At 60.9% G+C, this 57,217-nt stretch carries 53 protein-coding genes (1 of these 53 only partly in view); 30 read left to right on the top strand and 23 right to left on the bottom strand.

The features are described from left to right. From purL to LVD08_RS07700, 5 genes are all read left to right on the top strand, one after another. Positions 1–3,333, top strand: partial view of a phosphoribosylformylglycinamidine synthase gene (purL, locus tag LVD08_RS07720; protein ID WP_247267843.1) — the 3' portion only. Its footprint begins 564 nt before the window's first position; 3,333 of the gene's 3,897 nt are visible here — the last part of the coding sequence; its start codon lies off the left edge, out of view; it ends in the stop codon at positions 3,331–3,333. A 5-nt stretch (positions 3,334–3,338) separates the two neighbouring features. Next, the gene (locus LVD08_RS07715; protein ID WP_115988147.1) at positions 3,339–3,650 is read left to right on the top strand and encodes a YqfO family protein; all 312 of its coding nucleotides are present in this window, start codon (positions 3,339–3,341) and stop codon (positions 3,648–3,650) included. Positions 3,651–4,740: 1,090 nt separating this feature from the next. Continuing rightward, the gene (locus tag LVD08_RS07710) at positions 4,741–5,103 is read left to right on the top strand and encodes a DUF6124 family protein (RefSeq protein WP_247267842.1); all 363 of its coding nucleotides are present in this window, start codon (positions 4,741–4,743) and stop codon (positions 5,101–5,103) included. A 272-nt stretch (positions 5,104–5,375) separates the two neighbouring features. Further along, entirely contained in the window at positions 5,376–6,014 is a 639-nt protein-coding gene (locus LVD08_RS07705) for a DUF6036 family nucleotidyltransferase (protein WP_247267841.1), read from the top strand. Next, positions 5,998–6,444 carry a hypothetical protein gene (locus LVD08_RS07700; RefSeq protein ID WP_007967820.1) on the top strand — a complete coding sequence of 149 codons (447 nt, stop codon included), beginning with the start codon at positions 5,998–6,000 and terminating at the stop codon, positions 6,442–6,444. Before LVD08_RS07705 ends, LVD08_RS07700 begins: the two co-directional genes overlap by 17 nt. A 54-nt stretch (positions 6,445–6,498) precedes the next feature. On the opposite strand, the gene nagE is transcribed toward LVD08_RS07700, so the two are convergent. From nagE to LVD08_RS07665, 7 genes are all read right to left on the bottom strand, one after another. After that, positions 6,499–8,214: an N-acetylglucosamine-specific PTS transporter subunit IIBC gene (nagE, locus tag LVD08_RS07695; protein ID WP_247267840.1), complete on the bottom strand. Its 1,716-nt coding sequence runs from the start codon at positions 8,212–8,214 to the stop codon at positions 6,499–6,501. A gap of 35 nt (positions 8,215–8,249) precedes the next feature. Then, a complete protein-coding gene (ptsP, locus tag LVD08_RS07690) occupies positions 8,250–10,763 on the bottom strand; it encodes a phosphoenolpyruvate--protein phosphotransferase (protein WP_247267839.1) in 2,514 nt (837 codons plus the stop codon). A gap of 34 nt (positions 10,764–10,797) precedes the next feature. Beyond that, positions 10,798–11,820, bottom strand: a complete 1,023-nt coding sequence (locus tag LVD08_RS07685; protein ID WP_247267838.1) for an SIS domain-containing protein — start codon at positions 11,818–11,820, stop codon at positions 10,798–10,800. Further along, on the bottom strand, positions 11,801–12,907 hold the full coding sequence (gene nagA, locus LVD08_RS07680; protein ID WP_247267837.1) for an N-acetylglucosamine-6-phosphate deacetylase: 1,107 nt from the start codon (positions 12,905–12,907) through the stop codon (positions 11,801–11,803). Before nagA ends, LVD08_RS07685 begins: the two co-directional genes overlap by 20 nt. Positions 12,908–12,937: 30 nt before the next feature. After that, positions 12,938–13,669, bottom strand: a complete 732-nt coding sequence (locus LVD08_RS07675; RefSeq protein ID WP_027610964.1) for a GntR family transcriptional regulator — start codon at positions 13,667–13,669, stop codon at positions 12,938–12,940. Between the two features lie 282 nt (positions 13,670–13,951). Further along, positions 13,952–14,467, bottom strand: a complete 516-nt coding sequence (locus LVD08_RS07670; protein WP_027610965.1) for a L,D-transpeptidase family protein — start codon at positions 14,465–14,467, stop codon at positions 13,952–13,954. Positions 14,468–14,516: 49 nt separating this feature from the next. Then, complete coding sequence (locus tag LVD08_RS07665; protein WP_027610966.1) at positions 14,517–15,068, bottom strand: NUDIX hydrolase; 552 nt, start codon at positions 15,066–15,068, stop codon at positions 14,517–14,519. A 146-nt stretch (positions 15,069–15,214) separates the two neighbouring features. Here LVD08_RS07665 and LVD08_RS07660 point away from each other — a divergent pair, with 146 nt between their 5' ends. The 5 genes from LVD08_RS07660 to purT all read left to right on the top strand — a co-directional run bounded on the left by LVD08_RS07660 (position 15,215) and on the right by purT (position 18,502). Further along, complete coding sequence (locus LVD08_RS07660) at positions 15,215–15,814, top strand: CoA pyrophosphatase (protein ID WP_007967803.1); 600 nt, start codon at positions 15,215–15,217, stop codon at positions 15,812–15,814. Positions 15,815–15,861: 47 nt separating this feature from the next. Beyond that, on the top strand, positions 15,862–16,386 hold the full coding sequence (locus LVD08_RS07655; RefSeq protein ID WP_025112181.1) for a gamma carbonic anhydrase family protein: 525 nt from the start codon (positions 15,862–15,864) through the stop codon (positions 16,384–16,386). Continuing rightward, positions 16,383–16,598, top strand: coding sequence for a DUF1289 domain-containing protein (locus LVD08_RS07650; protein ID WP_223008423.1), 216 nt, complete (start codon positions 16,383–16,385; stop codon positions 16,596–16,598). Before LVD08_RS07655 ends, LVD08_RS07650 begins: the two co-directional genes overlap by 4 nt. A 155-nt stretch (positions 16,599–16,753) precedes the next feature. After that, on the top strand, positions 16,754–17,221 hold the full coding sequence (locus LVD08_RS07645) for a VUT family protein (protein WP_007967799.1): 468 nt from the start codon (positions 16,754–16,756) through the stop codon (positions 17,219–17,221). 99 nt (positions 17,222–17,320) lie between these two features. Further along, positions 17,321–18,502 (top strand): formate-dependent phosphoribosylglycinamide formyltransferase, encoded by a 1,182-nt coding sequence (gene purT, locus LVD08_RS07640; RefSeq protein ID WP_003221968.1) that lies wholly within the window; start codon positions 17,321–17,323, stop codon positions 18,500–18,502. 93 nt (positions 18,503–18,595) lie between these two features. Here purT and LVD08_RS07635 read toward each other — a convergent pair whose 3' ends face one another. From LVD08_RS07635 to LVD08_RS07625, 3 genes are all read right to left on the bottom strand, one after another. Further along, the gene (locus LVD08_RS07635; RefSeq protein WP_098967376.1) at positions 18,596–19,912 is read right to left on the bottom strand and encodes an MFS transporter; all 1,317 of its coding nucleotides are present in this window, start codon (positions 19,910–19,912) and stop codon (positions 18,596–18,598) included. 346 nt (positions 19,913–20,258) lie between these two features. Further along, on the bottom strand, positions 20,259–21,491 hold the full coding sequence (locus LVD08_RS07630; RefSeq protein WP_027610968.1) for an HlyC/CorC family transporter: 1,233 nt from the start codon (positions 21,489–21,491) through the stop codon (positions 20,259–20,261). Positions 21,492–21,503: 12 nt separating this feature from the next. Beyond that, complete coding sequence (locus LVD08_RS07625) at positions 21,504–22,316, bottom strand: cytochrome C assembly family protein (protein WP_027610969.1); 813 nt, start codon at positions 22,314–22,316, stop codon at positions 21,504–21,506. A 195-nt stretch (positions 22,317–22,511) separates the two neighbouring features. Here LVD08_RS07625 and ffh point away from each other — a divergent pair, with 195 nt between their 5' ends. The 6 genes from ffh to LVD08_RS07595 all read left to right on the top strand — a co-directional run bounded on the left by ffh (position 22,512) and on the right by LVD08_RS07595 (position 26,656). After that, positions 22,512–23,888: a signal recognition particle protein gene (gene ffh, locus LVD08_RS07620; RefSeq protein ID WP_007967791.1), complete on the top strand. Its 1,377-nt coding sequence runs from the start codon at positions 22,512–22,514 to the stop codon at positions 23,886–23,888. Between the two features lie 261 nt (positions 23,889–24,149). Next, positions 24,150–24,401 carry a 30S ribosomal protein S16 gene (gene rpsP, locus LVD08_RS07615; protein WP_003185073.1) on the top strand — a complete coding sequence of 84 codons (252 nt, stop codon included), beginning with the start codon at positions 24,150–24,152 and terminating at the stop codon, positions 24,399–24,401. A gap of 5 nt (positions 24,402–24,406) precedes the next feature. Beyond that, complete coding sequence (rimM, locus tag LVD08_RS07610) at positions 24,407–24,943, top strand: ribosome maturation factor RimM (RefSeq protein WP_247267836.1); 537 nt, start codon at positions 24,407–24,409, stop codon at positions 24,941–24,943. A 3-nt stretch (positions 24,944–24,946) separates the two neighbouring features. Further along, entirely contained in the window at positions 24,947–25,699 is a 753-nt protein-coding gene (trmD, locus tag LVD08_RS07605; RefSeq protein WP_003221981.1) for a tRNA (guanosine(37)-N1)-methyltransferase TrmD, read from the top strand. Positions 25,700–25,744: 45 nt separating this feature from the next. Beyond that, positions 25,745–26,095, top strand: coding sequence for a 50S ribosomal protein L19 (rplS, locus tag LVD08_RS07600; protein WP_003175895.1), 351 nt, complete (start codon positions 25,745–25,747; stop codon positions 26,093–26,095). Positions 26,096–26,242: 147 nt separating this feature from the next. Continuing rightward, positions 26,243–26,656, top strand: coding sequence for an acyl-CoA thioesterase (locus LVD08_RS07595; protein ID WP_108181783.1), 414 nt, complete (start codon positions 26,243–26,245; stop codon positions 26,654–26,656). A gap of 117 nt (positions 26,657–26,773) precedes the next feature. On the opposite strand, the gene LVD08_RS07590 is transcribed toward LVD08_RS07595, so the two are convergent. Further along, a complete protein-coding gene (locus LVD08_RS07590; RefSeq protein WP_247267835.1) occupies positions 26,774–28,582 on the bottom strand; it encodes a cation:proton antiporter in 1,809 nt (602 codons plus the stop codon). Between the two features lie 108 nt (positions 28,583–28,690). Here LVD08_RS07590 and xerD point away from each other — a divergent pair, with 108 nt between their 5' ends. The 7 genes from xerD to LVD08_RS07555 all read left to right on the top strand — a co-directional run bounded on the left by xerD (position 28,691) and on the right by LVD08_RS07555 (position 35,935). After that, entirely contained in the window at positions 28,691–29,587 is an 897-nt protein-coding gene (gene xerD / locus LVD08_RS07585; RefSeq protein ID WP_007967784.1) for a site-specific tyrosine recombinase XerD, read from the top strand. Between the two features lie 253 nt (positions 29,588–29,840). Continuing rightward, positions 29,841–30,572 carry a bifunctional protein-disulfide isomerase/oxidoreductase DsbC gene (dsbC, locus tag LVD08_RS07580; protein WP_007967782.1) on the top strand — a complete coding sequence of 244 codons (732 nt, stop codon included), beginning with the start codon at positions 29,841–29,843 and terminating at the stop codon, positions 30,570–30,572. 131 nt (positions 30,573–30,703) lie between these two features. Further along, the gene (locus LVD08_RS07575; protein WP_007908972.1) at positions 30,704–32,008 is read left to right on the top strand and encodes a homoserine dehydrogenase; all 1,305 of its coding nucleotides are present in this window, start codon (positions 30,704–30,706) and stop codon (positions 32,006–32,008) included. A gap of 66 nt (positions 32,009–32,074) precedes the next feature. Continuing rightward, the gene (gene thrC / locus LVD08_RS07570) at positions 32,075–33,484 is read left to right on the top strand and encodes a threonine synthase (RefSeq protein WP_247267834.1); all 1,410 of its coding nucleotides are present in this window, start codon (positions 32,075–32,077) and stop codon (positions 33,482–33,484) included. A 119-nt stretch (positions 33,485–33,603) separates the two neighbouring features. Continuing rightward, complete coding sequence (locus tag LVD08_RS07565) at positions 33,604–34,956, top strand: transporter substrate-binding domain-containing protein (RefSeq protein WP_247267833.1); 1,353 nt, start codon at positions 33,604–33,606, stop codon at positions 34,954–34,956. Between the two features lie 127 nt (positions 34,957–35,083). Then, positions 35,084–35,491, top strand: a complete 408-nt coding sequence (locus LVD08_RS07560) for a response regulator (RefSeq protein ID WP_247267832.1) — start codon at positions 35,084–35,086, stop codon at positions 35,489–35,491. A gap of 162 nt (positions 35,492–35,653) precedes the next feature. Then, positions 35,654–35,935, top strand: a complete 282-nt coding sequence (locus tag LVD08_RS07555) for a DUF3509 domain-containing protein (protein ID WP_027610974.1) — start codon at positions 35,654–35,656, stop codon at positions 35,933–35,935. A 175-nt stretch (positions 35,936–36,110) separates the two neighbouring features. Here LVD08_RS07555 and LVD08_RS07550 read toward each other — a convergent pair whose 3' ends face one another. Next, a complete protein-coding gene (locus LVD08_RS07550; protein WP_247267831.1) occupies positions 36,111–37,070 on the bottom strand; it encodes a TIGR02285 family protein in 960 nt (319 codons plus the stop codon). After that, positions 37,018–38,217, bottom strand: coding sequence for a CaiB/BaiF CoA transferase family protein (locus LVD08_RS07545; RefSeq protein WP_247267830.1), 1,200 nt, complete (start codon positions 38,215–38,217; stop codon positions 37,018–37,020). Before LVD08_RS07545 ends, LVD08_RS07550 begins: the two co-directional genes overlap by 53 nt. 146 nt (positions 38,218–38,363) lie before the next feature. Here LVD08_RS07545 and LVD08_RS07540 point away from each other — a divergent pair, with 146 nt between their 5' ends. The 4 genes from LVD08_RS07540 to LVD08_RS07525 all read left to right on the top strand — a co-directional run bounded on the left by LVD08_RS07540 (position 38,364) and on the right by LVD08_RS07525 (position 42,665). Then, positions 38,364–38,906, top strand: a complete 543-nt coding sequence (locus LVD08_RS07540; RefSeq protein WP_003222001.1) for a YaeQ family protein — start codon at positions 38,364–38,366, stop codon at positions 38,904–38,906. Positions 38,907–38,961: 55 nt separating this feature from the next. Then, the gene (gene recJ / locus LVD08_RS07535; protein ID WP_247267829.1) at positions 38,962–40,671 is read left to right on the top strand and encodes a single-stranded-DNA-specific exonuclease RecJ; all 1,710 of its coding nucleotides are present in this window, start codon (positions 38,962–38,964) and stop codon (positions 40,669–40,671) included. Between the two features lie 270 nt (positions 40,672–40,941). Next, positions 40,942–42,048: an NADH:flavin oxidoreductase/NADH oxidase gene (locus tag LVD08_RS07530; protein ID WP_095138300.1), complete on the top strand. Its 1,107-nt coding sequence runs from the start codon at positions 40,942–40,944 to the stop codon at positions 42,046–42,048. 83 nt (positions 42,049–42,131) lie between these two features. After that, positions 42,132–42,665 (top strand): GNAT family N-acetyltransferase, encoded by a 534-nt coding sequence (locus tag LVD08_RS07525; RefSeq protein WP_247267828.1) that lies wholly within the window; start codon positions 42,132–42,134, stop codon positions 42,663–42,665. A gap of 159 nt (positions 42,666–42,824) precedes the next feature. Here the strand turns inward: LVD08_RS07525 and LVD08_RS07520 are convergent, their stop codons facing one another. Next, positions 42,825–44,453, bottom strand: coding sequence for a glucan biosynthesis protein D (locus LVD08_RS07520; RefSeq protein WP_247267827.1), 1,629 nt, complete (start codon positions 44,451–44,453; stop codon positions 42,825–42,827). A gap of 392 nt (positions 44,454–44,845) precedes the next feature. On the opposite strand from LVD08_RS07520, the gene LVD08_RS07515 reads away from it, so the two are divergent. Further along, entirely contained in the window at positions 44,846–45,031 is a 186-nt protein-coding gene (locus LVD08_RS07515) for a hypothetical protein (RefSeq protein ID WP_003222012.1), read from the top strand. Positions 45,032–45,080: 49 nt separating this feature from the next. On the opposite strand, the gene LVD08_RS07510 is transcribed toward LVD08_RS07515, so the two are convergent. Next, the gene (locus tag LVD08_RS07510; RefSeq protein ID WP_247267976.1) at positions 45,081–45,587 is read right to left on the bottom strand and encodes a BRO-N domain-containing protein; all 507 of its coding nucleotides are present in this window, start codon (positions 45,585–45,587) and stop codon (positions 45,081–45,083) included. Between the two features lie 438 nt (positions 45,588–46,025). On the opposite strand from LVD08_RS07510, the gene LVD08_RS07505 reads away from it, so the two are divergent. Further along, positions 46,026–46,190, top strand: a complete 165-nt coding sequence (locus LVD08_RS07505) for a hypothetical protein (RefSeq protein ID WP_160056119.1) — start codon at positions 46,026–46,028, stop codon at positions 46,188–46,190. On the opposite strand, the gene LVD08_RS07500 is transcribed toward LVD08_RS07505, so the two are convergent. The 8 genes from LVD08_RS07500 to LVD08_RS07465 form a co-directional block, all read right to left on the bottom strand. Then, entirely contained in the window at positions 46,187–47,671 is a 1,485-nt protein-coding gene (locus LVD08_RS07500; protein ID WP_247267826.1) for an APC family permease, read from the bottom strand. The genes LVD08_RS07505 and LVD08_RS07500 overlap by 4 nt on opposite strands. A gap of 218 nt (positions 47,672–47,889) precedes the next feature. Next, entirely contained in the window at positions 47,890–49,314 is a 1,425-nt protein-coding gene (locus LVD08_RS07495) for a gamma-aminobutyraldehyde dehydrogenase (protein ID WP_247267825.1), read from the bottom strand. A 172-nt stretch (positions 49,315–49,486) separates the two neighbouring features. After that, positions 49,487–50,296 carry an ABC transporter permease gene (locus LVD08_RS07490; RefSeq protein WP_007967757.1) on the bottom strand — a complete coding sequence of 270 codons (810 nt, stop codon included), beginning with the start codon at positions 50,294–50,296 and terminating at the stop codon, positions 49,487–49,489. Then, positions 50,286–51,221 carry an ABC transporter permease gene (locus LVD08_RS07485; RefSeq protein WP_247267824.1) on the bottom strand — a complete coding sequence of 312 codons (936 nt, stop codon included), beginning with the start codon at positions 51,219–51,221 and terminating at the stop codon, positions 50,286–50,288. The genes LVD08_RS07490 and LVD08_RS07485 overlap by 11 nt, the downstream gene beginning before the upstream one ends. Position 51,222: 1 nt before the next feature. Further along, positions 51,223–52,260, bottom strand: a complete 1,038-nt coding sequence (locus LVD08_RS07480) for an ABC transporter ATP-binding protein (RefSeq protein WP_134785514.1) — start codon at positions 52,258–52,260, stop codon at positions 51,223–51,225. Positions 52,261–52,461: 201 nt separating this feature from the next. After that, positions 52,462–53,613, bottom strand: coding sequence for a putative ABC transporter substrate-binding protein YdcS (gene ydcS / locus LVD08_RS07475; RefSeq protein WP_096795797.1), 1,152 nt, complete (start codon positions 53,611–53,613; stop codon positions 52,462–52,464). An 83-nt stretch (positions 53,614–53,696) separates the two neighbouring features. Further along, positions 53,697–55,154, bottom strand: a complete 1,458-nt coding sequence (locus LVD08_RS07470; RefSeq protein ID WP_247267975.1) for a gamma-aminobutyraldehyde dehydrogenase — start codon at positions 55,152–55,154, stop codon at positions 53,697–53,699. 130 nt (positions 55,155–55,284) lie between these two features. Further along, positions 55,285–56,199 (bottom strand): LysR family transcriptional regulator, encoded by a 915-nt coding sequence (locus LVD08_RS07465; protein WP_007967749.1) that lies wholly within the window; start codon positions 56,197–56,199, stop codon positions 55,285–55,287. 178 nt (positions 56,200–56,377) lie between these two features. Here LVD08_RS07465 and LVD08_RS07460 point away from each other — a divergent pair, with 178 nt between their 5' ends. Further along, the gene (locus LVD08_RS07460; RefSeq protein ID WP_247267823.1) at positions 56,378–57,100 is read left to right on the top strand and encodes a tellurite resistance TerB family protein; all 723 of its coding nucleotides are present in this window, start codon (positions 56,378–56,380) and stop codon (positions 57,098–57,100) included. Positions 57,101–57,217 lie beyond the last annotated feature (117 nt).

Raw genomic sequence — 57,217 nt, 5'->3', positions numbered from 1 at the left:
GTCAACGCCTTCAACGGTCTCAAGCGCAACCCGCACGACATCGAACTGATGATGTTCGCCCAGGCCAACTCCGAGCACTGCCGCCACAAGATCTTCAACGCCAGTTGGGATATTGACGGCGAAAGCCAGGAAAAAAGCCTGTTCGGCATGATCAAGAACACCTATCAGATGCACAACGAAGGCGTGCTGTCCGCTTATAAGGACAACGCTTCGGTGATCGTCGGTAACGTCGCCGGCCGCTTCTTCCCGGATCCGGAAACCCGCCAGTACGGCGCGGTGCAGGAGCCGGTGCACATTCTGATGAAGGTCGAAACCCACAACCACCCGACCGCGATCGCCCCGTTCCCGGGCGCGTCCACCGGTTCCGGTGGCGAGATTCGCGACGAAGGTGCAACCGGTCGTGGCGCCAAGCCAAAGGCCGGCCTGACCGGTTTCACCGTATCCAACCTGCAGATCCCGGGCTTCGAACAGCCGTGGGAAGTGCCGTACGGCAAGCCTGAGCGCATCGTTACCGCGCTGGACATCATGATCGAAGGCCCGCTGGGCGGCGCCGCGTTCAACAACGAATTCGGTCGTCCGGCCCTGACTGGCTACTTCCGTACCTTCGAACAGTCGATCTCTACTCCGCACGGTGATGAGGTTCGTGGTTACCACAAGCCGATCATGCTCGCGGGCGGCATGGGCAACATCCGCGAAGAACACGTCAAGAAAGGCGAGATTCTGGTCGGCTCCAAGCTGATCGTGCTCGGCGGCCCGGCCATGCTGATCGGTCTGGGCGGCGGCGCCGCTTCCTCGATGGCCACCGGCACCAGCTCGGCGGATCTCGACTTCGCTTCCGTTCAGCGTGAAAACCCTGAGATGGAGCGTCGCTGCCAGGAAGTCATCGACCGTTGCTGGCAGCTGGGCGACAAGAACCCGATCAGCTTCATCCACGACGTGGGTGCGGGCGGTCTGTCCAACGCCTTCCCGGAACTGGTCAACGACGGCGACCGTGGTGGCCGTTTCGAACTGCGCAACATTCCAAATGACGAGCCGGGCATGGCCCCGCACGAAATCTGGTCCAACGAATCTCAGGAACGTTACGTTCTGGCGGTCGGCCCGGCCGACTTCGAGCGCTTCAAGGCGATCTGCGAACGAGAGCGCTGCCCGTTCGCCGTGGTCGGCGAAGCCACTGCCGAGCCGCAACTGACCGTGACGGACAGCCACTTCGGCAACAACCCGGTGGACATGCCACTGGAAGTGTTGCTGGGCAAGGCCCCGCGCATGCACCGTTCGGTGGTTCGCGAAGCCGAGCTGGGCGACGATTTCGATCCGTCGAACCTCGACATCAGCGAATCCATCGAACGCGTCCTGCATCACCCGGCCGTGGCGAGCAAAAGCTTCCTGATCACCATTGGCGACCGTACCATCACCGGCCTCGTGGCCCGTGACCAGATGGTCGGCCCATGGCAGGTTCCGGTGGCCGACGTCGCAGTTACCGCCACCAGCTTCGACGTCTACACCGGTGAAGCGATGGCCATGGGCGAGCGCACTCCGCTGGCGCTGCTGGACGCTCCAGCGTCGGGCCGCATGGCCATCGGCGAAACCCTGACCAACATTGCCGCTTCGCGCATCAACAAGATCTCCGACATCAAACTGTCGGCGAACTGGATGTCCGCCGCCGGCCACCCGGGCGAAGACGCGCGTCTGTACGACACCGTGAAAGCGGTCGGCATGGAACTGTGCCCTGAGCTGGGCATCACCATTCCGGTGGGCAAGGACTCGATGTCCATGGCCACCCGCTGGAACGACAACGGTGAAGAAAAAACCGTGACCTCGCCGATGTCACTGATCGTGACCGGTTTCGCCCCAGTGGCTGACATCCGTCAGACCCTGACCCCGGAACTGCGCATGGACAAGGGCACCACTGACCTGATCCTGATCGACCTCGGTCGCGGTCAGAACCGTATGGGTGCTTCGATCCTTGCCCAGGTGCACGGCAAGCTCGGCAAGCACGCGCCGGACGTCGATGACGCCGAGGACCTGAAGGCCTTCTTCGCAGTGATCCAGGGCCTCAACGCCGACGGTCACCTGCTGGCTTACCACGACCGTTCCGACGGTGGTCTGCTGACCTCCGTGGTGGAAATGGCTTTTGCCGGCCACTGCGGTCTGAGCCTGAACCTGGACAGCGTTGCCGAAAACTCGGCAGAAATCGCTGCGATCCTGTTCAACGAAGAACTGGGTGCGGTGATTCAGGTTCGTCAGGACGCCACGCCGGACATCCTCGCGCAGTTCAGCGCGGCCGGTCTGGGCGACTGCGTGTCGGTGATCGGTCAGCCGATCAACAATGGCCAGATCAACATCACCTTCAACGGTGACACGGTGTTCGAAGGTCAGCGTCGTCTGCTGCAACGTCAGTGGGCCGAGACCAGCTACCAGATCCAGCGTCTGCGTGACAACGCCGACTGCGCCGAGCAAGAATTCGACGCGCTGCTGGAAGAAGACAACCCGGGCCTGAGCGTCAAGCTGAGCTTCGACGTCAACCAAGACATCGCAGCGCCTTACATCAAGAAAGGCATCCGCCCACAGGTTGCCGTGCTGCGTGAGCAGGGCGTCAACGGTCAGGTGGAAATGGCGGCAGCGTTCGACCGCGCCGGTTTCAACGCGATCGACGTGCACATGAGCGACATTCTCGCTGGCCGCGTCGACCTGAACGAGTTCAAAGGTCTGGTGGCCTGCGGTGGCTTCTCCTACGGCGACGTACTCGGCGCCGGTGAAGGCTGGGCCAAGTCGGCGCTGTTCAACAGCCGTGCCCGCGATGCGTTCCAGGGCTTCTTCGAGCGTAACGACAGCTTCACCCTCGGTGTGTGCAACGGTTGCCAGATGATGTCCAACCTGCACGAGCTGATCCCGGGCAGCGAGTTCTGGCCGCACTTTGTGCGCAACCGCTCCGAGCAGTTCGAAGCGCGCGTGGCGATGGTGCAGATCCAGGAATCGAACTCGATCTTCCTGCAGGGCATGGCCGGTTCGCGTATGCCGATCGCCATCGCTCACGGTGAAGGCCATGCCGAGTTCTCCAGCGAAGAAGCCTTGCTGGAAGCCGATCTGTCGGGTTGCGTGGCGATGCGTTTTGTCGACAACCACGGCAAGGTCACCGAAGCCTACCCGGCCAACCCGAACGGTTCGCCGCGCGGGATCACCGGTCTCACCAGCCGCGACGGTCGCGTGACGATCATGATGCCGCACCCGGAGCGGGTGTTCCGCGCGGTGCAGAACTCGTGGCGTTCGGAAGACTGGACCGAGGATGCTCCTTGGATGCGCATGTTCCGTAATGCTCGCGTCTGGGTGAACTAAGCGTCGTGTACAAGCTCGGGTTTTTTGTTCCTGACAGTCATGTCGAGGTGGTCAAGGACGCTGTATTCGCTGCCGGTGGTGGGCGGATCGGGGACTATGACCACTGTGCCTGGCAGGTGCTTGGGTCTGGTCAGTTTCGGCCTTTGGACGGCAGTCAGCCGTTCATTGGTGAGGCGGGGCAGGTTGAGCGGGTCGAGGAATGGAAGGTTGAGCTTGTGGTTTGTGACGCGTTGATTGGTGATGTGGTGGCTGCTCTCAAGTTGAGCCACCCTTACGAGACGCCGGCTTATGAGGTGTGGCGGCTGGAGGATTTCTGATCTTTCTGCCGCTGGAATGAGAAACCCGCAGATGAGTGATTGTCTGCGGGTTTTTTGTTGCCTGCGATTTGCTTTTCTGTAGGAGTGAGCCTGCTCGCGATGGCGCCCTGACAGGCGACCATGCTCTGGCTGACTGTGTGAATATCCGTTGCTTCGGGTGCAGCGGCTGGCGGTTTCGCCCTTACGGCGAGTCACTTTTTACAAACGCCTAAAAAGTAACCCAAAACGCTTGCTCCTGCGTTCGGCCCGCTCGCTGGGGCTCGGGATCCCTTCGCTGCGGGATTGATCCGGGCGCAGCGCCTCCGGTTTGCTTCGCTGCACCTCCTCTCGCTGTGTTTGGCTGCGCCAAACGGTCGCTGCGCTCCCACCCCCGGATCAATCCCTCCACTCAGCCTTCCGACGTCGCCCGTGGATCAAGATCAAGAGCGACAGCCGAGCTTGCGCTCATCCTGGAGTGGGGCGGCTTCGCCGCATGGGGTGTGCGCTTGCTAAATTGTAGGAGCCAGCCTGCTGGCGATGGCGGCCTGACAGCCGACCGATCTCTACCTGAATACACCGGGTTCAAACTGTGGGAGCGGGCTTGCTCGCGAAGGCATCCTGATAGCTCACTGATCCATTGCAGATGCCCACAACCCCTGTGGGAGCCTGGCTTGCCAGCGATGGCGGCCTGACAGCCGACCAGTCTCTATCTGAATAAACCGGGTTGAAACTGTGGGAGCCAGCCTGCTGGCGATGGGGCCAGTCTGGTCACCAAGGGCATTGGGCTTGTTTAAATCTGTGTCAAATAACCAGAAGCTTCCCACAAGGTTTTCAGGTTGTCCCTCGGACGTCCGGTCTCTAGGCTTCGTCTGTCGCTGCCAATTCAGCGACCGGGCGTGAGATCCCCGGAATGCTTGCAACTAGCGCCAACACCACGATAATTGGCGCCAGCTCAATCTGCTGCCTGCTTTATGGCGGCTGTGTGCGGGCAGACTTCGGTCTGGCCGGTTGCCTGCTCCGGTGGATCTCACCCTGCACATAGCTGCCACCTCTTTGCCGCGTGAGATCCGGCGAAGATGGCATCTTCACACGCCGTAGCAGGAGTTGAATTTTGGACAAACTGATCCCCGACCCACCCCACAAAGTCACACTTCCACCCGCCGACGCCATCCGGGTTGAAGACTTGACGAAAGACCGCGAAGCCATCAAGCGCGCTGTCGATTTCTACTTCACCCCGCAATCCGCTGAGGCGCATCAGCCCAGCACGATGTTCCTGGTCAACCCCAGCATCGACACCGAAACCCTGCTGGCCCACGCCTACGAATCGTTGGCCTGCGCCAGTGCCATGGCCAGCAACTTCGCCAGCGAACTCAGCGGCCTGCAACGCAGCACCGCACTGGCGATCCAGCAAATCGTCATGCTCGCCGAACTCGCGGTAAACCGGGCGCTGGATCGGGTCGATCCACAAACCTGACGAGCGCCCATCGTTCATCGCCAGCAGGCTGGCTCCCACATTTGAAATGCTTCACTGTGGAAGTGAGCTTGCTCGCGAAAGCATTTTTCTAGCTGTCGGAATACTTCCTGTACCTCATCAATTAGTAGATTTTTCCTACCAGATGTTCAGGTTGTCCCTCGGAAGCAGCCTCTCTACCTTGGGTTGTCTCTGGCAAACAGCGAACTTGGCAATAGACCGAAAACGGGATGTTGCTCTTTCACTGAGCCGTCGCTATGACTCTGAGGTTTAAAATGGAATTGCTTCCCGTCGTTACGCCCCGTATCAACACGAACACCGCGTTGGGGCGGGCGCTGGTATCGATGTTCAAGTCAGTCGAGACGGAACTGATTCAAGAGAACGCTGCGCCGGGGGCGGTCAAGATCATCGTGTTTGGAGGATGCGCGGTTCACCTCTACACCAATCACCGCATATCGTTGGACGTCGACGCGGAAATCTATGAGGCTTGTATTCCGGCAGGATTCGACCTGCGTACGCTGCTTGCCGAGGTGCCGGAGCCGTTTGTCGATGAGCGTTCTGCGCGAAAGATGGAGTTGAACTACGACTTGCAATACAACACTAGCTTTGGCCCGATCCACGAAGATTATTGGTCTCGAAGTATTCCCCTGCCAGAGTTTTCGCGGGTGTCCCCTCTCCGTGTACATATTGCTGCACCCGTCGACATAGCCATTACAAAACTGGGCAGGGCTACCGATCACGATATCGCCGACATCAATGCCCTTCTCAGGTTTGGATTCATACTGACCAGCGAGCTTCGGCGTCTGGCATTGCAGGCCATTGATGTATATGTTGGCAACAAAGAGGCGCCGACTTCGGTGCTGACTAACATATTGCAAGACTATCTGGAGAAGGGAGATGACGAAGGTGAATGACGCGCACGTCCTCTCATCCGCGTTGGATACTCTCGTCAGGAGCCCTCTCAATCAGGCCGATGACGTCGCGCTGGTGAACGCTGCGAAAGAAGTGTGGTACTCGAATTCTAGTGTTGAAAGCGAGGTTAAGGCATTTCTGAAAAATCACAGTGACGATATAGAACGCCGTCGCGCGGCTTACCTGTTGGAGCGGTTTACGCGCTTCTCTTGTGTGTCTGATAGTCGCGTGCTGGAAACGCTGCATGCGTTGCAGCTTTTCGCGCACTCGACGCCGAAGCAGGATGTTGCACCTCCAAAGATGGTTTCGTTACGAAATCGCAAGGATCAATTAGCCGTCTCTTGGGGGTTAGCAGAAAGCCTTGGATTGAAGGTTCAAACGCTGATGCCATTCCAGACTCGCCATTACCAGGCAGAACAGCATTTACCCTGAGCTGAACGTGCCAGCGATAAAAAAAACCGGCCTGAGCCGGTTTTTTTGTGTTGATTAAACCTTGGCGCTGACCTCACTCCGATTAACCAACGCCTCAATCGCCCCACTCAAACTCGCCGCTTTCTCGCCAATCAACAAATGCCAGACCCCACCCTCCAGCGGGCTGACACCCTGGCAACCCAGCTCTTTCAACTGAGCCTCGGACAACGCTTTACCATCGACCAGTTGCAGGCGAATGCGGGTCAGGGCGATGCAGTCCAGCTGCAGCACATTCTCGCTACCGCCCAACGCCGTCAGCCATTGTTGGGCTTCCGGTGCAGCGACCATTGCAGCTTTCGATTCCTCGACCACCACCGCAGGCGCAGCCACCAACGCACGCCCCAGAGTCGGCATGGCGAGGCGGATTTCGTCGGCGATGCTGTCGGCCAATGGCCCGACCACCACCTGCAAGCTGCCGCCCTTGCCCGGGCGTACCACGGCCATCGCACCCAGAGCCTTCAAGTCAGCGTCGGAAGCCTTGTTGCGATCGACCATTTCCAGGCGCAGACGAGTCGTGCAGGCGCCCACGGTAAGCAGATTCTCGGCACCGCCCAAGGCCTTGATGTACGCAGCAGCACGTTCGTTTTCCGTAAGCACCGACTTCTCGGTGGCGGCCACGTCCTCACGCCCCGGCGTCTTCAGATTGAAGCGGCGGATACAGAAATCAAACACCGCGTAATACACCACGGCGTACGCCAGCCCGACCGGAATCACCAGCCAGCCATTGGTCGAACGCCCCCAACCCAGCACCATGTCGATGAAGCCGCCGGAGAAGGTGAAACCCAAATGGATGTTCAGCGCATTGGTGATCGCCATAGACAACCCGGTCAGCAGCGCATGCAGCAGATACAGCAGCGGGGCGAGGAACATGAAGGCGAATTCGATGGGCTCGGTCACGCCGGTAAGGAACGAAGTCAGGGCCATCGACAGGAAGATCCCGCCCATGACCTTGCGCCGCTCCGGCAACGCGTTGCGGTACATTGCCAGGCACGCGGCGGGCAGGCCGAAGATCATCATCGGGAACATGCCGGTCATGAACTGGCCGCCCTTTGGATCGCCGGCGAAGTAGCGTGACAGGTCGCCGGTGACCAGTGCGCCGGTGGTCGGGTCGGTGAAGTTGCCGAACACGAACCACGCCATGTTGTTGAGGATGTGGTGCAGACCGGTGACGATGAGCAAGCGGTTGAACACGCCAAACACGAACGCACCGATGCTGCCGCTTTCCATCATCAAGGCACCGAAGCTGTTGATGCCGTGCTGGATCGGCGGCCAGATGTAGCCGAACACCACGCCCAGCGCGACGGCGGCGAAACCGGTGACGATCGGCACGAAGCGCCGGCCGCCGAAGAATGCCAGGTACTCCGGCAGCTTGATGTCCTTGAAGCGGTTGTACAGCGCGCCGGCCATCAGGCCGCTGACAATCCCGGCGAGCATGCCCATGTTGATGCTCGGGTCGAGCACCTTGAGGGTGGAGATCATCACCAGGTAACCGATCACCCCGGCCAGGCCTGCGGTGCCGTTGTTGTCCTTGGCGAAACCGACAGCGATGCCGATGGCGAAGATCATCGCCAGGTTGGCGAAGATCACTTGCCCGGCATCGTGGATGATCGCGATGTTCAGCAGGTCGGTGTCACCCAGACGCAGCAGCAGGCCGGCAATCGGCAGGATCGCGATTGGCAGCATCAGCGCACGGCCGAGGCGTTGCAGGCCTTCGATGAAGAGTTGGTACATGGTGGTTCTCCCTGCTCTTTATAGAGAGCTTGTTGTTAGTGCAGAGGCCAATGCTGGTGGCAGGCGTGACGTACCGCAGCGGCGCTGTTGAGTTTCAACAGGTCGAGGCTGAGGCGTTGGCATTCGGCCTCGTGCAACTGGCGCACGCGATCCTTGATTTCACCGATCTGCACCGGGCTCACCGACAGCTCGGTCACGCCGAGGCCGATCAGCACTGGTGTCGCCAGTGGATCGGAGGCGAGGGCACCGCACACGCCAACCCAGCGTTTGTGCACCGCCGCGCCTGCGCAGGTCATGGCGATCAGCCGCAGCAGCGCCGGGTGCAGGGCATCGACGCGGGCGGCCAAACCTGCGTGGTCGCGGTCCATGGCCAAGGTGTATTGCGACAGGTCGTTGGTGCCGATCGACAGGAAGTCGGCGTGTTCAGCCAGTTGTTCGGCTTGCAGCGCGGCGGCGGGGACTTCGATCATCACGCCGATTTCCGGGCGCTGATTAATGCCCAACTCCAGGCACAGCGCATCGACCCGTTGGCGGATGTGCAGCAGTTCGTCGACTTCGGTGACCATCGGCAACAGGATCCGGCAACGGCGCAGCGGGCTGACTTGCAGCAGTGCGCGCAGTTGCTGATCGAGGATTTCCGGACGGGCCTGTGCCAGACGAATGCCGCGCAGGCCGAGTACCGGGTTGGCTTCGGCGGGCAGCGGCAGGTAGTCGAGTTGCTTGTCGCCGCCGACGTCGATGGTGCGGATGATCACCGAGTGCTCGCCCATGGCATCGAGCACGGCTTGATAGGCAGAGCGCTGTTCTTCGACGTCCGGCGCGGTCTGCCGGTCGACGAACAGGAACTCGGTGCGCAGCAGGCCAACGCCATCGGCACCGTTGGCAAATGCGTCTGCCGCTTCATGGCTGGAGGCGACATTGGCGACCACTTCGATCGCCACGCCATTGCGGGTTTCGGCGGGCAGATGCGCCTTGGCCTGTTGCGCATCGCGGCGTTGCTGACGCTCGATTTGCGCCTGTTGTACTTCGGCCAGGCGTTCGGTGCTCGGCGCCAGTTCGAGGCGGCCGCCATCGGCATCCAGCACCACCGACTGACCCTGTGCTTGATCGAGTAATGCGGCGCCCAGTGCAACCAGGCACGGCAGACCTTTGCCGCGCGCCAGAATCGCCACGTGCGAAGTCGCGCCGCCCTCGGCCATGCACAACCCGGCGACACCTTGCGCGCTGAGTTGCAGCAGATCCGACGGCGTCAGTTCATGCGCAGCGACAATGGAGCCGGCCGGCACGTCGTAATGCCAGGCTTCGCCGAGCAGGGCGCGCAGGACACGTTGCTTGAGGTCGCGCAGATCGTTGGCGCGTTCGGCCAGCAGCGCGCTGCCGGTGTGTTGCAGTACTTCGCACTGCACGTCGATCGACTGGCTCCAGGCGTGGGTCGCCGCCGTGCCTTGGTCGATGGAATGCTGCGCGGTGTCGAGCAGGGCCGGGTCTTCGAGCAGGGCCAGGTGCGCGGCGAAGATCGCTTCTTCATCGATGTTCTTGTGCTTTTTTGCTTGGGTGAGCGTGGCGTTGATTTCGCCGCGAACCTGATTCAGCGCGGCTTCAAGTTTCTGCAGTTGCTCAAGCGGAGCATGATTGCCCGCATCTGCCGGCAGGCTGATCGCGTTCAGGCGAAACAGCGGCCCGCCGACCAGTCCCGGCGCGGCGCACACACCCTGCAGTACGCCAGCTTCGGCCGGGCGCTTGCGCGGTGCGGCGCTGACCGGTGCAGCGGCGTGATGATCGTCGAGCAGGGCAGTCGCCAACGCATTGAGCAAGGCTTGCAGCGCGGCTTCGGCGTCCGGCCCCTGACAACTGACGTGCACTTCATCCTGCTCGCCAATGGCCAGTCCCATCAGGCCGATCAGGCTGTTGCACGGCGCCGATTTACCGGCGAAGTGCAGCTGCGACTGGCTCTTGAAACCTTGTGCGGTCTGGCGAATCAGCGCGGCGGGGCGCGCATGCAAGCCGCCGCGATGCGCCACCAGCACCTGACCCTGAACCTCTGGCCCGCCAACCGCTTCGGCAGTCGCCGCAGAGCTGTTGCGTGCAATGATGTGCAGCAGCGGCTCGCCGACCTTCACCGCTTTGAGCGTGATCGGGCGCACCTGGAAATCCTGGCTGTTGGTCAGGATCAACAGGCTGACCAGGCTTTTGCACTGCTGGCCGACCTTGTCCAGGTCATAGCGCAACAACGGCTGGCCGTTGCTGACCCGCGTGCCTTGCTTGACCAGCATCGAGAAGCCTTCGCCGTTCAGTTCAACGGTGTCCAGGCCCAGATGTAGGAGGATTTCCGCGCCGTTATCGGCACGCACGGTCAGCGCGTGGCCGGTGCGGGCGACGTGGATGATCTCCCCGGCGCAGGGCGAATACAGGGTGTCATTCAGCGGGTCGATGGCTATGCCGTCACCCATCGCGCCGCTGGCGAACACCGCGTCCGGGACTTTGGCGAGCGTGAGCACCGGGCCGCTGAGCGGGGCGCTGAGGGTCAGCTCTTTATTGTTGTTGTGCATGGCTCGGTCTCATCAGGTGTGCAGTCATTCGGACTTAGTGCGTACGGGTCACTTTGCTCAGGTGGCGCGGCTGATCCGGGTCCATGCCGCGGGCCACGGCGAGACCTGCGGCCATCACGTAGAAACTCTGGATCGCCAGAATCGGATCGAGGGCCGGGTGTTCGGCGCGGCTCAGGGTCAGGTCGCGTTCGAGGATGTCGTCCGGCGCGGCCAGCAGCACGCGAGCGCCGCGTTGACGCATCTCTGCCGCAAGGCTGATCAGACCGGCCTGTTCGGCACCGCGTGGAGCGAACACCAGCAGCGGGTAGTGTTCGTCGATCAGCGCCATCGGGCCGTGACGGACTTCGGCACTGCTGAACGCTTCGGCCTGAATGGCCGAGGTTTCCTTGAATTTCAGCGCGGCCTCTTGGGCGATGGCAAAACCGGCACCACGGCCAATGACCATCAGCCGTTCACAGTCGCGCAAGGCGTCGATCGCGGTGCTCCAGTCCTGTTGCGCCGCGTCGCGCAGTCCTTCGGGCAGGGCGTTGTGCGCTTCCAGCAGTTCGTTGTCTTCTTTCCAGTGCGCGATCAGGCGGGCACTGGCGCTGAGGGTGGCGATGAAGCTCTTGGTCGCGGCGACGCTGCTTTCGATGCCGGCGAGCAACGGCAGGCTGAATTCGCAGGCCGCTTCCAGTGGCGAATCGGCGGCGTTGACCATCGATACGCTCAGTGCGCCGCGCTTGCGCAGCAGACGCAGACTGTTGACCAGATCCGGGCTCTGACCTGATTGGGAGAACGCGAACGCCACCTGACCGCTGACCTTCAGCGGCGCCTGCTGCATGGTCACCACCGACATCGGCAACGACGCCACGGGTACGCCCAGTTGCTGCATGGTCAGGTAGGCGAAGTAGCTCGCCGCGTGGTCGGAGCTGCCGCGCGCAACGGTCATCGCCACTTGTGGCGGCTGACGGCGCAGGCGCCCGGCGATCTCGATCATCTGCGGGTCGAGCTGTTGCAGTTGGGCTTGCACGGCCTCGAACGAGGACAGCGCCTCTTCAAGCATTTTTGAAGTCAATGTCTTCTCCTTCGACCATGACGGCGGTCAGTGTGAGTGAGCGATCCAGCCGCACGCAGTCGGCCCAGGCACCCGGTTCGAGGCGCCCGCGTTCGTTGATGCCGAGGTAGTCGGCGGGGAATTGCGAAAGACGTTGCGAGGCCTCGGCGATCGGCAGTCCGATCTTCACCAGATTGCGCAGGGCCTGATCCATGGTCAGGGTGCTGCCGGCCAGCGTGCCGTCGGGCAGGCGCACGCCGCCCAGGCATTTGGTCACGGTGTGGCTGCCGAGCTTGTATTCACCGTCGGGCATGCCGGCGGCGGCGGTCGAATCGGTGACGCAGTACAGGCACGGGATCGAACGCAGGGCCACGCGGATCGCACCGGGATGCACGTGCAGCAAGTCCGGGATCAGTTCGGCGAATTTGGCGTGGGCCAGCGCGGCGCCGACGATCCCCGGTTCGCGGTGATGCAGCGGGCTCATGGCGTTGTACAAATGGGTGAAACTGGTGGCGCCGGCATCGAGGGCGGCAACGCCTTCCTCGTAGCTGCCGAGGGTGTGGCCAATCTGCATGCGGATGCCCCGGCTGCTCAGTTCACGAATCAATCCGTCGTGACCGGCGATTTCCGGGGCGATGGTGATCACCCGGATCGGCGCCAGCGCGAGGTATTCCTCGACCTCGGCCATCAACGCGGTGTGGGCGAAATTCGGTTGCGCGCCGAGTTTGCCGGGGTTGATGTACGGGCCTTCGAGATGCACACCGAGTACCCGGGCGGCACCTTGCGGACGCTGTTCGCAGAATTCGCCGACCTCTTTCAGCACGCTGGAGATCTCGGCACTCGGCGCGGTCATGGTGGTGGCCAGCAGCGAAGTGGTGCCGAAGCGCACGTGGGTTTTGGTGATGGTCTCAAAGGCACTGGCGCCTTCCATAATGTCTTTGCCGCCACCGCCGTGGACGTGCAGGTCGATGAAACCCGGCAGGAGGTAGGGCAGATCATTGTCGGCGGGATCGCAGGGCACGCCTTCGATCGACACGACTTTGCCGTGTTCGTGGATCAGCCGGCCGCGAACCCAGCCGCTGGCGGTGAGGATGTTGTCTTCGGACATTTTGCTTCTCTCGTTTGGCCTGGCTGCTGATCAGCGGCGAAGCTCTGCAACAAAGTCGTAGTAGTCGTTGCGGCAATAGGTGTCGGTGACTTCGATCGGCGTGTTGTCTTCGAGGTAGCCGACCCGGGTCATCAGCAGCATGGCGGTGCCGGGGGCGATGCCGACCAGCGCGGCGAACTCGTCCGAGGCGTTGATCGCCTGGATGTGCTGCAGGGCGCGGACGATCGGTTTGCCGATGCCGTCGAGGTATTCGTAGAGCGAATCGCCGACCAGGTGCGGCTTGGGCATGATCGAGGCGGGCAGGGTGCTCATCTCGATGGCCATCACCGTGTCGTCGGCCTTGCGCAGGCGTTTCATGCGCGCGACCTTGTCGTTCGGCGACAGGCTCAGGCGGATCAGTTCTTCGTGAGTCGGCAGGGTGATTTCGCGTTCCAGCCACTGCGAGCTGGGGACGAAACCCTTGAGGCGGAGCATTTCGCTGAAGCCCGAGAGGCGTGACAGCGGTTGTTCCAGGCGTGGGGTGATGAAGGTGCCGGAACCTTGCAGGCGGCGGATCAGACCTTGATCGAGCAGCACTTCCAGTGCCTTGCGCGCGGTGACCCGGGAGATCCCGAGTTGCTCGCTGAGATTGCGCTCGGAGGGCATGGCCTGCTCGGCCTTCCATTGCCCGGAATGGATCGCCGATTCCAGATTGCGCGCCAGCTGCAGGTACAGCGGCGTCGGCTGGGAGTCATCTGGGCGTAGGGCCTGGAGGTCGTTCATGTAGGTCATTTCCGACGCGAGTATAGGATTGTTGTTGCTCGCTTGTGGGGCGGAAATTAATACCACTTGAATACCATGTCAACGCGGGGAAATGGCGTTTAGCCCAATGAAATGGCGGGTTTCGGGGGTTGTGGCTTGAAGTGGTATTAGGGGTGGGCTATAAAAAGCAAAAGATCGCAGCCTGCGGCAGCTCCTACAGTGGGAAGTGGTATCAACCCTGTAGGCGCTGCCGAAGGCTGCGATCTTTTGATTTATTTTTTTCAGGTGACCAGTGGTCGCTGGTTAAGGACGGATCTCGATCATCGTGCCGTCCGGCACCAGACCCCAGACTTCACGCATGTCCATGTTGCGCATGGCGATGCAGCCGTCGGTCCAGTCCAGGGTGTGGAACAGGTCTTCCGGGGTTTCTTCCGAATCCGGGGTGCCGTGGATCATGATCATGCCGCCAGGCTCGACGCCTTCGCGGCGGGCACGGGCCGAATCGCTGATGTTCGGATAGGAGATGTGCATCGCCAGATTGAATTTTTCACTGACCTTGCGCCAGTCGATCCAATAGAAACCTTCGGGTGTGCGTTTGTCGCCTTCAATCAGTTTCGGACCTTTTTTCGCGCCCTTGCCCAAGGAGATTCGATAGGTCTTGATCGGCTTGCCGTCGGCGATCAATTGCAGTTGATGAGCCGATTTGAGCACCAGGATTTTTTCGATCATCGGGGTATTCGACGGCGTCACGGTGGTCACGAATGACGCTTGGGACACGGTGACGAACGACAGGCAAAACAGGGCAAGCAACCAGCGCATTGAAACGATTCCCCAGGGAGTGACGCAGATATTTTATTTATAGAAGCTTTTAGGTGATGGCAGGCTGCGTCAACGGCGGAATCGATTCGGAGCGAACCGGGTAGCTTTCGGCGCGGCGATCAGCGAAGAAGCATTCTAAGGTACGCCCCACGGTGCGGAAAGCCAGCTCGTCCCACGGGATGTCAGCTTCGTCGAATAGTTGTACTTCGAGGCTTTCGGGCCCGGCAGCAAAGTCCAGATCGGCCAGTTCGGCACGGAAGAACACGTGTACCTGGCTGATGTGCGGCACGTCGATCAGCGTGTAGATGCTCAGATTACGCACTCGGGCGCAGGCTTCCTCGGCGGTTTCGCGGATCGCGGCCTGCTCGATGGTTTCACCGTTTTCCATGAAACCGGCAGGCAGCGTCCAATAACCGAGGCGTGGCTCGATGGCGCGGCGGCAGAGCAGCACTTTACTGCCCCAGGTCGCGACGCAACCGGCGACGATATTGGGGTTTTGATAGTGAATGGTCTGACAGCTGTCACAGACAAATCGCAGCCGCGAATCGCCTTCGGGAATGCGCTGGGTCACCGGGTTGCCGCACTGGCTGCAAAATTTCATGCTGGGGTTCCTGAATGCTGCGCCTATCTTGGCGTGCAGCGGTGCCGGTCGGCAAGTTGTCGTTTCGCGACATGGCCCGGCGAGGGGCTTGGGCGGCTGCAATGATTGGTGCATGATGCAGGGTAAGGCACAGATCGAGAACACTCATGCTGGACGAGCTACTGCATAGGGTAAGCAACCACACACCGCGCACGCTGGAGACCGATAAACGTTTCCCCGAGGCCGCTGTTCTGGTGCCGATCACCCGCAGTGACGAACCCGAGCTGGTGCTGACCCTGCGCGCCAGCGGCCTCTCGACCCATGGCGGCGAGGTGGCCTTCCCCGGCGGACGCCGTGACCCGGAAGACCCCGACCTGATCTTCACCGCTCTGCGCGAAGCCGAGGAAGAAATCGGCCTGCCACCGGGGCTGGTCGAGGTGATCGGCCCGCTCAGCCCGCTGATCTCCCTGCACGGCATCAAGGTCACGCCGTATGTCGGGGTGATCCCGGACTTCGTCGAATACCAGGCCAACGATGCCGAGATCGCAGCGGTATTCAATGTGCCGCTGGAGTTCTTCCGCAAAGACCCGCGCGAACACACGCACCGTATCGATTACCAGGGCCGTAGTTGGTATGTGCCGAGTTATCGTTATGGCGAATTCAAGATCTGGGGTTTGACCGCTATCATGATCGTCGAGCTGATCAATCTGCTCTATGACGAACAGATCAGCCTGCATCATCCGCCCAAAAGCTATATCAACACCTGAAGCCATCGCTCGAATGGCCCGTCATCGTGAGCCCTGAGGAAAACAAGATGAAATACCGCCTGGGCGACGCCCGCGTCGACACCCATCCACAGAGCTGGGTCGCGCCCAATGCCGTGCTGGTGGGCAAGGTCAGACTGGAAGAGGGCGCCAACGTCTGGTTCAACGCCGTATTGCGCGGCGACAACGAACTGATCCTGATCGGCAAGAACAGCAACGTCCAGGACGGCACGGTGATGCACACCGATATGGGCTATCCGCTGACCATCGGCACCGGCGTGACCATCGGTCACAACGCCATGCTGCATGGCTGCACCGTCGGCGACTACAGCCTGATCGGCATCAACGCGGTGATCCTCAACGGCGCGAAAATCGGCAAGAACTGCATCATCGGCGCCAATTCGCTGATCGGCGAAGGCAAGGAGATCCCCGATGGCTCGCTGGTGATGGGCTCGCCGGGCAAGGTCGTGCGTGAGCTGACCGAGCCGCAGAAGAAAATGCTCGAAGCCAGCGCCGCACACTATGTGCATAACTCGCAGCGCTATGCGCGTGATCTGGTCGAGCAGGAAGAATGAGTACTCCCGAAAGACCCGTTGCCTCGCCGTGTGTGAATATCTGCGCACTGGATGAAGACGATATTTGCACCGGTTGCCAGCGCACGGTCGCGGAGATCACGCGCTGGGGACGCATGACCAATGACGAGCGGCGGGTGGTGCTGGGGTTGTGTCATGAGCGGGCGAAGGCGAGCGGGTTGGTGTGGATGGTTCCCGGAAAATCAGGCGCCTGACAGGCCGCCTTCGCGAGCAAGCCCGCTCCCACATTTGAAATGCATTGCCCTGTGGGAGCGGGCTTGCTCGCGAAGAGGCCGGAACAGCCGCTACTTCTTATTGGCCCGACTCCAAGCCTGAAGTAACCTGTGCGCCAATTTCCCAGGTCGCCGCCATGATTTTCCTCATCGCCTACATCAGCAGCGTCGTGCTGATCAACTTCGCTTTCTCCACCGCGCCACACCTGGACATCATCTGGTCGGCCTGGGGCGGGTTGGTGTTCGTGTTGCGCGACATGGTGCAAACCCGTTTCGGCCACGGTGCGCTCGTAGCGATGCTGGCGGCGCTGGTGCTGTCTTACGTCACTTCTGATCCATCCATCGCCTTGGCCAGCGCCACGGCGTTCGCGGTGTCGGAAATCATCGACTGGCTGGTGTTCAGCGTCACCAAACGGCCGCTGCGCGACCGCCTGTGGATCAGCTCGGCGCTGAGCATTCCGCTCGATACCTTCATCTTTTTCGGCATGATCGACCTGATGACGCCACCGGTGATCATCACCGCACTGGTCTCGAAGTTTGCCGGCGTCACTGCCGTTTGGCTGATCATGGCCTGGCGCGAGCGCAAACAGGCTGTCGCCAGCTGAGCCAAACCCTGCGGTTCATGTAAAATGCCGCGCTTTCTCCCCATGGAAAGCGCGTCTGGCGTTGCTTTCCTCGATGATCCGCTTCTTTGAGGACCTGAGATGACCCGTATCGGAACTCCATTGTCGCCGACCGCGACCCGCGTATTGCTGTGTGGCTGTGGTGAGTTGGGCAAGGAAGTGGTGATCGAGCTGCAACGCCTGGGCGTTGAAGTGATTGCCGTTGACCGTTACGCCAACGCGCCGGCGATGCAGGTGGCGCACCGCAGCCACGTGATCAACATGCTCGACGGCGCCGCGCTGCGTGCAGTCATCGAAGCCGAGAAACCGCACTTCATCGTGCCGGAAATCGAAGCCATCGCCACCGCCACGCTGGTCGAGCTGGAAGCCGAAGGCTTCACCGTGATCCCGACCGCCCGCGCCGCGCAACTGACCATGAACCGCGAAGGTATCCGCCGCCTGGCCGCTGAAGAGCTGGACTTGCCAACCTCGCCGTACCACTTTGCCGACACCTTCGAGGACTACAGCAAAGCCGTTCAGGACCTGGGCTTCCCGTGCGTGGTCAAGCCAGTCATGAGCTCGTCGGGCAAAGGCCAGAGCCTGCTGCGCAGCGCTGATGACGTGCAGAAGGCCTGGGATTACGCGCAAGAGGGCGGTCGCGCCGGCAAAGGTCGGGTGATCATCGAAGGCTTCATCGATTTCGACTACGAAATCACCCTGCTGACCGTGCGCCACATCGGCGGCACCACGTTCTGCGCACCGGTCGGTCACCGTCAGGAGAAGGGCGACTATCAGGAATCCTGGCAGCCGCAAGCCATGAGCCCGATTGCTCTGGCTGAGTCCGAGCGCGTGGCCAAAGCCGTGACCGAGGCCTTGGGCGGTCGCGGGCTGTTCGGCGTCGAGCTGTTCATCAAGGGTGATCAGGTGTGGTTCAGCGAAGTCTCGCCGCGCCCGCATGACACCGGTCTGGTGACCCTGATTTCTCAGGATCTGTCGCAGTTCGCCCTGCACGCGCGCGCCATTCTCGGTCTGCCGGTGCCGCTGATCCGTCAGTTCGGCCCATCCGCTTCGGCGGTGATTCTGGTGGAAGGGCAGTCGACCCAGACCGCGTTCGCCAACCTTGGCGCAGCGCTGAGCGAGCCGGATACGGCGTTGCGTCTGTTCGGCAAGCCTGAAGTCAATGGTCAGCGCCGGATGGGCGTGGCGTTGGCGCGGGATGAGTCGATTGAGGCAGCGCGTGCCAAGGCGACCCGGGCTGCTCAGGCTGTTGTTGTAGAGCTGTAAACCCAGGCGCGGCATTCGCGAGCAAGCTCGCTCCCACAGGGAAATGCATTCCAATGTGGGAGCGGGCTTGCTCGCGAAGCTTTTGATCTCCTGTCAGGCAACCTGATTCAGATCGTTATTGCGCGTTTCCTTCAGGCACAGCACAGCAATCAGGCTGAGCACCGCTGCCGCCGACACATACCCGCCGACATAACTCAAACCACCCATTGCCACCAGTTTCTGCGCGAAGAACGGAGCCGCCGAGGCGCCGACGATCCCGCCGAGGTTGTAAGCGGCCGATGCGCCGGTATAGCGCACGTGGGTCGGAAACAGTTCCGGCAGCAGCGCGCCCATCGGGGCAAACGTCACGCCCATCAGGAACAGCTCGATGCACAGGAACAGCGCCACGCCCCAGGTCGAGCCCTGTGTCAGCAACGGCTCCATCAGAAACCCGGACAGAATCGCCAGCACGCCGCCAACGATCAGCACCGGTTTGCGCCCGTAACGGTCACTCGCCCAGGCGGACAACGGTGTTGCCGCGGCCATGAACAGCACGGCAAAACACAGCAGCCCAAGAAACGTTTCACGGCTATAGCCGAGGGTGGACACGCCGTAGCTCAGGGAAAATACCGTCGAGATATAAAACAGCGCATAGCACACCACCATCGCCGCCGCGCCGAGCAGGGTTGGCGCCCAGTACTGGCTGAACAGCTCGACCAGCGGCACTTTCACTCGCTCCTGACGGGCAATGGCGTTGGCGAATACCGGCGTTTCGTGGAGTTTCAAGCGCACATACAGGCCGACCATCACCAGTGCCGCGCTGAGCAGAAACGGAATCCGCCAGCCCCAACTGCGGAACTGCTCGTCATCGAGGGTCATGGCCAGGGTCAGGAACAGGCCATTGGCTGCAAGAAAGCCGATTGACGGGCCAAGCTGCGGGAACATGCCGAACCACGCCCGTTTGCCCTTGGGCGCATTCTCCGTGGCCAGCAACGCCGCGCCACCCCATTCGCCACCCAAGCCCAAACCCTGACCGAAACGCAGCACACACAACAGAATCGGTGCCCAGGCGCCAATGCTGGCGTAACCCGGCAGCACGCCGATCAGCGTGGTGCACACGCCCATCAGCAAGAGCGAGGCGACCAGTGTCGACTTGCGCCCGATGCGGTCACCGAAATGGCCGAACAGTGCCGAACCCAGCGGGCGGGCGAGGAAGGCGATGCCGAAGGTGAGAAACGCCGAAAGCATCTGCGCGGTGCCGGACGTCTGCGGAAAGAACACCGGACCGATAACCAGCGCGGCGGCCGTGGCATAAACGTAGAAGTCGTAGAACTCGATGGCGGTGCCGATGAAACTCGCCGTCGCCACGCGGGTGGCGGAGTTGGTCGGCTGGGCAGGCGCGGTGGCGCTGTAAGCGGTACTGGTCGTCATGCGGTGATCCCTGACAGTCATGAGCTCCGTTGGAGCGAATTATTATGGTTGAACACCCAGGGATGTGGGATGAGACGCGAGCGCTGTTTCGAGTAGGAACAGTCGTCGGGGTGGTGCGGAAAATTACCGAAACCGTTGGCGTGCGGGGTAAGCACAGGGCTCGGCGGCGCTTGGGTAAGCGGCTCGATTATAGGAAGGGGGCTAACGAATGAACAAGAGCAAAGATCGCAGCTGTCGGGCTTTCTGTGGCGAGGGAGCTTGCTCCCGCTCGGGCGCGCAGCGGCCGCCAAGAGGGTGGGGTCGCTCCGCAACCCAGCGGGAGCAAGCTCCCTCGCCACAACAGCGCTTAGATCTTGGCGGGCACCAAGCTTGTATGCCAGATCAGCACCTTGCTCACCCGGTTGTCCTCGGTCTCGAGAATCTCCAGCCGATAGCGCCCGATCTTCAGACACACCGCGCTGTCCGGAATGGTCTCCAGCGCTTCGGTCACCAGACCGTTGAGGGTTTTCGGCCCGTCGCTCGGCAAATGCCAGCCGAGGCATTTGTTCAACTCGCGGATCGACGCGGTACCATCGATCACCATGCGCCCGTCGGGCTGCGGATGGATGTGCGGGTTGTCGAGGCTGTGCTCGCTTTCGAATTCGCCGACGATTTCTTCGAGAATGTCTTCCAGAGTGACGATGCCCAGCACTTCGCCGTACTCGTCCACCACCATGCCCAAGCGGCGCTGCTGCTTGTGGAAGTTCAGCAGTTGCAGTTGCAGCGGCGTGCTTTCCGGAACGAAGTACGGTTCGTAGCTGGCGGCCAGCAGCGCTTCGCGGGTCAGCTGGCCATCGTTGAGCAGATGGCGGATCTGCCGGGTATTGAGCACCGCTTCGACCTGGTTGATGTCGCTGTGAAACACCGGCAGGCGCGTGCGTTTGTTCTGGCGCAGTTGTTCGATGATCTCCTCGATCGAATCGTCGAGGTTGATGCCGTCGACGTCGCTGCGGGGCACCAGAATGTCATTGACCGTGATGTTGTCCAGCGCGTGAATCCCTGACACCGGGTGTGTGCGAGACGGGTGTTCCGGGTCTTCGTTCGGGTCGGCAGGTTCTTCGTCTTCGCTTTGCTGCACCACTTGGGGTTTGCGCGCGAAGGGACGCAGCAGCAAACCGCTGATGCGGCTCAGCAGCCACGCCAGCGGGTAAAGAATCTTCAGCGGAACCGCCAGCAGGGTATTACCGAACGACAGCACCGCATCCGGGTAGCGCTGGGCCACGGTGCGCGGAAAGTAATCGGCAAACACCAGCAATACGGCGCCGGCGCCGAGGCAGGCGGCCCACGGGCCGTTTTCTTCGCAAAGGAAGATTGCCAGCAGCGTGGCAATGATTACCGCAAGGGCGCGGCACAGGGTGTTGCACAGGATCAGACTGTCGAGCGGAAAGCTCAGCTTCGCCAGCGGCTTATCGCTGGCACGCGAGGCGGTGCGTTGCGCGAGCAAGTGCTGCTGCGCGATTTCGACGGCGGTAAACAGCCCCGACCATAAAATCAGCAGGACAAATACCGCGAGCATCGGCCCTATGGGCAAACCGTCCATTTATGCCGCCCGTCAGATGTGCAGGATGTATTCACGAACCAGCTTGCTGCCGAAATACGCCAACATCAGCAGGCAGAAACCGGCGAGGGTCCAGCGAATCGCCTTGTGGCCGCGCCAGCCGAGGCGATTACGGCCCCACAGCAGCACGCTGAACACGATCCAGGCCAGACACGCCAGCAAGGTCTTGTGCACCAGATGCTGGGCGAACAGGTTCTCGACGAACAGCCAGCCGGAGATCAGCGACAGCGACAGCAGCGTCCAGCCAGCCCAGAGGAAGCCGAACAACAGGCTTTCCATGGTTTGCAGCGGCGGGAAGTTCTTGATCAGGCCCGACGGGTGCTTGTGCTTGAGCTGGTGATCCTGCACCAGCAGCAACAAGGCCTGGAACACCGCGATGGTGAACATGCCGTAGGCGAGGATCGACAGCAGGATGTGGGCGAGGATGCCCGGCTCTTCGTCGATGATCTGCACCGTGCCGGCCGGGGCGAACTGCGCCAGCAACACCGTGGCCGCGCCGAGCGGGAACAGCAGCACCAGCAGGTTTTCAACCGGGATCCGCGAGCAGGCCAGTAGCGTCAGGGCGATGACAGCCGCGGCGATCAGGCTGGCGGCGCTGAAGAAGTCCAGGCCCAGGCCGATCGGCGTCAGCAGGTGAGTGAGCAGGCTGGCGCTGTGGGCGAGCACGGCGAGGATGCCGAGCGTAACCAGCAGGCGCTTGTTCGCCTTGGCGCCGGAGGCCAGGCGGGTGCCCTGATAAAGGGTCGCAGCGGCATAAAGAAGCGCGGCGGCGATGGTAGTCAGCAAACTGGGTGACAAGGGGAGCATAAATCCTGTTAGGCAGGCCCGAAAGGCGCTGAGTTTGGCATAGAACCGCCACACCACGAAAGTGCGAGGTGTCCGCCCGACGCAGTCTTCGCTATAATCCGCGACCTGCCCACGCCGCAGGCTCGCCGAGCACATGTTGAATCCGGTCTGGGCCGCCATTATCCCGGTCTACACAGGGCCTGAAAGGATCGCGCAATGTTTGAAAACTTAACCGACCGTCTCTCGCAGACGCTGCGCCATGTCACCGGCAAGGCGAAGCTGACTGAAGACAATATCAAAGACACCCTGCGCGAAGTGCGCATGGCGTTGCTCGAAGCCGACGTCGCCCTGCCGGTGGTCAAGGACTTCGTCAATTCGGTCAAGGAGCGCGCTGTCGGCACCGAGGTGTCGCGCAGCCTGACGCCGGGCCAGGCCTTCGTGAAGATCGTCCAGGCCGAACTCGAAAGCCTGATGGGCGCGGCCAACGAAGACTTGAACCTGAGCGCCGTGCCGCCCGCCGTCATTCTGATGGCCGGTCTGCAGGGTGCCGGTAAAACCACCACCGCCGGCAAACTCGCGCGCTTCCTTAAAGAGCGCAAGAAGAAGTCGGTGATGGTCGTGTCGGCGGACATCTACCGTCCGGCTGCGATCAAACAGCTGGAAACCCTGGCCAACGACATCGGCGTGACGTTCTTCCCGTCCGATCTGAGCCAGAAGCCGGTCGACATCGCCAACGCGGCTATTAAAGAAGCAAAACTGAAATTCATCGACGTGGTCATCGTCGACACCGCCGGTCGTCTGCACATCGACGAAGAGATGATGGGCGAGATCAAGGCGCTGCACGCCGCGATCAACCCGGTGGAAACCCTGTTCGTGGTCGACGCAATGACCGGTCAGGACGCCGCCAACACGGCCAAGGCCTTCGGTGATGCGCTGCCGCTGACCGGTGTGATCCTGACCAAGGTCGACGGCGATGCCCGTGGCGGTGCCGCGCTGTCGGTGCGCGCAATCACCGGCAAGCCGATCAAGTTCATCGGTATGGGCGAGAAGAGCGAAGCGCTCGATCCGTTCCACCCTGAGCGTATCGCTTCGCGGATCCTCGGCATGGGCGACGTGCTCAGCCTGATCGAACAGGCTGAAGCGACCCTCGACAAGGACAAGGCCGACAAACTGGCCAAGAAGCTGAAGAAGGGCAAGGGCTTCGACCTCGAAGACTTCCGCGATCAGCTGCAACAGATGAAGAACATGGGCGGCCTCGGCGGCCTCATGGACAAGCTGCCGAGCATCGGCGGCGTCAACCTGTCGCAAATGGGCAATGCCCAGAACGCGGCAGAGAAGCAGTTCAAGCAGATGGAAGCCATCATCAACTCCATGACCCCGGCCGAGCGCCGCGACCCTGAGTTGATCAGCGGTTCGCGCAAACGCCGGATCGCCATGGGTTCCGGCACCCAGGTGCAGGACATCGGTCGCTTGATCAAGCAGCACAAGCAGATGCAGAAGATGATGAAGAAATTCACCGCCAAAGGCGGAATGGCGAAAATGATGCGCGGCATGGGCGGTATGTTGCCCGGCGGCGGCATGCCGAAAATGTGATTCAGGACACCATGACTTCGCCGGTCGTCGCACCGGCGCAGACCCTGCAAGGACGCAGGATCAACAGCAAACCCGCACTCGGCGGGAGCTGACTGGCCGTTTTCATCGACGGCTCTATATGCAAATCCGCACGGCATGCCATAGGCGCCGGAAAAAGTCATTTGCAAAAGTCCGGATATTCCTTAGAATATGCGGCCTTTCGGGCACCCATGCCCGCTGTGCATTTAGATTTGCAGCACCGACTACAGGAACGATGTTCACATGCTAACAATCCGTCTTGCCCTTGGCGGCTCCAAAAAGCGCCCGTTTTACCACCTGACCGTAACCGACTCGCGTAACCCGCGTGACGGCTCCCACAAAGAACAGGTTGGCTTCTTCAACCCTGTTGCCCGTGGTCAGGAAATCCGTCTGTCCGTGAACCAAGAGCGCGTAGCCTACTGGCTGAGCGTTGGTGCACAGCCATCTGAGCGTGTTGCTCAGTTGCTGAAGGAATCTGCCAAGGCTGCAGCCTGAGCAGTATGAGCGCGACGCCAGAAAAAGCTGATGACCTGATCGTTGTCGGCAAGATTTTTTCGGTTCACGGCGTTCGCGGCGAGGTGAAGGTCTTTTCCTTTACCGATCCGATTGAAAACCTGTTGGACTACCGCAACTGGACGCTTCGGCGCGAAGGCGTGGTGAAACAGGTCGAGCTGGTCAGCGGCCGATCCACTCAAAAGGATCTGGTTGCCAAGCTCAAAGGCCTCGACGATCGCGATGAAGCCCGTCTTCTGAGCGGTTACGAGATTTGCATCTCACGAAGCCTTTTGCCCAACCTGACAAGCGACGAGTACTACTGGTACCAGTTGCAGGGTCTGAGCGTCATCAACCAGGACGAGCAATTGTTCGGCAAGGTTGATCACCTGTTGGAGACCGGCGCGAACGATGTATTGGTGGTCAAGCCCTGCGCAGGCAGCCTGGATGATCGCGAGCGGTTGTTGCCCTATACGGAGCAATGCGTGCTGGCAATCGACCTGGAAGCAGGCGTGATGCGGGTGGAATGGGACGCGGACTTCTAAGCAATGGCCAGCCTGCGCGTAGACGTCATTACGCTGTTCCCCGAGATGTTCTCGGCCATCAGTGAGTACGGCATTACCAGTCGTGCGGTCAAACAGGGGCTCTTGCAGCTGACCTGTTGGAATCCGCGGGATTACACGACGGATCGGCATCACACTGTGGACGATCGCCCGTTTGGCGGTGGTCCGGGCATGGTGATGAAGATCAAGCCCCTGGAAGATGCTCTGGTTCAGGCCAAGGCAGCAGCCGGGGAGGCGGCGAAGGTGATTTACCTGTCCCCCCAAGGCCGTCAACTGACTCAGTCGGCGGTACGCGAGTTGGCAAAATCGGATGCATTGATCCTGATTGCCGGCCGCTATGAAGGCATTGACGAGCGCTTTATTGAGGCTCATGTCGATGAAGAGTGGTCGATTGGTGACTATGTACTGTCTGGCGGCGAGCTGCCGGCCATGGTCATGATCGATGCGGTTACACGACTGCTGCCCGGAGCTTTAGGGCATGCGGATTCCGCTGAGGAAGATTCCTTTACGGATGGTCTGCTGGATTGCCCGCACTACACCCGACCTGAGGTGTATGCGGATCAGCGTGTTCCCGACGTGTTGCTAAGTGGCAATCACGCGCATATCCGGCGTTGGCGTTTACAGCAGTCCCTTGGTAGGACCTATGAACGACGCGCCGATCTTCTGGAAAGCCGCTCGCTTTCTGGAGAAGAGAAGAAGCTGCTCGAGGAATACATCCGCGAGCGGGACGATAGTTAACAACGTATCGATGGTAGATCAGTTGATTTACCTTAGGAGCACAGCATGACCAACAAAATCATCCTTGCACTCGAAGCAGAGCAGATGACCAAAGAAATCCCTACCTTTGCCCCAGGCGACACCATTGTCGTTCAGGTGAAAGTGAAGGAAGGCGATCGTTCCCGTCTGCAAGCGTTCGAAGGCGTTGTCATCGCCAAGCGTAACCGCGGCGTGAACAGTGCGTTCACCGTTCGTAAAATCTCCAACGGTGTTGGCGTAGAACGTACTTTCCAGACCTACTCCCCGCAGATCGACAGCATGGCTGTTAAACGTCGCGGTGACGTACGTAAAGCCAAGCTGTACTACCTGCGCGACCTGTCGGGTAAAGCAGCTCGCATCAAGGAAAAACTGGCTTAAGTCCAGCTTCCGATGCAGAAAAAAGCAGCCTACGGGCTGCTTTTTTGTTGCCTGTAATAAACTGCCCTCACTATGTAGGAGCTGCCGAAGGCTGCGATCTTTTGATCTTGCTGTTTTCGGGAGTCCCCGATTTACGAGCAATAACCCATGACCACCCGCGACCAGGAAATCCAGCGCCGTACCGAACTCTCGGTAACCCGCGTGACCAAAGCCGTCTTCCCGCCGACCACCAACCACCACAACACCCTGTTCGGCGGCACCGCGCTGGCATGGATGGACGAAGTGTCGTTCATCACCGCCACCCGCTTCTGCCGCCTGCCGCTGGTGACTGTTTCAACCGACCGCATCGACTTCAACCACGCGATCCCGGCCGGCTCCATCGTCGAACTGGTGGGACGGGTGATCAAAGTCGGCAACACCAGCCTCAAGGTCGAGGTGGAAGTGTTTGTCGAGAGCATGAGTTGCGATGGCCGCGAGAAGGCGATTCATGGGCAGTTCAGCTTTGTCGCTATTGATGATGACAAGCGGCCGGTGCCGGTGCTGCCTGGGTTTCCTGCCTGATCCGGAACCGAGTCGCGGCCTTCGTGAGCAAGCCCGCTCCCACAGGTTTTGTGTCGTCTACAACGTTTATGTACGACACGGACATTGTGGGAGCGGGCTTGCTCGCGAAGCGTCAGCTCATGCGCCGCTGGCCTCCGGCTGAATCAACGCCAACAACGTCCACCCGGATCCCGGTTTCAAAGCAGTCTCCGGCGTCACCACATGCACCCAGCCACTGTCATCGCGCATGAACAGCAGCGTCGCCCGATTGCCATGCAATGCCTGGTAATCCTCCCAACCGAAACCGTCCGTCAGCGTCGTGCTGTACAGCTCGGCGCCGTTGCTGATCAGGCTGGCCAGCTTGGCGTAGGTCAGCGCCTCGCTCCCCAGCTGATTGCCGCGATGTTCCAGACTCGCCCGATGCTTGTCACTGCGACGACTTTCCTGACCGCTGGCCAGACCGAATAAACGCTGATGACCAAAGTCGTGTCGAAAGCGCATCGCCGCCAGGGTGTTCAGTTCGCCCGACGGCGATAGCGCCAGCAGATGCCCCAGCCCCACCAGATCCAGATGCGCATCGGCATGCTGCGATGCCGGGTTGCCAAAGTACGTCGGCAACCCCTCCATGCGCGCCGCACGAATATTCTCCCAGCTCGAATCGGTCAACAGCACGCGGCTGCCCAGTTGCTGCAACGATTTGCCCAACAGACGCGCCGGGCCGTTGGCCCCGACGATCAGGAAGCCGCTCGGCGCCGGTTCGGCGACGTTAAGCAAACGTGCCAATGGTCGAGCGGTTGCACTTTGCAGCACCACGGTGCCGATGATCACCGCGAAAGTCAGCGGCACCAGCAGCAGCGCACCTTCGTGCCCGGCTTGATCCAGACGAATCGCGAAAATCGCCGACACTGCCGCCGCCACGATCCCGCGCGGGGCGATCCAGCACAGCAGGGCGCGTTCACGCCAGCTCAGGCTGGAGCCGGCAGTGCTCAACAGCACGTTCAGCGGGCGCGCGATCAGTTGAATCACCAGCAACAGAATCAGCACCAACGGCCCGAGGCCGATCAAGGCATGCAGATCCAGGCGCGCCGCGAGCAGGATGAACAGTCCGGAAATCAGCAGCACGCTGAGGTTTTCCTTGAAGTGCAGGATGTGCCGCACATCCACGCCCTTCATGTTCGCCAGCCACATGCCCATCAGCGTCACCGCCAGCAGGCCGGACTCGTGCATCACCTGATTCGACGCAATAAAAATCCCCAGCACGGCTGCCAGCGAGGCGAGGTTGTGCAGGTATTCCGGCAGCCATTGGCGACGGATGATGGTGCCGAGCACCCAGCCGCCGACTACCCCGAATACGCTACCGCAGACAATCACGCCGCCAAAGGTCAGCAGGCTCTGTTCGAGGCCGTTTCCTTCGGAGCGGGCAATGATGAAGCTGTAGACCACCACCGCGAGCAGGGCGCCGATCGGGTCAATGACGATGCCTTCCCAGCGCAGGATGTTGGCGATCGATGCTTTCGGCCGCACCACCCGCAGCATCGGCACGATCACCGTCGGCCCGGTCACCAGCGTCAGGCTGCCGAACAGGATCGCCAGCAGCCAGTCGAAGCCGAGCAAAAAATGGGTGGCGACGGCAATCACCACCCAGGTCGTGAGCGCGCCAACTGTCACCAGCCGATGCACGACGCTGCCGATCTCGCGCCATTCCGACAGGTGCAGGGTCAGGCTGCCTTCAAACAGGATCAACGCCACCGCCAGCGACACCAGCGGCATCAGCAGCGGGCCGAACATTTCCTGCGGATCGAGCCAGCCTAGTATCGGGCCAGCCAGAATCCCGGTCAGCAACAGAAACAGAATCGCCGGCAGCTTCAGGCGCCACGCCAGCCACTGGCAACCCAGCGCAGCGGCGCCGATCCCGCCAAATGCCAAGAGAATTTGCTGCTCGTTCATTGATGCTCCCTGTTCCTTGAATTAGCGGGCTATGAAAGACTAGCGGCCATTCCTACAGTTCACTCTACATTTGCGCACGGCCCCGGAGGTTGTGTGTCTTGAGCGCCCATGCCTGCCATCGACCATCCACTGATTGACCAATTTCTCGACGCCCTGTGGCTGGAAAAAGGCCTGTCCGACAACACCCGCGGCGCCTACCGCAGCGATCTGGCGCTGTTCAACGGCTGGCTGCAGGAGAAAAACCTCGAGCTGATCAATGCCGGTCGCGAGTTGATCCTCGATCACCTGTCCTGGCGCCTGGAGCAGAACTACAAACCGCGTTCCACCGCCAGATTTCTTTCCGGTGTGCGTGGCTTTTATCGCTATCTGCTGCGGGAAAAGCTGATTACGGTCGATCCGACCTTGCGCGTCGACATGCCGCAACTCGGTCGGCCTTTGCCCAAGTCGTTGTCGGAAGCCGACGTCGAGGCGCTGCTCAAGGCGCCGGATCTGAGCGAAGCCATCGGCCAGCGTGACCGCGCCATGCTTGAGGTGTTGTATGCCTGTGGTCTGCGGGTGACCGAACTGGTAAGCCTGACCCTGGAGCAGGTCAATCTGCGTCAGGGCGTGTTGCGGGTGATGGGCAAGGGCAGCAAGGAGCGCCTGGTGCCGATGGGCGAGGAGGCGATTGTCTGGGTCGAACGCTACATGCGCGATGGCCGCAGCGAGCTGCTCGGCGGGCGCCCCAGCGATGTGCTGTTCCCCAGCCAGCGCGGCGAGCAGATGACCCGCCAGACTTTCTGGCACCGGATCAAGCATTGGGCCAAAGTCGCCGGGATCGGCAAATCGCTGTCACCGCACACCTTGCGTCACGCCTTCGCCACGCACCTGCTCAACCACGGCGCCGACCTGCGGGTGGTGCAAATGTTGCTGGGTCACAGCGACCTTTCCACTACGCAAATCTACACCCATGTGGCCCGCGCGCGGTTGCAAGATCTGCACGCCAAACACCACCCAAGAGGCTGATGAAAAACCTGTGGGAGCGGGCTTGCTCGCGAAGAGGCCGTCACAGACGAGATATTTGTCGCCTGCCAGGACGCCTTCGCGAGCAAGCCCGCTCCCACAGGGTTTGCGTCGCCCACAATCTCTGGCGACAGGCGCATTCGGCCATGCGAGCCTTATGTGGTAGGCTTTGCCGGTTTGCACGATGGACGGTTATGACCCGGTGTTCCGGCACGGGCGTTCTGACCGTTTCATTTGTCCGCCTTCAGGAGTTCTCATGCGTCTGACCCAGATTTTCGCCGCCGCAGCCATTGCGTTGGTCAGCACCTTTGCCGTCGCCGATGACGCGGCCGACAAAGCCATTCGTCAAAGCCTGGAAAAACTCGAACTCGAGGTTCCGGTAGAAAGCATCAGCGCCAGCCCGTTGCCGGGCATGTATGAAGTCAAGCTCAAGGGCAGCCGCGTGCTGTACGCCAGCGCCGACGGCCAGTACATCGTTCAGGGCTACCTGTTCCAGCTCAAGGACGGCAAACCGGTCAACCTGACCGAGAAGACCGAACGCCTGGGCATCTCCAAACTGATCAATGCCATTCCAGTGGCCGAAACCGTGGTGTATCCGGCGGTGGGCGAAACCAAATCGCACATCACCGTGTTCACCGACACCACCTGCCCGTACTGCCACAAGCTGCACGCCGAAGTGCCTGAGCTGAACAAGCGCGGCATCGAAGTGCGTTACGTGGCGTTCCCGCGTCAGGGCCTCGGCTCGCCGGGTGACGAGCAACTGCAAGCCGTGTGGTGCTCGACCGACAAGAAAGCCGCCATGGACAAAATGGTCGATGGCAAGGAAATCAAGGCCGCCAAGTGCGCGAACCCGGTTTCCAAACAGTTCGCTTTGGGTCAGTCGATTGGCGTGAACGGCACACCGGCCATCGTTTTGGCTGACGGACAAGTCATTCCGGGCTACCAGCCGGCGCCACAAGTCGCCAAACTGGCGCTGGGCGCCAAGTAATTCGCATCGTCACGGTCCGCCGTTGACGATCATGGTCCGGCAGCAACATCGCCGGGCCATTAATAGAGAGCCGCGAACACGCGGTTGTTTTCCGGCCGACCTTGCGTCGGCCGTTTCATGGGGAGTTCACAGTGAATCCGGTCAAAGTAGGCATCTGTGGGTTAGGGACCGTCGGTGGCGGTACCTTCAACGTACTTCAGCGCAACGCCGAGGAAATTGCTCGTCGTGCCGGGCGTGGGATCGAAGTGGCACAAATTGCCATGCGCACGCCAAAGCCTCAGTTCCAGACGACCGGTATTGCGATTACCAACGATGTCTTCGAAGTGGCCACGAACCCTGAGATCGACATCGTCATAGAGCTGATGGGCGGCTACACCGTTGCCCGCGAGCTGGTACTCAAGGCCATCGAGAATGGCAAGCATGTGGTCACCGCGAACAAGGCACTGATCGCCGTTCACGGTAATGAGATTTTCGCCAAGGCACGCGAGAAAGGCGTGATCGTGGCGTTCGAAGCGGCCGTGGCCGGTGGCATTCCGGTGATCAAGGCGATCCGTGAAGGCCTGTCCGCCAACCGCATCAACTGGGTCGCCGGGATCATCAACGGCACCGGTAACTTCATCCTCACCGAAATGCGCGAGAAGGGTCGCACCTTCGAAGACGTGCTGGCCGAAGCGCAAGCGCTGGGCTACGCCGAAGCCGATCCGACCTTCGACGTAGAAGGCATCGACGCCGCGCACAAACTGACGATTCTGGCTTCCATCGCGTTCGGCATTCCGCTGCAATTCGACAAGGCCTACACCGAAGGCATCACCAAGCTGACCACCGCTGACGTGAACTACGCCGAGGCGCTGGGCTACCGCATCAAGCACCTCGGTGTGGCGCGCAGCACCGCTGCCGGCATCGAGCTGCGCGTACACCCGACGCTGATCCCGGCCGATCGCCTGATCGCCAACGTCAACGGCGTGATGAACGCCGTGATGGTCAACGGTGACGCTGCCGGTTCGACGCTGTTCTACGGCGCCGGTGCCGGCATGGAGCCGACCGCGTCGTCGGTGATCGCCGACCTGGTGGACGTGGTTCGCGCCATGACGTCCGATCCGGAAAACCGCGTGCCGCACCTGGCCTTCCAGCCGGACTCGCTGTCGGCGCATCCGATCCTGCCGATCGAAGCCTGCGAAAGCGCCTACTACCTGCGCATCCAGGCCAAGGACCATCCGGGCGTACTGGCTCAGGTGGCGAGCATCCTCTCGGAGCGCGGCATCAACATCGAGTCGATCATGCAGAAGGAAGTCGAGGAACACGACGGTCTGGTACCGATGATCCTGCTGACCCACCGCGTGGTCGAGCAGCGTATCAACGATGCGATCGCCGCCCTCGAAGCCCTGGCCGGCGTGAATGGTCCGGTTGTGCGGATCCGCGTCGAGCACCTGAACTAAGTCGTTGTCCTGCAATGGCCCCGTGAAAGGGGCCACTGTTGTGCACACTCTCCATTGGAGTCAGTCATGCGTTACATCAGTACCCGCGGCCAGGCACCGGCCCTGAATTTCGAAGACGTCCTGCTGGCCGGTCTGGCCACTGACGGCGGTCTGTACGTCCCGGAAAACCTGCCACGTTTCACCCAGGAAGAAATCGCTTCCTGGGCCGGCCTGCCGTATCACGAGCTGGCTTTCCGGGTCATGCGCCCGTTTGTCACCGGCAGCATCCCGGACGCCGATTTCAAAAAGATCCTCGAAGAAACCTACGGTGTGTTCTCGCACAGCGCTGTTGCGCCGCTGCGTCAGCTCAACGGCAACGAATGGGTGATCGAGCTGTTCCACGGCCCGACCCTGGCGTTCAAGGATTTCGCCCTGCAACTGCTCGGTCGTCTGCTCGATTACGTGCTGGAAAAGCGCGGCGAGCGCGTGGTCATCGTCGGTGCCACCTCGGGTGACACCGGTTCGGCCGCCATCGAAGGCTGCAAGCACTGCGAAAACGTCGACATCTTCATCCTGCACCCGCACAACCGTGTGTCCGAAGTGCAGCGTCGGCAGATGACGACGATTGTCGGCGAGAACATCCACAACATCGCCATCGAAGGCAACTTCGATGACTGCCAGGAAATGGTCAAGAACAGCTTCGCCGACCAGAGCTTCCTCAAGGGCACGCGTCTGGTGGCGGTGAACTCGATCAACTGGGCGCGGATCATGGCCCAGATCGTCTACTACTTCCACGCAGCCCTGCAGCTGGGCGGCCCGGCGCGTTCGGTGGCGTTCTCGGTACCGACCGGCAACTTCGGCGACATCTTCGCCGGTTACCTGGCGCGCAACATGGGCTTGCCGATCAACCAGTTGATCGTCGCGACCAACCGCAACGACATCCTGCACCGCTTCATGAGCGGCAACCAGTACGTCAAGGAAACCCTGCACGCCACGCTGTCGCCGTCGATGGACATCATGGTTTCGTCGAACTTCGAACGCCTGCTGTTCGACCTGCACGGTCGCAACGGCGCGGCGATTGCCGGGCTGATGGATTCGTTCAAGCAGGGCGGTGGTTTCAGCGTCGAGCAAGAGCGCTGGACCGAAGCCCGCAAGCTGTTCGACTCGCTGGCCGTGGACGATGCGCAAACCTGCGAAACCATCGCTGAAGTCTACGCGCAGTGCGGCGAAGTGCTGGATCCGCACACCGCCATTGGCGTCAAGGCCGCCCGCGAATGCCGTCGCAGTCTGGACATCCCGATGGTGATCCTGGGCACTGCCCATCCAGTGAAATTCCCGGATGCCGTGGAGAAAGCGGGTGTAGGAAAAGCTCTCGAACTGCCTGCACATCTTTCTGATTTGTTTGAGCGAAACGAGCGCTGCACCGTTCTGCCAAACGAGCTGAAAGCCGTACAGGCCTTTGTCAGCCAGCACGGCAACCGCGGCAAGCCGCTGTAAGCCGAAAAAGCTGTCACATTTTGAAGCCCGTCTCCTGACGGGCTTTTTTGTTTCTGCTGCCACACTGCTCGGGTTTTCGCCCAGGAAGGACGGGTGAGTCGATCACGAAGGAAGTGGCAATGCTGTTTGAAAGAGGATGGAAACACGCCCTGAAGCGGGTTTTTCTGTTGTGCCTGTTGGTTGGCTGGCGCGTGGGCGTTGCGGCGCATCTGGCGCATGATGAAGAGCAGTTGAACATCGGCACCGTTGTGCTGAGTGAAGCCGAGCGGCAATGGGTTCGCGATAACCCGACGGTGATCGTGGCGGCGGAGCAGTACCCGTTGTACCTGTTTCTGGATGAGCATGGTCATTGGAGCGGCTTGAACAATGATGTGCTCAAACGCATCAGCGCCATGACCGGGTTGCAATTCGTTTACCGGGAGTCGTTTTCCACCGCGCAGATGCTCGAGCGACTGGAAACCGGTGCCGCAGACATGAGCACGACTCTGGCGATGAATGATGAGCGCCGTTTGAGTCTGGATTTCAGTCATGCCTTTGGCGGTGCCGGTTGGGTATTTGTCGGCCGCGCCGGCGAGCCTGGAGTGCAATCGCTGGAGCAGTTGGCCAAACGGGTGCTGGTGCTGCCGGGTCGGCATGCGCTGGAGGGGGTGATCCGACGCGATTATCCGTCCATCGAATTACGTTCGGTGAAAACCTATGCCGAGGCACGGGCGCTGGTCGAAAGCGGTGAGGCCTATGCCACCATCGAAAACGAAATCGGTGCGCAGCTCTATCCCTCAGGCTTGCTGAAGGTTGGCGAATTGCTGGAGGGAAAATGGGAGGCAGATCTTCTGGCCGTGCGCAAGGGTCAGCCGCAATTGCTGAGCATCCTGAACAAGGCGCTTGAAGCGTTCCCGGCTTCCGAACTGCGGGCCATTCGCCTGAACTGGCTGGGCGGCATCGGGCCGAAACCGGCCGCCACCGGTTGGCAGCACTGGCTCCGCTCGAGTTGCTGGGGGATGGTTTTGGTGGGGGGCTTTTGTGTGATGTCACTGGTTTGGAATCGGCGAATGGCGGCCGTGATCAAACAGCATCGAGACGTGCAAAGCGAACTCGGCGATCAGTTGGTCTTCCAGCGAGCATTGATTGATGCCATGCCTGATCCGGTGTTCGTCCGTGACATGGAAGGGCGCCTTATCCTGTGCAACAAAAGTTACGAAGAGGCGTTGTCGCTCCGCTTTGAGCAGGTGCAGGGATGCCGCTTGATCGACGTCGATGCGCTACCGCGAGCCACCGCCGACATGCTGCATGCTGAGTTCATGATTCAATTGAGAACACGCAGGACCCGCTTCAGCCGACGCCGTTTGCAATTCAGCGATGGCAATCGGGAAATCTACCAGTGGACCGTCCCGTTCTACAGCGCCAATGGGGAATTGCGCGGTCTGCTCGGGGGTTGGACGGATATCACCCAGCGTGATGCGGCGGCGGGATAGTGTCCGCATCGATATACGGAAATTTCCTATGTCACGCGCCTCTTTTTCCGATGGGGGACTGAAGGAAGCTGCCCTAAAGTAGGCAGCAACTGCGGACGCGTCCGCGATTGCCGTTACCGAGGTCGCCATGCGCTCGCTCAAAGTCCTGATTCTCGAACCTGATCCTTATCGAATGATGGCGTTGCATCAGATGCTCAACGCGTTCGGTATCTATGACGTACTCACGGCGCCATCGCTGGCCTCGGCACGCTGCTCGCTGGAGCGTCGCACCCGGGTCGACATCGCGATCTGCGATCCGCAGCTTAAAGGCGGGGAAGGCCTGGCGCTGATCCGGCATCTGGCCACCGAACGCGAGGCCAGCGCGCTCATTCTGCTGGGGCGGGTCGCACCGGGCCTGCTGAGCGATCTCGAAAGCTTGCTGCAAACACAGGAGTTGAAGCTGCTGGGGCGCCTGCAAACGCCGGTCTCGGCAGTGCTGATGCGCGGGCTGCTGGACAGCTACCTGCAAGCGGCAGCCCATCCGGCGGGGGCTTGAGCCGATGGTTATGTTTCTGTCATCTTCACCGTGCATGCTCTGACAGACCGCTAACTGCTCCGGGAGCAGCGCGGTATTCAGAACTTTCTTCTCGGGCCGGTGGTCATTTATTGTGAACACGCCCCAGGCACAATGTTTTCGGACTATTGAGTGGAGATCGAGATGGAAAGTATCAGTCTATTGCTCGGTGAGGCTCTGAGCCCGTATCAGGTGACGTTGACTCCGTGTGGCGCCCATGGCGAATGCCTGGTGACGCTGAAGAACAGCAACGGCGCCCTCGTGGTGGAGCGCGAATTCAATCAGGCGCAGTTGAGCGACAAACGCCTGCTGACAGATGTGGTCGACGGTTTGCACCGTGACGTCCTGATCGCCGAAGGGCGGCTGGAGCCCTGTGTGATTGCGGCCTTGCGCAATGCGGCGCTGGATAAGCGTGCGGCCCTGTAAAGATGAAATATTTTTTGTGGGAACCTTCCTGCATCCCCGTCAGTCAGACCCCATAACAGCAGGATCAAGCATTGTGCTCCGGTGCTTGTCGCTTGCTGCTACGGGTCTTTAAGCAGACCGCGTTTAACCCCGAGTTGTCTCCCCACTGCTCGGGGTTTCTTTTTGCCCGCAGGTTTTACTGCGTGGCCTGTTGCTCGAAAAAAATCCGCGCCTGTTGCAGGTAATCCGTGCGCATTTCGGGGTCCAGCCAGTCGGCATACGACTGGTTCAGTTGCTCGTGGGGCAGGGTGCGCAGCAGTTGGTTGATCTCACTGATCGCCTGACGGCCCTGAGGAGTATCGGAACACCCGACAAAGCCAGACAGATACTTGCCGGTGCCGCGAATCGGATAGAACACCAGTTCGTCCTCGGCAATTTGCGCCTGCTGCGCCTGATAGCGGATCTCCGGCCAGTAACCCAGCACCACTTGCAGACGCCCCAGGCGCTGCATCGACAGCAGGCTGCTCAGGGCGTCGTTGCCATAATGCGGCGTCAACGCACCGCCGGGAGCCTGCTTGAGCAGACTGTCGAGATACTCGCCGTAACTGCGTTCCGCGACGACTCCGACCTTGATCTCGCCATTGGCCAGAAATGCCGGCAGATCGACTTCACCGTCGATCAGGTAAGGCGCCAGTACGCCGCGATCCTTCTGACGCACCACCAGACCATTACTGACAGCGCGAAACGCCGGGATAGAGAAAGTGATCCATTGCGTGCGCTCCTTGCTCCAGATCAGCGAGGGATCGCAGGTGAAGGACGGCTCGTGCAGCATCTGCATGCCCCGGGCGCGATTGACCCGCATCAGCGTGTGTTCGTATTGCGGCATGCCGGCGATCAGCATCGGCATCAGTTGATCGATGACGCCCTGGCCCTTTTTCGGGCCTTCGAAGATGGTCAGCGGCGGCAAGTCGCGCAGCAACCAGATCAGCGTGGGTTTCGCTTGCGCCCAGGCCGGCAGGGCCAGCAGAAACAGCAGGCCGAACAGCCGCCACGTCCACCAGTGGTGGGCGCGGTTGGCGTCCGATGTCTGCCGATGTTTCAGGTTAAATAGCTCCGTCTGTGCGCAACCGGGCGATCTGCTGTTCGTCGTAGCCAAGATCGTGCAGTACCTGCGCATTGTGTTCACCGAGTTGCGGCCCGACCCATTCGGAAGTGCCCGGTGTCTCGGAGAGTTTCGGCACGATGCCCGGCATCTTGAAAGGCTTGCCGTCCGGCAGTTTCGCCTGCAGGAACATCTCCCGGGCGAGGTACTGCGGATCGCTGAACATGTCCTCGGCACTGAAGATCCGGCTGGCCGGTACTTCTGCCTGATTGAGCAGGTCGAGCACGCTTTGCAGCGGCAGCGAATTGACCCAGCGGTCGATCACGCCATACAACTCGTCGCGGCGACTGTCGCGCCCGTCGTTGCTCGCCAGTGTCGGGTCGTTGGCCAGATCCTCGCGGCCGATGATCAGCATGAAACGCTTGAAGATTGCGTCGCCATTGGCACCGATCTGCACATGCTTGCCGTCGGCGCTGGTGTGGATCGATGACGGCGTGATGCCCGGCATGATGTTGCCGGTGCGCTCGCGGATGAAGCCGAACACGTCGAACTCCGGCACCATGCTTTCCATCATGGCGAAAATCGCCTCGTACAGCGCGACATCGACCACTTGGCCGAGACCGCCGTTGACCTCGCGATGACGCAGCGCCATCAGCGCGCCGATGACGCCCCACAACGCGGCAATCGAATCACCGATGGAGATCCCGGTGCGCACCGGTGGCCGGTCGTCGAAGCCGGTGATGTAGCGTAAACCGCCCATGGACTCGCCGACCGCGCCGAAGCCCGGTTGATCCTTCATCGGCCCGGTCTGGCCGAACCCCGAGAGGCGCACCATCACCAGTTTCGGATTCAGCGCGTGCAGGGTTTCCCAGCTCAGCCCGAGTTTTTCCAGCACACCGGGGCGAAAGTTCTCGATCAGGATGTCGGCTTCGCCCAGCAGTTTTTTCAGGATCGCCAGACCCTCGGGGTGCTTGAGGTTCAGCGTCAGCGACTTCTTGTTGCGCGCCTGGACGAACCACCACAGCGAGGTGCCTTCATACAATTTGCGCCACTTGCGCAGCGGATCACCGCCGTCGGGCGATTCGATCTTGATCACTTCGGCGCCGAACTCGCCGCAGATGCGCGAGGCGAACGGCCCGGCAATCAACGTACCCAATTCAATGACTTTCACACCGCTGAGCGGTTTGTTGGCGAACGGCATACTGAATCCTGTAGGACAAGGCTGAGCGGATACAGCGTTTTAACATAGCCGGCTGTCAGACGCCGCAGGTTGATCGCCATCAATTCGATGATTGCCTACGGCATCGGTTAGACTTGCCGACTTTCCTCGTATCAAGAAGCCCGTTCATGGCCCAGCCGTCTACCACTTACAAATTCGAACTGAACCTCACTGACCTCGACCGCAGCGTCTACGAGAGCGTCAAGCAGACCATCGCCCGTCACCCTTCGGAAACCGAAGAGCGCATGACCGTGCGGCTGCTGGCTTACGCGCTCTGGTACAACGAACTGCTTTCGTTCGGTCGTGGTCTGTCGGACGTGGATGAACCTGCGCTGTGGGAAAAAAGCCTGGATGACCGCGTTCTGCACTGGATCGAAGTTGGTCAGCCAGACGCTGATCGTCTGACCTGGTGCTCGCGTCGCACCGAGCGCACCAGCCTGCTGGCTTACGGCAGCCTGCGCGTGTGGGAAGGCAAAGTGGTGCCGGTGGCCAAGAACCTGAAAAACGTCAACATCGCTGCGGTGCCGCAGGAAGTGCTGGAAACCCTGGCCAAGGACATGCCGCGCGTCATCAAGTGGGACGTGATGATCAGCGAAGGCACGATCTTCGTCACTGACGACCGTGGTCAGCACGAAGTCCAGCTGGAATGGCTGGCCGGTGAACGCGGCTGATCCTGCGCCGCTTACTGATTAATCCCACGTATTCAAGAGAAGTTTCCGTTAGCCCATGCGTATTGATCCTCGACCGTTGCCTGCCACGCTGCCGTTTCTCGGTGACCTGCCACCTTTGCTGACCCGTTTGTACGCGGCACGGGGTGTGCAGTCCGAGGCGGAGCTGGATAAAAGTCTGGCGCGGCTGATTCCGTTCCAGCAGCTCAAGGGCATCGAGGCAGCGGTGGATCTGCTGGTGACGGCGCTGGAGCAGCGTCAGCGGATTCTGATCGTCGGTGACTTCGACGCCGATGGCGCGACGGCCAGTACGGTCGGCGTGCTTGGCTTGCGTCTGCTGGGCGCGGCGCATGTCGATTATCTGGTGCCGAATCGCTTCGAATACGGCTATGGCCTGACCCCGGAAATCGTCGAGGTTGCCCTGGCGCGCGAGCCGCAGTTGTTGATCACTGTCGACAACGGCATCTCCAGCGTCGAAGGTGTGGCGGCGGCGAAAAAGGCCGGGCTCAAGGTGTTGATCACCGACCACCACTTGCCCGGCGATGAACTGCCGCTGGCCGATGCGCTGGTCAACCCGAACCAGCCCGGCTGCGAGTTTCCGAGCAAGGCGCTGGCCGGGGTCGGGGTGATTTTCTACGTGTTGATGGCCTTGCGCGCGCGCCTGCGCAGCCTCGGCTGGTACGAGAGCAAGCCGCAGCCGAACATCGGCGAACTGCTGGATCTGGTGGCGCTGGGCAGCGTTGCCGACGTGGTGCCGCTGGACGCCAACAACCGGATTCTGGTGCATCAGGGCCTTGAGCGGATTCGCGCCGGGCGCGCACGACCGGGGATCAAGGCGATTCTTGAAGTGGCCAAGCGTGACGCGGCGCGGATTACCTCCACCGACCTGGGTTTCATCGTCGGCCCGCGCCTGAATGCGGCGGGGCGCCTGGATGACATGAGCCTCGGCATTGAATGCCTGCTCACCTCCGATGCCAATCTGGCGCGGGAAATGGCCGCGCAACTGGACGGCATGAACCAGGATCGCAAATCCATCGAGCAGGGCATGCAGCGTGAGGCGCTGGCGCAGCTCAAGGACTTGCCGGTGGAATCGATGCCGTTTGGCCTGTGCCTGTTCGATCCCGAGTGGCATCAGGGAGTGATCGGCATTCTTGCCTCGCGGATGAAAGAACGTTATTTCCGTCCGACCATCGCCTTCGCCGATGCCGGTGACGGTTTGCTCAAGGGCTCGGGGCGTTCGGTGCAGGGTTTCCACATTCGCGATGCTTTGAGCGTGGTTGCGGCGCAGCATCCGAACCTGATTGCCAAGTACGGTGGCCACGCGATGGCGGCCGGTCTGACCTTGCCGCAAGAGAATTTTCCGCTGTTCGCCGAGGCTTTCGATGCCGAAGTGCGTCGGCAACTTCGTGAGGAAGACCTGACCGGGCGCATGCTTTCGGATGGCACGCTGGCGGTCGAGGAATTCCATCTGGAGCTGGCCCGCGCCCTGCGCCATGCCGGGCCTTGGGGCCAGCACTTTCCGGAGCCGCTGTTCCACGGCGTGTTCCAGTTGGTCGAGCAGCGGGTGGTCGGCGAGCGGCACCTGAAAGTGGTGCTGAAAAGCGAGTGCGGGTCGGTGAAGCTGGATGGCATCGCTTTCGGCATCGACCGTGATGTCTGGCCGAACCCGACCATTCAGTGGGTCGAGCTGGCCTACAAGCTCGACGTCAACGAGTTCCGGGGCAACGAGACGGTGCAACTGATGATTGCCCACATCGAACCGCGCTGACGCCATTCGCGAGCAAGTCCGCTCCCACAGGGATATGCATTCCAAAATGTGGGAGCGAGCCTGCTCGCGAAAGCACCCTTTCACACACTGAATCACTCTGAACCCTCCCTCATCCCCGGTTGTCGACTAGGCTCTAAGCACTGCTTGATTGGCCTTGTGACGTCTTGTCGATTTTTTTGCCCGCGGGGGCGGGTGCTGCACCTTTTCCTGTCACTCGTCGACTTTTCAAACAGAACCCTGGAGCCTGCCCACTGATTTGAGAGGTGCCCCATGAGTCTGCTGCTCGAACCCTTTACCCTTCGCCAACTGACCCTGCCCAACCGCATCGCCGTCTCGCCGATGTGCCAGTACTCCAGCGTCGACGGTCTGGCCAACGACTGGCATCTGGTGCATCTGGGCAGCCGCGCGGTGGGCGGTGCCGGCCTTATTTTCACCGAGGCCACGGCGGTCACCGCCGACGGGCGGATCACCGCCGAAGACCTCGGTTTGTGGAACGACGAACAGATCGAACCGCTGCAACGCATCACCCGTTTCATTACGGCTCAGGGCGCTGTCGCCGGCATTCAACTGGCCCACGCCGGGCGCAAGGCCAGCACCCATCGGCCATGGATCGGCAAACACGGCAGCGTCAAACCGGAGGATGGCGGCTGGATTCCGGTCGGGCCGTCACCGATTGCCTTCGACCCGCAACACACGCAACCCAAGCAGCTGGATGAAGGGCAAATCGCCGAAGTCATCCAGGCCTTCGTTGCTGCGGCCAAACGTGCGTTGACCGCAGGTTTCAGCGTGGTCGAGGTGCATGCCGCCCATGGTTATCTGCTGCATCAGTTTCTGTCGCCATTGAGCAATCAGCGCCGCGATCAATACGGTGGTTCGTTCGAAAACCGTATTCGGCTGGTGTTGCAAGTCACCGAGGCCGTGCGCGAGGTCTGGCCACAAGAGTTGCCTGTGTTTGTCCGGGTATCGGCCACCGACTGGGTCGAAGACGGCTGGAACCCGGATGAAACCGTGGAACTGGCGCGCCGCCTCAAGGCACTGGGAGCGGACCTGATCGACGTCTCCTCCGGTGGTACCGCCGCCAACGCCGAGATTCCGGTGGGGCCGGGTTATCAGACGCGCTTCGCCGAACGGGTGCGCAAGGAGTCCGGCATCGCCACCGGCACCGTCGGCATGATCACCGAGCCGGCGCAGGCTGAGCACATTCTGCGCACCTGTCAGGCCGACATCATCTTCCTCGCCCGCGAGCTGCTGCGTGACCCGTACTGGCCGCTGCATGCCGACGATGATCTGGGTGGGCGCAAAGCGGTATGGCCGGCGCAGTATCAGCGCGCGACCCATCGTGATCAGCCGATTCACGAATCCGATCTGCGCGATTGATTTCAAACCGGCGCAACGTCTATAAAACCCGCCATTGAACCGGCGGGTTTTTTCTTGCCTGCCATTTGCCAAGGAAGTCGAGCATGTTGATCGAGCGAGAACTGACCGAACACGACTTGCCGCTGCTGGCGCAGATCGACCGCAGCGAGCTGGTGGAGGAATGTTATCGGCTAAAAAAAGGTGAGCTGATTCTGTACCCGGTACATTTCGACATGCGCGGATGGCCGGTAGGGGAATCTGAGGAAAACGTGCTGGCGCTGGAGAAGTGCTTGCGGCGCGGTGGCTGGTTGTACGGGGTTTTCGATGGGCAGGCGCTGGTCGCGGCGGTGGTTGTGGATAACCGGGTTATTCGCAATCAGGGGTTGAGCATGCGCCAGTTGAAGTTTCTGCACATCAGCCGTGATTACCGCGGGCAAGGGCTGGGGGCGAAGTTGTTTGCGCTGGCCTGCGAGCAGGGCCGGCGATTCGGTGCCGAGGCGTTGTATGTTTCAGCGACTGAATCGCGCAACACTGTGGAGTTTTATCAGAGACAGGGTTGCCGGTTGGTTGATCAGGCGGATCCAGAGTTGTTTGATCAAGAACCCAGAGACATTCATCTGTATTGCCCACTGACCTGACGCAGTTTCTTCAATATCCGATGTTGAATGTTCTGACGCATTCGCGAGCAAGCCCGCTCCCACCCTGGTTCTGTGTCGGTCGCAAACTGTGTGATCGACCGGGATCCAGTGTGGGAGCGGGCTTGCTCGCGAAGAGGCCCTTACAGGCGCCTCAAATCATCAAGGATACTTGCGCTTGTCCAGTGCCGGCGGGAAGTACTGGTACAGCCAGGTCTCGCTCAGTGTGCGGTCATTGGTGCGGATGAACAGGCGCAGTTCCACCGGGTCGACGCTGTCGCTGGTCGGGTACCAGTCGAACAGGATCCGGTAACCCTTGATGTCATCGAGCACCAGCACGCTGAAGTCTTGCACCTTGCCGTTGGAGCAGGTGACCACCGGTTCGATCCCGGTGCCCTGCGGCAGGCGATCCAGGCCACCACCGGTGAAGTCTACGGCAAAACGACGGGCCCAGACCGGCGGGTAATGCTCGCCCGGTGCCCAGCCTTCGACGAACCCCCCCATACCCGAACGGGTCGCGTGCACCCGCGCCAGCGGCGTGCCGACCGGTGGCAGGGCGCTCCAGTAGAGCTTGTAGCCATAGTTCAGCGAGTCGCCGGCAGCCACTGGCTTCTTCGGGGTCCAGAACGCGACGATGTTGTCGAGGGTTTCGCCGGTGGTAGGAATTTCCAGCAGATCGATCGAGCCTTCGCCCCACGCGGTGGTCGGTTCGACCCACAGGCTCGGGCGCTTGCTGTACCAGTCAACGGTGTCCTGATAGTTGGCGAACTCGTGGTCGGTCTGCACCAGACCGAAGCCTTTCGGATCGGTGTCGGCGAACGCGTTGAACTGCAGGGTCGCCGGGTTGTTCAGCGGGCGACAGATCCACTCGCCGTTGCCGCGCCACATCGCCAGGCGATCGGAGTCGTGAATCTGCGGGTGGATGGTGTCGCACATGCGGCGTTCGTGGGTGCCGCAGCTGAACATGCTGGTCATCGGTGCGATGCCCAGTTGTTCGATGGCGGTACGCGCGTTGATGTGGGCGTCGATCTCCATCACCACGCGCTCGGCCTGGCAATCGATGTCGAAGCGGTAGGCACCGGTGGCGCTCGGCGAGTCGAGCAGCGCATAGACCACAAAACGCGTGGCGTTCTGATCCGGGGTCTCGAACCAGAATTTGGTGAAGTCAGGGAATTCTTCGCGCTTTTTCGCGTAGGTGTCGACGGCCAGACCACGGGCCGAGAGGCCATATTGGCCAGTGGCGTCCACCGCGCGGAAATAACTGGCGCCGAGGAACGACACCACGTCATGCCGATCCAGCTCCGGCGCCTTGAACAGCTTGAAACCGGCAAACCCCAGGTCGCCCTTGAGCTGCTGGGTATCGACCGAGGTGTTCTCGTAGTTGAACAGCGTCGGGCGGAAATGCACTTCGCGGGCGGTGCGGGTCTTCGGATCGACGCTGTACATGCGCACCGGTTGACGGAAACCCATACCGACGTGGAAGAACTGCACGTCCAGCTGACCCTTGTTTTCTTTCCACAACGAATGATCGCCGTCGTAGCGGATCGCGTTGAAGTTCTGCGGGGTCATGGTCGCCAAAGTCGGCGGCAGCACCTGTTTGCTGTCCTGATAGGCTGTTCCGGCCAATTGCTTGGCTTGGCGCTTCAGCGCTTCGAAGTCGAAAGCCTGGGCCTCGCCATCGGCGGCGCCACCATTGGCGGCCCAGGCACGGGCGGCCAGCAGGCCGGAAGCCGAGAGACCGGTGTAAGCCGCAATGGCCATCGACGCTTTGAGCAAATTCCTGCGGTGCATAAATACAACCTGTCGTGAGCAATCCCGCGCCGTTCCTGGCACGTGCTGGATCAGAAATTACGGTTCGGACAAGCCTTCGGCCAAACGCAACGGACTATAAACAGATGCCGGCTAGCTTAAACGGTTCGCTCGCCGAGCAAAATTCGTTGATTCACAGTGACAGAGTGTCAATGAAACAAGACATGTCGGTTAAAAATCTGACAGTGCGTTCTGATTTATACGGCATATCTGCTTTTTTCGACTAATTACTCTAAAAACCGCTTTTCAGCGCCGATTAAATTTCTATTCTATGGGCATGGCCGGTGTTGACCGGTAGGGCACACGGCGCTGCTGTAAGGGGCAGGGCGATGTGGTGGTTTAGCAATTCTTTGAAGTATTGAAGGACATCGTCCATGGCAAAAATACAAGGTATCGCCGAAATGCTCGGCATCTTCCCCTGCCTCGGCAGCGGCCGTAGAAGGCGTCGTTTGAGTTCTGAAGAGCTGAAGCTGGTGGAGCGTTATCGCGAGTTGTCGGAGAGCGACCGGATTGCGATGCGGTATCTGGTGGATGCGATGCGCAGTGTTTCGCGGTTTTGAGTGGAAATAAAAAGGTGCGGACTGAAAGGTCCGCCCCTTTTTATCTGGATCAGCTACACGTTCCCAGGACTGGATACGGCCGCTGGCCGCGCATCAACTCCGGCACATCCCGCCATTTGACCCACGCCTGCTGTTGCCAGTGCAGCAGCGGTACGGTAACGCCTGCCCAATGCATTGAGCTCAAGCTCGGGTGGTTTTCCACAGGGCTTGATTGAGTTTCGCGCAGCATCGGGATGACTTCATGGCTCAGCCATTGGCGCAGGTGTCGGTTTTCCGGGACGAAGTGATGGACGAGCAGGGCGAACAGGCCGGACTCGCTGACCATCGCGCAATCGATGATTTCGCCGTCCCGACGCAGGAGGACATGGCGACGCTGGTCGGGATCGAGTTTCAGGGTAAGGCGTTCGTTCAGGGGGTAACCCATCAAGCGACCGAGATCTTGCACGCAGAACCAGGCTTCGTGGTCTTGCATGAATGCGTGGAGGAAGCGGTTGTGGCGGGTGAAGACGGTGGGGGTGAAGTGGGTCGACGATGAGTTTTGGATTTGTGCAGACATGTAGTGACTTCCGATTTGAGTAGGAAAGTCGCCATCAACTCTTCGACAAGTTGGGTGGCGAACCGTATGGCGTTCGAAGTCGGGATACTTCCAGTCAAACACGGAAAAGCCAGAAGGCCCGCGCCACACGGCCCGCCATAAAGCAAAACTGAAGCTGCGAAACAGCCACAATTCAATGGAGGGCATGCAAGCACCGCGTTGACAGTTTCCGGCTTCGACCCCGGGTCGCTGAATGAACAGCGACGGGATAAAGCCTATCGGTCAGGCGCTTGCGGCGACAAGTCTACCCTTTCGCCCCACATCGTAGGAAATGGGGCTTTTTCAGGCAGGCTGTAGCTGTAGGAAATGCCTGTTTTTTTAGATTCCGCTGCTAAACCATCCCTGCACCGAAGATTTTCCTTTATGAGTTAGCAATCGGGAAAAGGGAGAAGCAATTCTGTGAGCAAAGATGAAGCGAAGGGTAAAAAGAGAAAGGTGATCGATCTGGATCGCTTCGAAGCTGTTAGAGGTAAAGCCGATATCAAATGGCGTACTGATGAATTGATGACAGTGCTTCGAGGAGACCCCGGAATCAAATCTCGATTCCGGGGTGATTCTTCTTAGCGACTCACCTTCCAAGCATCCCCAGCCGGCGCCTTCCCATGGTCATACGGCTTGCCGATCCACATGTAAACCAGCCCCAACCCAATCACGATCACCGTGCTTAACACCATCGCATAGTTCACATACCACGCCGCATCCGGCGTACGTGGCCAGGCCATGTTGATGATCGCGCCGACGCCATACACCAGCGCGCCGATGTTCACCGGCCAGCCCCAGGCGCCGAGGGTGAATTTGCCGCTGGGTTTCCAGCCTTTCATCCGCGCATACAAAGCGGCCAGCACGATCATCTGGAACGCGAGGTAGATGCCGATGGCGGCGAAGCTGACGATGGTGGCCACGGCGTCCTGCAGGAAGAAGCCGAGGGCGATGATCAGGGCGGGCAGGACGCCGGACACGAACAGCGCGGCAACTGGCACCTGGGTTGTAGGAGAAATCTTTTTCAGCAGTCGGCTGCCGATGACCATTTCGTCGCGGGCGTAGGAGTACAGCAGACGACTCGCCGCAGCCTGCAGGCTGATGACGCAGGAGATGAAGGAAATCATCACCACGCCCATCACCACTTTCGAGCCGATCGGGCCGAAGGCGTTGTTGAGGATGGTGGTGACCGGGTCCTTGTCGGTGCCGTTGATCACCGCTTGCATGTCCGGCACGGCGAGGATCAGCGCCAGGCAGGCAAACATTGCCGCGATGCCGCCGATGTAGATGGTCATGCGCATGGCCACCGGAATTTTTGCACTGGGGTTCGGGGTTTCTTCGGCGACGTCGCCGCAGGCCTCGAAGCCGTAGTAGAGGAACATCCCGGCCAGCGAAGCGGTGAGGAACGCCGGCAGGTATGAGCCATCGACGCTGATGTCGAAAGTGTTGAACAGCACACTCAGCGGTTGGTGGCGCTCGAAGATCAGCAGGTACACGCCGACGATTACCGCGCCGACCAGTTCGCAGAGGAAGCCGAACATGGCGATACGCGCCAGCACTTTGGTGCCGCTCAGATTGACCAGCGTGGCGAACAAGGTCAGCACCAGCGCGATGACGATGTTGGTGTTGTTGCTCGGCTCAAACCCGAGCATCGCCGCCAGATACGGGCCGGCACCGACGGCCACCGCCGCGATGGTCACGCACAGGGCGATGGAGTAGATCCAGCCGACCATCCACGCCCATTTTTTGCCGACCAGACGTCGCGCCCATGGATAAACGCCGCCGGAAATCGGGAACTGCGAGACCACTTCGCCGAAGATCAGGCACACCAGCAACTGGCCGCAACCGACCAGCAAGTAAGCCCAGAACATCGGTGGCCCGCCGGCCGCGAGGCACAGGCCGAACAGGGTATAAACCCCCACGACCGGTGACAGATAGGTGAACCCTAAAGCGAAGTTTTCCCACAGGCTCATGCTGCGGTTGAAGTTGGAGGTGTAGCCGAGTTTGCGCAGTTGTTCGGCATCGCTGTCGGCAACGGCGGCCGAGAATTCGGGTGAGGCACTCATGGGTGTTTGCTCCGTGAAATCGGCAGATTTCGGATGGCCGAAGCCGTGGCGGGGCTTTGTGGGCGCCGCCCGGGTCGGTAGTTATTGTTAGGTGTTGAATCCTGGTGGTGCGTGTGGCCGGTTTCCGCCTTGAAGCCGGAGTTGACGCCATCGCGAGCAGGCTCACTCCTACAGGTTGAAATGCGATTCCTTGTAGGAGCCAGCCTGCTGGCGATGCTTTAGTGCTTGAACATCACATGCCGAACCGTGGTGTAGTCCTCCAGCCCATACATGGACATGTCCTTGCCGTAACCGGACAATTTCTGCCCGCCATGGGGCATTTCGCTGACGAGCATGAAGTGTGTGTTGACCCAAGTGCAGCCGTACTGCAACCGCGCCGACAAGCGATGCGCGCGTCCGACATCCGCCGTCCACACCGAGGACGCCAGGCCGTAGTCGGAGTCGTTGGCCCACTCCAGCGCCTGCGCTTCATCGGTGAACTTGGTTACCGACACCACCGGCCCGAACACTTCACGGCGAACGATTTCGTCATCCTGTTGCGCGTCGGCCAGCACCGTCGGTTCGAAGAAGAAACCGTCGCCTTCCACAGCCTTGCCACCGGTGATCAAGCGAATGTGCGACTGTGCCACGGCGCGTTCGACGAAAGCGGCCACGCGGTCGCGATGCTGCGCGGTGATCAATGGCCCCAGTTCGGTCGACGGATCATCCTGCAAGCCGTACTTGATGCTGCTCACCGCCGCGCCGAGCTTCTCGACAAACTTGTCGTAGATGCCTTGCTGCGCATAGATCCGGCACGCGGCAGTGCAGTCCTGTCCGGCGTTGTAGAAACCGAAGGTGCGGATGCCTTCGACGGCGGCATCGATGTCGGCGTCGTCGAAGATGATCACCGGCGCCTTGCCACCCAGTTCCATGTGCATGCGTTTGACGCTGTCGGCGGTGCTGGAAATGATGTTCGAGCCAGTGGCGATGGAGCCGGTCAGCGAGACCATGCGCACTTTAGGATGCGTGACCAGCGGGCTGCCGACGCTAGGACCGCGACCGAATACCAAATTGAGTACACCGGCCGGGAAGATTTCCGACGCCAGTTCGGCCAGACGCAACGCGGTCAGCGGGGTTTGTTCCGACGGCTTGAGCACCACGGTATTACCGGCAGCGAGGGCCGGGGCGATTTTCCAGGCGACCATCATCAACGGGTAGTTCCACGGCGCGATGGACGCGATCACGCCCACTGGGTCGCGGCGGATCATCGAGGTGTGGCCGGGCAGGTATTCGCCACCGGCCGAACCGCTCATGCAACGGCTGGCGCCAGCGAAGAAACGGAACACGTCGGCAATCGCCGGGATCTCGTCGTTCAATGCAGCGCTGTAGGGTTTACCGCAGTTGTCGGATTCGAGTTTCGCCAGTTCCTCGCCGTGGGCTTCGATGGCGTCGGCGAGTTTGAGCAGCAGCAGCGAACGGTCTTTCGGTGTGGTTTGCGACCACTCGGCGAACGCATTATCGGCGGCGCGCACGGCGGCATCGACTTGGGCCTCGGAGGCCTCGTTGATCTCCACCAGTACGCTGCCGAGCGCCGGGTTGAGCACCGGTTGGGCCGGGCCTTCGCCGTTGACCAGGTGGCCGTTGATCAAGAGTCTGGTTTGCATGTCTGTTGTCCTCTTCGAAGCAATTGTTATTTTTCTGAAGAAACCGGGTTCCATTGTGGGAGCGGGCTTGCTCGCGAAAGCGGTGGGTCAGCCGACATCAATGCTGAATTTGATTGCCTCTTCGCGAGCAAGCCCGCTCCCACATTTCGATCCGGTTTCTTCAGTTATTCGGTTATTTCCCACCACTGCCCGCGACACTCTCGCCACCCCGGGTCAGGTAATACGCGCCGAGAATCGGCAGCATGGTCACCATCATCACCAGCATGGCGACGACGTTGGTCACCGGCACATCCCGTGGGCGGCTGAGCTGGTTGAGCAGCCACAACGGCAACGTGCGCTCATGCCCGGCGGTGAACGTGGTGACGATGATTTCGTCGAACGACAGCGCAAAGGCGAGCATGCCGCCGGCCAGCAACGCCGAGCCGAGGTTCGGCAGGATGATGTAGCGGAAGGTCTGCCAACCGTCGGCACCAAGATCCATCGACGCCTCGATCAAACTGTGCGAGGTGCGGCGCAGACGGGCGATGACGTTGTTGTAGACGATCACCACGCAGAAGGTCGCGTGGCCGACGATGATGGTGAACATCCCCGGCTCGATCCCCAGTGTCTTGAACGTCGCCAGCAGCGCGATCCCGGTGATGATCCCCGGCAGCGCGATCGGCAAAATCAGCATCAGCGAAATGCCCTGCTTGCCGAAGAAATCGCGGCGGTACAACGCTGCCGAAGCCAGCGTACCGAGCACCATCGCGATCAACGTGGCGATGGCGGCAATCTGCAGCGAGAGCTTGATCGCCTCCAGCACATCCGGCCGCGAAAACGCCACGCTGAACCAGTGCAGGGTGAAGCCCTTCGGCGGAAAGCTGAACGCGGCTTCCTCGGTGTTGAAGGCGTAAAGAAAGATGATCAGGATCGGGAAGTGCAGAAACACCAACCCGCCCCAGGCTGCGATGCGCAGACCGAGAGATGCTTTTTCAGAGTGCATCGAAGGCCCCCAGTCGTTTGACGATGGACAGGTAAATGGCGATCAACACAATCGGCACCAACGTGAACGCTGCGGCCATCGGCATGTTGCCGATCGCACCTTGCTGCGCGTACACCATACTGCCGACGAAGTAACCCGGCGGCCCGACCAATTGCGGCACGATGAAGTCGCCCAGGGTCAGGGAAAAAGTGAAGATCGAACCGGCCGCAATTCCTGGCACCGACAGCGGCAAAATCACCTGCATGAAGGTCTGGCGCGGCTTGGCCCCGAGGTCGGCGGAAGCCTGCAACAGCGATGGCGGCAGACGTTCCAGCGACGCTTGAATCGGCAGGATCATGAACGGCAGCCAGATGTAGACGAACACCATGAACCGTCCCAGATGTGAGGTCGACAAGGTGCTGCCGCCCACCCCGGGAATGCCGAGGATGAACTGCAACACCGGCTCCAGTCCCAGATGCTGGACGAACCATTGCGCGACGCCGCCCTTGGCCAACAGTAACGTCCAGGCGTAGGCCTTGACGATGTAACTGGCCCACATCGGCATCATCACTGCGATGTAGAAAAACGCCTTGGTCTTGCCCGTGGTGTAGCGCGCCATGTAGTAGGCAATCGGGAACGCGACGATGGCGCTGGCGATCGACACGACGATGGCCATGCTCAGCGTGCGCAAAATGATGTCGAAGTTCGATGGCTGAAACAGCGCGGCAAAATTCGCCAGGGTCAGGTCAGGGGTGACCGCCATGGTGAAGTCGTCGAAGGTGTAGAAACCCTGCCACAACAGCACCAGCAGCGAGCCGAGGTAGATCGCGCCAAACCACAGCAACGGCGGCACCAGCAGCAGCGACAGATACAGGTTCGGTTTGCGATAGAGCAGGTTGGAGAACCGGCGCAGGGGCGGCGATTGGGTCATTGCGAGCGTGCTCATTTCAGACCCCGCTCGCGACGGTGTCATGCAGCGGGATCATCGCTTCCCGCGCCCAGCGTGCGCTCAGGCGCTGGCCGGTCTGGTGTTGTGCGCTGCTGTCGATCCACTGATTGTTGGCGTGGCTGATGCTCAGGGTCTGGCCGTTTTCCAGCGTCAGTTCATAGCGCGTGGCGCTGCCCTGATACTGGATGTCGTGGAGCAGACCGCTGACTTCGATTTCATGGCTGGCGAGAGGCCCTTCGGCGAAACGCACGTGTTCGGGGCGAATCGAAAACGGCTGCGGATGGCCGCTGAGCTGGCGCGCCAGATCGCCGCGAATCACGTTCGAGGTGCCGACGAATTCGGCGACGAACGTGGTGGTGGGTTTCATGTACAGATTGCGCGGGGTGTCGACCTGTTCGATGCGGCCCTTGTTGAATACAGCGACGCGATCGGACATCGACAGCGCCTCGGTCTGGTCGTGAGTGACGAAGATGAAAGTGATGCCGAGCTGGCGTTGCAGCTTCTTCAGTTCACTCTGCATCTGCTCGCGCAATTTCAGGTCGAGGGCGCCCAATGGCTCATCAAGCAACAGCACGCGCGGGCGATTGACCAAGGCGCGGGCGAGGGCGACACGCTGGCGCTGACCGCCGGACAACTGCACCGGTTTGCGTGCGCCATAACCGCCGAGGGCGACCATGTCCAACGCCTCTTCGGCGCGCTTGTGGCGCTCGGTTTTGCTCACGCCTTTGACCTTCAAGCCATAGGCTACGTTGTCCAGCACGTTCATGTGCGGGAACAGCGCGTAGTCCTGGAAGACGGTGTTCACATCACGTTGATACGGCGGCAGACCGGCGGCTTCGGCGCCGTGAATGCGGATCGAGCCGGCACTCGGTTGTTCGAAACCGGCGATCAGGCGCAGGCAGGTGGTCTTGCCCGAGCCGGAAGGGCCGAGCATGGAAAAGAACTCGCCGTCCTGGATGTCGATGGAAACCCGGTCAACGGCCTTCACCTCGCCGAACTGCCGGGAAACGTTGGTGAACTGGACTGCAAGCGTCATGGTGCGGTGCTCCAAAAAGGCGTGGGCCGTCGCCTGGACTTCTGAAAAAGCTGAAACGAATGCGATCTACCGGTGATGGAGATCAAATGTGGGAGCGGGCTTGCTCGCGAATGCGGTCTTTCATTCGACTTTGATGCTGACTCACCTGGCGCTTTCGCGAGCAAGCCCGCTCCCACAGGGAGAGCGGAGTCAACTCAAAGGCTAACGGCCGCCCATGATCGCAATGTAGTCCTGAGTCCAGCGGCTATAAGGCACGAACTTGCCGCCCTCAGCCTGCGGGGTTTTCCAGAAGGCGATCTTGTCGAACTGGTCGAAGCCATTGGTCTTGCAACCCTCGGCGCCGAGCAGTTCGCTCTCCTTGCACGCCGCGGGCACGGCTGGCAACGAACCGAACCACGCCGCCACGTCACCCTGGACTTTCGGCTGCAACGACCAGTCCATCCACTTGTAGGCGCAGTTCGGATGCTTGGCTTCGGCGTGCAGCATGGTGGTGTCGGCCCAACCAGTGGCGCCCTCTTTGGGAATGGTCGAGGCGATCGGCTGTTTCTCGTTGATCAGGCCGTTGACCTGATACGGCCACGCGCTCGACGCGACAACACCTTCGTTCTTGAAGTCGCTCATCTGCACCGTGGTGTCGTGCCAGTAACGGTGAATCAATGGCTGCTGCGCGCGCAACAGATCGAGCACGGCCTTGTACTGCGCCTCGGTGAGTTGATACGGATCCTTGATCCCCAGCTCAGGTTTGGCGGTCTTCAGGTACAGCGCCGCATCGGCGATGTAGATCGGGCCGTCATAGGCCTGCACGCGACCCTTGTTCGGTTTGCCGTCGGGGAAATTCTGCGCGTCGAACAGTACGTTCCAGCTGGTCGGCGGCGTCTTGAATACGTTGGTGTTGTACATCAGCACGTTCGGGCCCCACTGATACGGGGTGCCGTAGGTCTGGTTGTTGACCACGTACCACGGCGCATCTTTCAGCCGTGGGTCGAGGGTTTTCCAGTTCGGGATCAACGCGGTGTTGATCGGTTGCACACGCTTGCCGACGATCAGGCGCAACGAGGCATCGCCCGAAGCGGTGACCAGATCGTAACCACCCTTGGCCATCAGGCTGACCATCTCGTCGGAGGTCGCGGCGGTCTTGACGTTGACCTTGCAGCCGGTTTCCTTCTCGAAACCGCTCACCCAGTCGTAAGCCTTGTCGCTCTCGCCACGTTCGATGTAGCCCGGCCAGGCCACGATATCCAGCTGACCCTCGCCGGCGCCGACCGCCTTCAGCGGCTCGGCAGCTTGCAGGCTGGCGCTGGCCAGCAAGGCTGTGGTGATTGCACTGAGCAGTGCGGTCTTGTGCACGAACATGGTTGAACCCTCTTCTTTAAATTATGGTCGGGGCAGTTGTGAACGCGGTGCAGCATGCCGTTGGCGGCTTGTTATTAGCGTAGTCAGAGATGCTGGCCGTGGCGGGCCATGATGTGCCGCACCACGCTGTAGTCCTGCAGCGAATCACTGGATAAGTCTTTGCCGTATCCGGAGCGTTTCAGCCCGCCGTGGGGCATTTCGCTGACCAGCATGAAATGGCTGTTGATCCACGTGCAGCCGTACTGCAAACGGGCGGCGACCTGCATTGCCTTGTCCAGATTCTGCGTCCACACCGACGAGGCGAGGCCGTATTCGGAGTCGTTGGCCCAGTCCACGGCTTGCGCGAGTTCGTCGAAGCGGGTCACGGTGACCACCGGGCCGAACACTTCTCGCTGGACGATTTCATCAGTCTGTTTGCAACCGGCCAGCAACGTCGGCTGGTAGAAGAACCCGGCGCCGGAATGCACCGCCGCGCCGGTCACCCGCTCGATGTGCGGCTGGCCGAGGGCGCGCTCGACGAAACTGGCCACGCGGTCGCGCTGGCGGGTGCTGATCAGCGGGCCGATCTCGTTGTCGGCATCGCGCTTGCCGGCGAAGCGCAGGCTGCTGACCGCTGCGCCGAGTTCGGCGACAAGTTTGTCGTGAATGCCGGCTTGCGCGTAGATCCGGCACGCGGCGGTGCAGTCCTGCCCGGCGTTGTAATAACCGTAGGTGCGCACGCCGTCGACCACCGCTTGAATGTCGGCATCGTTGCAGACGATCACCGGGGCTTTGCCGCCGAGTTCCAGATGCGTGCGCTTGAGGGTTTTTGCTGCCGCCTGAAGGATCTTCTGCCCGGTGACGATATCGCCGGTCAGCGAGACCATGCGCACCTTGGCGTGCCCGACCAGATGGCTGCCGACGCCTTCACCGCCGCCGCAGATGATGTTGATCACCCCGCGCGGCAGGATCTCGGCGAGTGCTGGCGCCAGTGCGAGGATCGACAGCGGTGTGTGTTCCGACGGCTTGAACACCAGCGTATTGCCGGCGGCGAGGGCCGGGGCGATTTTCCACGCGGCCATCATGATCGGGTAGTTCCACGGGGCAATCGACGCCACCACGCCAATCGGATCGCGACGCACCATGCTGGTGTAGCCCGGCAGGTATTCGCCGCTGAGCTGACCGGTCTGGCAGCGCACGGCACCAGCGAAGAAGCGGAACACGTCGACGGTGGCGGTCAGATCGTCCTGCCGCGCCAAGTGCAGCGGCTTGCCGCAGTTCAGCGCTTCGAGGCGGGCGAGGTAATCGGCGTGTTTTTCGACGGCGTTGGCGATGTCCAGCAGCAGACTGGAACGTTGTTGCGGCGTGGTGCGCGACCATTCGCCAAAAGCGCGATGGGCGGCGAGGATCGCGGTTTCGACCTGCTCGGTGCTGGCCTCGGCGATGTGGGTGAGGATTTCACCGCTGGCCGGGTTGAGGATCGGTTCGACAAAACCCTGCCCGGCGACCAGTTCGCCGTCGATCAACAACGCGGTACACATCGGGGTCTGCACGCCAGCCATTTTCCGCGATCTCTTTTCTTGTGTGGTCATTGTGGCTCCCGTGCCCGGGAGCCGACCGTCTTATAGATGCAGCAAGACTAGTGCGCGGCTCCGAGGTCGACAAATTCTAAATACTGAAGGTGGCATTCGATTAAATAGATGGCTTGCGTCCGCCGTGCGGTTGTTCGCGGGCTACGGTCAGGAATGGATCAACCAGGGCAGGGCGCGCGGTCCCTCGGCGCCAGGCCAGACCGACGTCGAGGGTCTGGTTGAGGTCGGCAATCGGCCGCGCTTCGATGATGTCGCCCTCCAGTGACCACGGGCGGTAAGTCATGTCCGGTTGAATCGATACGCCCAGACCTGCCGCCACCAGACTTCGCACCGCCTCGGTGGATGCGGTTCTGAGAGTGATCTTCGGTTGCAGCCCGGCGCCGCGCCAAAGTCTTTGGGCGTTGCGATCCATTTCATCAACATTCAGTTGAATCAGCGGCTCGCGCGCGACATCGGCGAGGTTGATGCTGTCGTGTTCCAGCAGCGGATGCTGGGCCGGCAGCCACAGACGGTGCGGCGAGTGGGTCAGCACTTCGGTCTGCAGGGCGTGGCGGTCTTCGAGGTTGGACAGGATCAGCACGCCAACATCGATTTCGCCGCTGACCAGCAAATGCTCGATGTACGGCCGCTCGTCCTCCATCACCCGGATCTCGACGTTGGGATAGGCACGCTGGAATCGGGTGAGCAGATCGGCGAGGTAATAACCGGCGACCAGGCTGGTCACGCCGACGATCAACTGTCCGGCGACCTGATCGGTGCTTTGTTGCAGGCTGCGCTTGGCATTGTCCACGGTGGCCAGAATCAGGTGCGCCTGCCGCAGGAACTGGTGGCCCTGATGGGTCAGGGTCATGCCCTTGGCGTGGCGGCTGAACAGGCTGACGCCGATTTCCTCTTCCAGTTGCTGAATGGCGAGGGTCAGGGTCGATTGGGAAATAAACGCGGTTTGCGCGGCGGCGGAAATCGAGCCGGTCTCGGCCACCGCGATGAAGTGACGGATCTGACGCAGGGTCATCATGAGGAGGGGTACCCGGTGGGCGGCTTTTATAGATTGGCCTGAGTGTATATCTATTTTCGCGAAGGGCCTGCGCCTGCTGAGCAACATCTGGAAGTACACTTGCGGGCAGGGCCGGGGCACTTTCGAACTAGGCTGAGGGCCTGATAGATCCGGATAACCCCTGTTTTGGAGGCGGAACATGAACACCCGTGGATTGCTCGATCAACTTCTCAAGTCCGGCCAGGATCTGTTGCAGAACAAGGCCGGTAACGCGCAGAACAAACCCGCGGCTGGCGGGCTGGGCGGTTTGCTCGGTGGGTCTTCAGGCTCCGGTGCGCTGGGCGGCTTGCTCTCGGGGGCGGGCGGTGGTGCTCTGGCGGCCGGGGCCATGGGCCTGCTGCTCGGCAGCAAAAAGGCGCGCAAGGTCGGCGGCAAAGTTGCGGTCTACGGTGGCCTCGCTGCCCTTGGTGTGCTGGCCTATAAGGCTTACGGCAACTGGAACGCCCAGAAAGGCACCGCCCCACAAACCGAACCGCAAACCCTGGATCGTCTGCCACCGGCGCAAGCCGAACAACACAGCCAGGCGATTCTCAAGGCGCTGGTCGCCGCCGCGAAGGCTGACGGCCACATCGATGACCGCGAACGTCAACTGATTGAAGGCGAATTCACCAAACTCGACAACGATCAGGAATTGCGACACTGGCTGCACGCCGAACTCAACAAACCCCTCGACCCGGTCGACGTCGCCCGGGCCGCGAGCACGCCGGAGATGGCTGCCGAGATGTACATCGCCAGCGTGATGCTGGTGGATGAGGAGAGCTTTATGGAAAAGGCGTATCTGGAGGAGTTGGCCAAGCAACTGAAGCTGGAGCCGGGGTTGAAGGTGGAGCTGGAGAAGCAGGTGCGCCTGGCATCGCAATAGAACTGCCTGAACACGGTACTCATGTAGGAGCTGCGGGGCGGAGCGGGATTTTGTTGTTGGGTTTTAATAATAAAAGATAGGAGGGGGGCGGCGCGCCTTCAAGGGTTTGGGCTGGGG

This window comes from Pseudomonas sp. YL2 (assembly GCF_023063025.1).
Lineage (GTDB): Bacteria > Pseudomonadota > Gammaproteobacteria > Pseudomonadales > Pseudomonadaceae > Aquipseudomonas > Aquipseudomonas putida_A.
Note: the sequence above shows the minus strand (reverse complement) of the source record. Positions and strands in the feature narration are given on the sequence as shown.

Excerpts from the sequence above, each read along its gene's own strand:
- LVD08_RS07705 (WP_247267841.1), top strand. The coding sequence starts at position 5,376 with ATGGAATTGCTTCCCGTCGTTACGCCCCGTATCAACACGAACACCGCG.
- LVD08_RS07700 (WP_007967820.1), top strand. The coding sequence starts at position 5,998 with ATGACGAAGGTGAATGACGCGCACGTCCTCTCATCCGCGTTGGATACT.
- nagE (WP_247267840.1), bottom strand. The coding sequence starts at position 8,214 with ATGTACCAACTCTTCATCGAAGGCCTGCAACGCCTCGGCCGTGCGCTG.
- ptsP (WP_247267839.1), bottom strand. The coding sequence starts at position 10,763 with ATGCACAACAACAATAAAGAGCTGACCCTCAGCGCCCCGCTCAGCGGC.
- nagA (WP_247267837.1), bottom strand. The coding sequence starts at position 12,907 with ATGTCCGAAGACAACATCCTCACCGCCAGCGGCTGGGTTCGCGGCCGG.
- LVD08_RS07675 (WP_027610964.1), bottom strand. The coding sequence starts at position 13,669 with ATGAACGACCTCCAGGCCCTACGCCCAGATGACTCCCAGCCGACGCCG.
- LVD08_RS07670 (WP_027610965.1), bottom strand. The coding sequence starts at position 14,467 with ATGCGCTGGTTGCTTGCCCTGTTTTGCCTGTCGTTCGTCACCGTGTCC.
- LVD08_RS07665 (WP_027610966.1), bottom strand. The coding sequence starts at position 15,068 with ATGAAATTTTGCAGCCAGTGCGGCAACCCGGTGACCCAGCGCATTCCC.
- LVD08_RS07660 (WP_007967803.1), top strand. The coding sequence starts at position 15,215 with ATGCTGGACGAGCTACTGCATAGGGTAAGCAACCACACACCGCGCACG.
- LVD08_RS07655 (WP_025112181.1), top strand. The coding sequence starts at position 15,862 with ATGAAATACCGCCTGGGCGACGCCCGCGTCGACACCCATCCACAGAGC.
- LVD08_RS07650 (WP_223008423.1), top strand. The coding sequence starts at position 16,383 with ATGAGTACTCCCGAAAGACCCGTTGCCTCGCCGTGTGTGAATATCTGC.
- LVD08_RS07645 (WP_007967799.1), top strand. The coding sequence starts at position 16,754 with ATGATTTTCCTCATCGCCTACATCAGCAGCGTCGTGCTGATCAACTTC.
- purT (WP_003221968.1), top strand. The coding sequence starts at position 17,321 with ATGACCCGTATCGGAACTCCATTGTCGCCGACCGCGACCCGCGTATTG.
- LVD08_RS07635 (WP_098967376.1), bottom strand. The coding sequence starts at position 19,912 with ATGACGACCAGTACCGCTTACAGCGCCACCGCGCCTGCCCAGCCGACC.
- LVD08_RS07630 (WP_027610968.1), bottom strand. The coding sequence starts at position 21,491 with ATGGACGGTTTGCCCATAGGGCCGATGCTCGCGGTATTTGTCCTGCTG.
- LVD08_RS07625 (WP_027610969.1), bottom strand. The coding sequence starts at position 22,316 with ATGCTCCCCTTGTCACCCAGTTTGCTGACTACCATCGCCGCCGCGCTT.
- ffh (WP_007967791.1), top strand. The coding sequence starts at position 22,512 with ATGTTTGAAAACTTAACCGACCGTCTCTCGCAGACGCTGCGCCATGTC.
- rpsP (WP_003185073.1), top strand. The coding sequence starts at position 24,150 with ATGCTAACAATCCGTCTTGCCCTTGGCGGCTCCAAAAAGCGCCCGTTT.
- rimM (WP_247267836.1), top strand. The coding sequence starts at position 24,407 with ATGAGCGCGACGCCAGAAAAAGCTGATGACCTGATCGTTGTCGGCAAG.
- trmD (WP_003221981.1), top strand. The coding sequence starts at position 24,947 with ATGGCCAGCCTGCGCGTAGACGTCATTACGCTGTTCCCCGAGATGTTC.
- rplS (WP_003175895.1), top strand. The coding sequence starts at position 25,745 with ATGACCAACAAAATCATCCTTGCACTCGAAGCAGAGCAGATGACCAAA.
- LVD08_RS07595 (WP_108181783.1), top strand. The coding sequence starts at position 26,243 with ATGACCACCCGCGACCAGGAAATCCAGCGCCGTACCGAACTCTCGGTA.
- LVD08_RS07590 (WP_247267835.1), bottom strand. The coding sequence starts at position 28,582 with ATGAACGAGCAGCAAATTCTCTTGGCATTTGGCGGGATCGGCGCCGCT.
- xerD (WP_007967784.1), top strand. The coding sequence starts at position 28,691 with ATGCCTGCCATCGACCATCCACTGATTGACCAATTTCTCGACGCCCTG.
- dsbC (WP_007967782.1), top strand. The coding sequence starts at position 29,841 with ATGCGTCTGACCCAGATTTTCGCCGCCGCAGCCATTGCGTTGGTCAGC.
- thrC (WP_247267834.1), top strand. The coding sequence starts at position 32,075 with ATGCGTTACATCAGTACCCGCGGCCAGGCACCGGCCCTGAATTTCGAA.
- LVD08_RS07565 (WP_247267833.1), top strand. The coding sequence starts at position 33,604 with ATGCTGTTTGAAAGAGGATGGAAACACGCCCTGAAGCGGGTTTTTCTG.
- LVD08_RS07560 (WP_247267832.1), top strand. The coding sequence starts at position 35,084 with ATGCGCTCGCTCAAAGTCCTGATTCTCGAACCTGATCCTTATCGAATG.
- LVD08_RS07555 (WP_027610974.1), top strand. The coding sequence starts at position 35,654 with ATGGAAAGTATCAGTCTATTGCTCGGTGAGGCTCTGAGCCCGTATCAG.
- LVD08_RS07545 (WP_247267830.1), bottom strand. The coding sequence starts at position 38,217 with ATGCCGTTCGCCAACAAACCGCTCAGCGGTGTGAAAGTCATTGAATTG.
- LVD08_RS07540 (WP_003222001.1), top strand. The coding sequence starts at position 38,364 with ATGGCCCAGCCGTCTACCACTTACAAATTCGAACTGAACCTCACTGAC.
- recJ (WP_247267829.1), top strand. The coding sequence starts at position 38,962 with ATGCGTATTGATCCTCGACCGTTGCCTGCCACGCTGCCGTTTCTCGGT.
- LVD08_RS07530 (WP_095138300.1), top strand. The coding sequence starts at position 40,942 with ATGAGTCTGCTGCTCGAACCCTTTACCCTTCGCCAACTGACCCTGCCC.
- LVD08_RS07525 (WP_247267828.1), top strand. The coding sequence starts at position 42,132 with ATGTTGATCGAGCGAGAACTGACCGAACACGACTTGCCGCTGCTGGCG.
- LVD08_RS07520 (WP_247267827.1), bottom strand. The coding sequence starts at position 44,453 with ATGCACCGCAGGAATTTGCTCAAAGCGTCGATGGCCATTGCGGCTTAC.
- LVD08_RS07515 (WP_003222012.1), top strand. The coding sequence starts at position 44,846 with ATGGCAAAAATACAAGGTATCGCCGAAATGCTCGGCATCTTCCCCTGC.
- LVD08_RS07510 (WP_247267976.1), bottom strand. The coding sequence starts at position 45,587 with ATGTCTGCACAAATCCAAAACTCATCGTCGACCCACTTCACCCCCACC.
- LVD08_RS07500 (WP_247267826.1), bottom strand. The coding sequence starts at position 47,671 with ATGAGTGCCTCACCCGAATTCTCGGCCGCCGTTGCCGACAGCGATGCC.
- LVD08_RS07495 (WP_247267825.1), bottom strand. The coding sequence starts at position 49,314 with ATGCAAACCAGACTCTTGATCAACGGCCACCTGGTCAACGGCGAAGGC.
- LVD08_RS07490 (WP_007967757.1), bottom strand. The coding sequence starts at position 50,296 with ATGCACTCTGAAAAAGCATCTCTCGGTCTGCGCATCGCAGCCTGGGGC.
- LVD08_RS07485 (WP_247267824.1), bottom strand. The coding sequence starts at position 51,221 with ATGAGCACGCTCGCAATGACCCAATCGCCGCCCCTGCGCCGGTTCTCC.
- LVD08_RS07480 (WP_134785514.1), bottom strand. The coding sequence starts at position 52,260 with ATGACGCTTGCAGTCCAGTTCACCAACGTTTCCCGGCAGTTCGGCGAG.
- ydcS (WP_096795797.1), bottom strand. The coding sequence starts at position 53,613 with ATGTTCGTGCACAAGACCGCACTGCTCAGTGCAATCACCACAGCCTTG.
- LVD08_RS07470 (WP_247267975.1), bottom strand. The coding sequence starts at position 55,154 with ATGGCTGGCGTGCAGACCCCGATGTGTACCGCGTTGTTGATCGACGGC.
- LVD08_RS07465 (WP_007967749.1), bottom strand. The coding sequence starts at position 56,199 with ATGATGACCCTGCGTCAGATCCGTCACTTCATCGCGGTGGCCGAGACC.
- LVD08_RS07460 (WP_247267823.1), top strand. The coding sequence starts at position 56,378 with ATGAACACCCGTGGATTGCTCGATCAACTTCTCAAGTCCGGCCAGGAT.